The organism is Burkholderia sp. MSMB1826, from assembly GCF_001526325.1.
Taxonomy (GTDB): Bacteria; Pseudomonadota; Gammaproteobacteria; order Burkholderiales; family Burkholderiaceae; genus Burkholderia.
The window spans coordinates 1-57,671 of sequence record NZ_LOYN01000014.1; the positions used below are offsets into that span (position 1 = coordinate 1).

Consider the following 57,671-nt stretch of genomic DNA (forward strand, 5'->3'; position numbering starts at 1 on the left):
CTGCGTTTTCAGCAGCAGAGAAGCGAGATTATGAACCGTGTTTCGCAGCTCGTCAACAACTTTCTGCACTACATCGTTGCGACTGCGGGGCCATCTTTCTGCGCCGTCGGGCTCGCTACTTCCGAACCTCAACAGCACCGCTTCCCTTCCTTCCGCGCCGCGTTTCCGTTAGCGCGAAAGAGGCGTGATTCTATGCATCCGCCCCCGTCCGCGCAAGCCCTTTGTGAAGAAAGATTGAAAAAGCCCCCGTGCGCTACCGCGCACGGGGGCTAGGGTGCGACGCACGATGTCGCGCTATCGGCTCGCAGGCCGTCGGCAATCTTTCTCTCTATATATAGAAGCTAGAAGCGCGTCACTTGCCGCCCGCCGCAGCCCGCAGTTGCTCGATCGGCACCGCGTCGGCCATCGCCGCATAGCCCGCATCGCTCGGATGGATACCGTCGCCGCTATCGTATCGGCGCTGCAGCACGCTCGGGCGCGCCGGATCGCGCAGCACCGCGTCGAAGTCCACCACGCCGTCGAACCCGCCGCCGCCGCGGATCCACCGGTTCACCTCGAGCCGAATCGCTTCGCGTTCGGCCGGCAACGCCGCCGGCGTGAGCGTCGCGCCGAAGACCTTCACGCCCTGTCGGTGCGCCGCCTCGATCAGCCGGCGATAGCCGTCGATCAACGACGCGGCCGTCACCTGCGTATGCGGGTGATCGCAGTCGAGCCCCGCGCGCGGCGGCATCGCCGCGAAGTTGATGTCGTTGATCCCGATCAGCACGATCGCCGCCTTCACCCCCGAGCGCGACAGCGCGTCACGCTCGAACCGCGACGCCAGCGATGTGCCGTAGCACGCGGAATCGCTAAGCAACCGGTTCCCGCTGATGCCGAGATTCACGACGCCGATCGAATCGGCGCCCGACGCCATCAACCGGCGCGCGAGCGCGTCGGGCCAGCGACGGTTCCGGTTCACGCTGGAGCGGAGCCCATCGGTGATGGAGTCGCCGATCGCGGCGACGCTGGCATGCGCGGAACCGACTTCGACGGCCAGCTCGGTCACCCACGCATATTGAGTAAAACGGGTGCGGAACGCGGCGGCGGCCGGATCGCTCACATGATCGCCGGGCCCAGACACATAGTTGAACTGGTTCGACACGCGATGCCAGACCGTCATCCGCTGGTTCGGCCCCATCCGGAGATCGATCGCATACGGCTGCGCGGCCGTCACGTCGATCGTCACCGGATCGCTTTCGAGCTCCTGACCCGGTGCGAGCGTCACCGACGCCTTGCCGCCGAACCGCACCGGCACCGCCGCGCCGCCGGCCAGTGCCGCCCCTTCGCCGGCGCGCGCAAGGCTCGCGGCCTCGACGACCAGCGGCGCACGACCGTATGCGTTGCTCACGCGAATCCGCGCGGCCCGCCCCGACACGGTCGGGTAGACGATCTGGCGCACGGTCCGCCCGGCCACGTCGGGGGCGCGGTAGAGCGGCGGCGGGGAGGCGAGATCGGGAATCGGCTGCAGCGCGGTCGCCCACGCGGCGACCCAACCGGCCGGCGCGGCCGACGCCGCAAGCGGCGACACGAACACGGCCGCGCCCAGCGCTACCGCGGCGAAACTGCTTCGAAATGACATCGGCAAAATCCTCATCGGAAAGCGGGCATTGTGCCGCAGAAGACGCGAGGCTCACTTGCGAGGCCGCACTCGCGGCGCCTGATCTCCACCCAATTCCCCTCGTTTACCCGAGTCTCGCTGCAAATCCTCAAGAAATTTATTAACCGACCGGTCGGTTGGTTTATACTTCGCAACACATTCAACCGGACGAGAGCTTTCGCCATGTACACGCAATCCCTCGACATCCCCGGCAACGTCGCGCCGCTCGACGCCGCAGCCGAGTCGCCCGAGCAGGCGCGGTTCGATGCGGTGATGGCCGCGGACGGCAAGATCGAACCGCAGGACTGGATGCCCGACGCGTATCGCAAGACGCTGGTACGCCAGATCTCGCAGCACGCGCATTCGGAAGTCGTCGGCATGCTGCCGGAAGGCAACTGGATCTCGCGCGCGCCGAGCCTGAAGCGCAAGGCGATCCTGCTCGCGAAGGTGCAGGACGAAGCCGGCCACGGCCTCTATCTTTACAGCGCGGCCGAAACGCTCGGCGTATCGCGCGATGCGCTGATCGACGCACTGCACGCCGGCAAGGCGAAATACTCGAGCATCTTCAACTATCCGACGCCGACCTGGGCCGACGTCGGCGTGATCGGCTGGCTGGTCGACGGCGCCGCGATCATGAACCAGATCCCGCTGTGCCGCTGCACGTACGGCCCGTACGCGCGCGCGATGATCCGCGTGTGCAAGGAAGAGTCGTTCCACCAGCGCCAGGGTTTCGATGCGCTGCTGTCGATGATGAAGGGTAGCGACGCGCAGCGCGCAATGGTCCAGCAAGCCGTCGACCGCTGGTGGTGGCCCGTGCTGATGATGTTCGGCCCGAGCGACGCCGATTCGGTCCACAGCAGCCAGTCCGCGAAATGGGGCATCAAGCGGATCTCGAACGACGATCTGCGGCAGAAATTCGTCGACGCGACGGTCGACCAGGCGAAGGTGCTCGGCGTCACGCTGCCCGACCCCGACCTGAAATGGAACGAGGCGCGCGGCCACTACGACTACGGCACGATCGACTGGGACGAATTCTGGCGCGTGGTCAACGGCGACGGCCCGTGCAACAAGGAGCGCCTCGCGACTCGCGTGAAAGCACACGAGGACGGCGCCTGGGTGCGCGAAGCTGCGCTCGCGCACGAAGCGAAGCGCCGCGCCCGCGCCGAACAGCACGCCGCCTGAGCGGCGCCCCTCGAATTCAGGAATCAGGAGAAAGCGATGAACAAGGAATGGCCGATCTGGGAAGTGTTCGTGCGCAGCAAGCAGGGCCTCGACCACAAGCATTGCGGCAGCCTGCACGCCGCCGACGCGACGATGGCGCTGCGCATGGCGCGCGACGTCTACACGCGTCGCCAGGAAGGCGTGAGCATCTGGGTGGTGCCGTCGTCGGCGATCACCGCGTCGGATCCGAACGAAAAGGCCGAACTGTTCGAGCCGGCGGGCGACAAGATCTACCGTCACCCGACGTTCTATACGCTGCCCGACGAAGTCAACCACATGTAACGCGCGCGCCATGACGATCACGCCCGAACACCTCTCCTACGTGCTGCGCCTCGCGGACAACGCGCTGATCCTCGGTCAGCGCAACGCCGAATGGTGCGGCCACGGCCCGATCCTCGAGGAAGACATCGCGCTCACCAACATGAGCCTCGACCTCATCGGCCAGGCGCGCATGCTGTATACGCACGCGGCCGAACTCGAGCGCCAGCTCACCGGCGCGACGAAGACCGAGGACGACTACGCGTACTTCCGCACCGAGCGCGAGTTCGCGAATTTCACGCTCGCCGAGTTGCCGCACTACGGCCCGGTGTCCGGCACCGCGCACGCCGACAAGGACTACGCGGTGACGATCGTGCGCAACTTCCTGTACGCGGCGCTGATGCTGCACGTATGGAGCGCGCTGGAAACGTCGACCGACACGCAACTGGCTGCGATCGCCGCGAAATCGGTGAAGGAAACCCGCTATCACGTCCAGCATGCGCGCGAATGGCTCGTGCGCCTCGGCGACGGCACCGACGAATCGCACCGCCGCGCGCAGGCCGCGCTCGACTACCTGATGCCGTACACGCGCGAATGCTTCGCCGCCGATGCGATCGACGACGCGATCGCCGCCGCGGGCATCGGCCCGGCACCGGCCGCAATCGAGGCCGCGTGGCGCGCGGACGTGGACGACGCGCTCGCGGAGGCCACGCTGACGCTGCCGGCGCCGGTGAAGCATGTGACGACCGGCAAGCGGGGCGAGCACTCGGAACACATGGGCTATCTGCTCGCGGAAATGCAGAGCCTCGCGCGCCAGCACCCCGGCGCGAGCTGGTAACCGGCCCACGCCACGGAGCCCGACGATGTCCGCCCAGACCGCTGCCCCCGCCCCCGCCACGCACCGCGACGATCCGCTGCTCGCCCGTGCGTGGGACGTGCTGGAAGCCGTGCCCGACCCGGAGATCCCGGTCGTGTCGATCCGCGAGCTCGGCATCCTGCGCGACGTCCGCCGCGCGGACGACGGCCGGCTCGAAGTCGTGATCACGCCGACCTACTCGGGCTGCCCGGCGATGTCGCAGATCGCCGAGGACATCGCCGCCGCGCTGCAGGCCGCCGATCTGCCGCCGCACCGGATCGAGACGGTGCTCGCGCCCGCGTGGACGACCGACTGGATCACGCAGGAAGCGCGCGACAAGCTGCGCGCGTACGGCATCGCGCCGCCGGCCGGCCAGTGCGGCAGCGCCGCGCCGCGGGAGAACGTCGTGCGCTTCGTGCCGCGGCCGGTCGCGGCGCCCGCCTGCCCGCGCTGCGGCTCCGCGCGCACCGAGCGTCTCGCGCAATTCGCGTCCACGGCCTGCAAGGCGCTGTATCGCTGCGTCGACTGCCGCGAACCCTTCGACTACTTCAAACCCTACTGAATATGGCGACCCCGCAATTTCATCCGCTGCGTATCCGCGACGTGCGGCCCGAGACCGCCGACGCCGTGACCGTCTCGTTCGACGTGCCGCCCGAGCTGCGCGACGCGTACCGCTTCACGCAGGGCCAGTTCGTCACGCTGAAGACCCACATCGACGGCGAGGAGACGCGCCGCTCGTATTCGATCTGCGTCGGCACGACGGACTACGACCGTGACGGCGAACTGCGCATCGGCATCAAGCGCGTGCGCGGCGGCCGCTTCTCGAACTTCGCGTTCGACACGCTGAAGCCCGGCCACACGATCGACGTGATGACGCCGGACGGCCGCTTCTTCACGCACCTGAACGCCGACCACGGCAAGCAGTACGTCGCGTTTTCCGGCGGCTCGGGGATCACGCCGGTGCTCGCGATCGTGAAGACGACGCTCGAACTCGAGCCGCGCAGCACGTTCACGCTGATCTACGGCAACCGCAGCGTCGACGCGATCATGTTCGCGGAGGAGCTCGAGGACCTGAAGAACCGCTACATGAACCGCTTCGTCCTCTATCACGTGCTGTCCGACGACCTGCAGGACGTCGAGCTGTTCAACGGCGTGCTCGATCAGGCGAAGTGCGCGGAGTTCCTCGCGACGCTGACGCCGGCCGACGCGATCGACGAGGCGTTCATCTGCGGCCCGGCGCCGATGATGGACGCCGCCGAAGCCGCGCTGAAGGCGGCCGGCGTGCCGCAGGCGAAGGTGCACGTCGAGCGCTTCGGCACGCCGCTGCCGCAGGCCGGCGCGCCGGTCGTCGAGATCACCGACCAGACGCCGGCCGCCGACCTCGAAATCGTGCTCGACGGCAAGAAACGCAAGCTGCGTTTGCCGTACGAAGGCGTGAGCCTGCTCGACGTGGGCCTGCGCGCCGGCCTCGCGCTGCCGTACGCGTGCAAGGGCGGCGTGTGCTGCACGTGCCGCGCGAAGGTGGTCGAAGGCGAAGTGCGGATGGAGAAGAACTACACGCTCGAGGACCACGAAGTGAAGGACGGCTTCGTGCTCACGTGCCAGTGCCACCCGATCAGCGACAAGGTCGTCGTGAGCTTCGACGAACGTTGAGCGGCATCGCGTCGCGGCGCCCGACGGTTTCTCGCCGTCACACATCTCGCTTACACTAGGGTCTGTTTACATATGGAACGCGCATGCGTTGCCACGAGAACGGCCGCTCGCGAGGCGCGCGACGCCGCGAATACTGACGTATTCGCAAGGAGCGCAACACGGCGAGCGGCCGTTCTCGTGGCAACCCCAAATTAAAAAATCATGTCACGGGAATGCCCGAAATCGCCCGTATGGCGGCGTCGTTCGTCGCTTGTTTGGCGCGGCCAAACGGCGCTCCTCACTCCTTGGCCTACGAGCGATTTCGGGCATTCGCATGTGCGTTCCATATGTAAACAGACCCTAGGGGCCGCCGGCGGGGTGGACGTCTCAACGTCCGCCCCGCCGGCGGTTTTCTTTTGTTGACGACAGGCCGATGAGTACCATTCATGTGATTCAGGGCGGCACCGCCGCCGCGTCGCTGCGCGAGGCCCTCGCGCAAGCCGGACGCGACGAGCGCGTCGTCGGTTTGCTCGACGATCTCGGCGTCGGGCCGCTGAAGGGCGCCGACGAGACGCCCGACACGCGCGCCGCCTTCTGGCAGCACGTGCTCGGCGACCAGATTCCCGACTGGAACGCGGAAATCGAAGGCGAATTCGCACGCCTCGGCCAACTCGCGACGGAGACAGGCCAGGTCGTCGTGTGGCACGCGCCGAGCGTCGGCGACAAGCTGCTGCTGCGCCGCGTCGCCTATCACCTGCGCAACGTGCCGCAGCGCCTGAACGAGGTGCGGCTGTCGGCCGCCGATCTCGACGCCGCGCAGCGCGCGTCGCTGTCGCGCACCGACCAGGCATGCGCGACCGGGATGTTCTCGCCCGCGGAACTGGCGCGCAAGCGGCCGGCGGCCGCGCCGGTCTCGGTCCTGCGCATTGGCCGCCTCGCGCTCGAATGGCAGGAAGCGAAGCACCTGAACGCCGAACTGCGTTATTGGGTCAGCAACACGATCAAGAGCGGCCACTACGCCGATCTCGACGCACTGATCGTCGCGCGCGCGGAAACCGACTGGCAGCCTGCGCGGCGCCTCGTCGGCAGCATCATGGCCGCCGCCGACCGCGGCGGGCTGTTCGTCAGCGACTCGATCGCCTGGTGGCGTTGCCGCGAGCTGGCGGTCGCCGGCCGGCTCGAGCTGCAGGACGACGCGCCCGACGCCCTCTCTTCCACGCAGGTGCGCGCGGTCCGTGCCGCCCCGCACCGCTAATCTTCCGTATTCGACCATGGCCCGAACCCGAGCGCCCGACCACGAATCCCAGCGCGAGCAGATCCTCGACCTGGCCGCCGAGAAATTCGCGCAAACGAGCTACCCGAGCACGTCGATGTCCGATCTCGCGACCGCGAGCGGCACGTCGAAGGCGCGGCTCTATCACTATTACGAGAGCAAGGAAGCGATCCTGTTCGACCTGCTCGACCGCTACACGAAACGGCTGATGCTGATCATCGCCGAGGTCGAGGGCGCGAGCCAGCGGCGCGGCCTCAGCGAGCGCGACGCGTTCGCCGAACTCGTGCGCGCGTTCCTCGCCGAATACGAGACGTCGCACAGCCGCCACGTCGCGCTGCTCAACGACGTGAAGTACCTCGAGGACGCGCAGCGCGAAATCGTGCTCGACCGCCAGCGCGACATCGTCGCGGCGTTCACGCGGCAGCTCGCGCGCGCTTACCCGGACCGCATCTCGAAGGAAAACCAGACCTCGGTGACGATGATGGTGTTCGGGATGATCAACTGGACCTTCACGTGGCTGAAGCCGGGCGGGCGCCTCGGCTATCGCGACTTCGCCGAACAGGTGATCGACCTGATCGAGCGCGGGCTGTCGACAGCCGCCTGATTGCCGCGCAGCAGCATGCGTTGCGTGGCCGGCACAGTGCGGCCGCCCGTCGCGCATTTCATATGATGAATTTTATATCCGTTAAAAATCAAATAGATAGAGAATGAACTAAGCGGATTTAGAATTCCCCCTCGGCATAAACACTGTCAAATACGGGTTTTCCCCAACCCCGCTCGGGTAAAATGCTGTTGCATTGCACAACCCGTTTGTGCGCCCACACTGAGGAACCCACGATGAACACGCAATTCAACGGCCGTGCCGATGCTGTCGGCAAGGTCGGTACTGCGCCGGTTCTCGTCAGGGAACTGGCTTCCAAAGACCGTGAGCACATGCTCACCCACTTTCTCTCGCTCGACGAAGAGGACCGCCTGCTGCGCTTCGGCCAGATGGTGCCCGACCACGTCATCGAGAACTATGTCCGCACGATCGACTTCGGTCGCGATACCGTGTTCGGCGTGTTCGACCACGACCTCGAACTGATCGGCGTCGGCCATCTGGCCTATCTGCCGGCCGAGGGCGACACGCGCACGGCGGAATTCGGCGTGTCGGTGCTCGAAAGCGCGCGCGGCCGCGGCGTCGGCTCGAAGCTGTTCGAGCGCGCGGCGATCCGCAGCCGCAACACGCACGTGACGATGCTGTACATGCACTGCCTGTCGCGTAACGCGACGATGATGCACATCGCGAAGAAGTCCGGGATGCGGATCGAGTACGCGTACGGCGAAGCCGATGCGTACCTGTCGCTGCCGCCGGCCGACCACTCGACGATCATCGCCGAGATGCTGCAGGAGCAGGCCGCGGTGTTCGACTACGCGATGAAGCGCCAGGCGCGCCGCACGACGAAGTTCATCGAATCGCTGATGCCCGCCGCACTGACGGCCTGACGTCGACCAGCCGGGCCGCGCGTGCGGCGCGCCCGGCGCCCTCCCTTCCCCGCCGCGCTAGCGCACCGAACGAATCGGCAACGCCGTCGTTTCCTTGAAGCAGTCGAGCGAAAAGCTCGTTTTCACGTCGATCACCGACGGATGATGCAGCAGATGCTCCTGCACGAAGCGGGAGAAATGCGCCATGTCCTCGACCTGCACACGCAGCAGGTAGTCCATGTCGCCCGTCATCGCATGGCACGCGACGACTTCCGGCCAAGTCTGCACGGCCGCGCGAAACAGTTCCGCGTGGGTCGCGCCCGCGCGCGCCGACGTCTCGTCGGCCCGCATCGGCGCAAGGCCGCCGCGCTTTTCGAGCCGCACGCTCACGTAGGCCAGCAGGTCGAGCCCGAGCTTCTGCGGATTCAACAGCGCGACGTAGCCCGTGATCACGCCGATTTCCTCGAGCCGCCGGATCCGCCGCAGGCACGGGCTCGGCGACAGGTTCACGCGTTCGGCGATCTCCTGGTTCGACAGGCGCCCGTTCTCCTGAAGAATCGCGAGGATTCGACGATCGATGGCATCCAATTCAGCTTGCGCCATCTTCTGCCCTCCGATGAGTATTTTGAGACTGGAAATTGCGCCATCGTAGGCTCGGGCGATTAAGTTCGCAAGTTTCCGCTCGCGGCCGCCCGCTACACTCTGTCGCATGCTTCGACTCGCCGCGCACGCGCGCTGCCGGCGCGGCCGTCGACATCGAACCACGCCGGACACGCGCACGCCGCCCCCGGCCGATCGCCCCGCACAGGAGACACGACATGCAGATCCCCACCTGGGACAACCCCGTCGGCACCGACGGCTTCGAATTCATCGAATACACGGCACCGGACCCGAAAGCACTCGGACAACTGTTCGAACGGATGGGTTTCACCGCGATCGCGCGCCACCGCCACAAGGACGTGACGGTGTACCGCCAGGGCGACATCAATTTCATCATCAACGCCGAACCCGATTCGTTCGCGCAACGCTTCGCGCGGCTGCACGGCCCGTCGATCTGCGCGATCGCGTTCCGCGTGCAGGACGCCGCCAAGGCGTACCAGCGCGCGCTGGAGCTCGGCGCATGGGGCTTCGACAACAAGACGGGCCCGATGGAGCTGAACATCCCCGCGATCAAGGGCATCGGCGATTCGTTGATCTACTTCGTCGATCGCTGGCGCGGCAAGAACGGCGCACAACCGGGCGCGATCGGCGACATCAGCATCTACGACGTCGACTTCGAGCCGATTCCCGGCGCGAACCCGAACCCGGTCGGCCACGGCCTCACCTACATCGACCATCTGACGCACAACGTGCATCGCGGCCGCATGCAGGAATGGGCGGAGTTCTACGAACGCCTGTTCAACTTCCGCGAAGTGCGCTATTTCGACATCGAAGGCAAGGTGACGGGCGTGAAGTCGAAGGCGATGACGTCGCCGTGCGGCAAGATCCGCATCCCGATCAACGAGGAAGGCTCGGATACGGCCGGCCAGATCCAGGAATATCTCGACGCGTATCACGGCGAAGGCATCCAGCACATCGCGCTCGGCGCGAGCGACATCTACCGGGCGGTCGACGGGCTGCGCAGCAAGGAAGTGAAGCTGCTCGACACGATCGACACGTATTACGAGCTGGTCGACCGCCGCGTGCCGAACCACGGCGAATCGCTGGACGAGCTGAAGAAGCGCAAGATCCTGATCGACGGCGCGCGCGACGACCTGCTGCTGCAGATCTTCACCGAAAACCAGATCGGGCCGATCTTCTTCGAAATCATCCAGCGCAAGGGCAACCAGGGCTTCGGCGAAGGCAACTTCAAGGCGCTGTTCGAATCGATCGAACTCGACCAGATCCGCCGCGGCGTCGTGCAGGACAAGGCCTGACGCTGCCGCCGCGCGGCGGCAGCCCCGAGTAACCGGGACGGCCACGCGATCCGGCGGCACAAAGAAAAAGGGCGGGAATCCCGGGATTCCCGCCCTTTTTGCATTCCGGCGCAGCCCGCGGGCCGCGCGATCGCATCAACGCACGTTCGCCTTCGACTCGGCGGCACGTTCGGCCGACGGCTGTGCTGCGGTGTCCTGAGCCGGCACGATCTGACGCATCTGCGCGCCGGCTGCCGCCAGTGCGCTCGCGCCGCGCGCGTGCACCGGGCCGGTCATCGCGAAAAATGCGGCGGACACGATCAGGAAACTCTGGATATGACGTGTGTTCATTGCACCTCCTGTAAAACTGCCGGCGCCTCCCCGACTGAGTCGGAACGAACCGACGCGGCCGGGCACCTCCGGCAGGCCGACAAGATTAACGGCATTTGCCGGCAGATCAACGCGGCTTTACATGCTTTTACATGATGTAACGCATCATCCCGCCCTGTTTTGCGGTGCGCCGCCCTCATTTCCCCGCGTTGCGACCGATGGGCGGCGGGTTTGCCCCAGTGCTACCATCCCTTGAAACCGGCGAACATGCCGGCCACTGCTGAAGCGTCCAAAAGATGCCGACGCAACCGAAGTTTTGGTGATCCCAGACCGGGTGGAGGAGACAGTTAATGAATGCCCCGCTAGACGCAGACCAACGCGCGTCGCTAGAAGCCGCGCTGAAGTCCGTCACGCTTGACGACAAATACACGCTGGAACGCGGCCGCGCGTACATGAGCGGCATCCAGGCCCTCGTGCGCCTGCCGATGCTCCAGCAGGAACGCGACCGCGCCGCCGGCCTCAATACGGCCGGCTTCATATCCGGCTACCGCGGCTCGCCGCTCGGCGGCCTCGATCTGTCGCTCTGGAAAGCCAAGCAGCACCTGGCCGCCCACCAGATCGTCTTCCAGCCCGGCCTCAACGAAGACCTCGCCGCCACCGCCGTGTGGGGCTCGCAGCAGGTGAACCTGTACCCGGGCGCAAAATACGACGGCGTGTTCGGCATGTGGTACGGCAAGGGCCCGGGCGTCGATCGCACCGGCGACGTCTTCAAGCACGCGAACTCGGCCGGCTCGTCGCAGCACGGCGGCGTGCTGGTGCTCGCCGGCGACGATCACGCGGCGAAATCGTCGACGCTCGCGCATCAATCCGAACACATCTTCAAGGCCTGCGGGCTGCCGGTGCTGTTTCCGTCCAACGTGCAGGAATATCTCGATTTCGGCCTGCACGGCTGGGCGATGAGCCGTTATTCGGGCCTGTGGGTCGCGCTCAAGTGCGTGACGGACGTGGTCGAATCGTCGGCGTCGGTCGACATCGACCCGCATCGCACCGAGATCGTGCTGCCGACCGATTTCATCCTGCCGGAAGGCGGACTGAACATCCGCTGGCCCGATCCGCCGCTCGTGCAGGAAGCGCGGCTGCTCGACTACAAGTGGTACGCGGCGCTCGCCTACGTGCGCGCGAACAAGCTCGACCGGATCGAGATCGACTCGCCGCATGCGCGCTTCGGGATCATGACCGGCGGCAAGGCGTACCTCGACGTGCGCCAGGCGCTGATCGACCTCGGCCTCGACGACGAAACCTGCGCGCGGATCGGCATCCGGCTCTACAAGGTCGGCTGCGTGTGGCCGCTCGAAGCGCAGGGCGCGCAGGCGTTCGCGCGTGGGCTCGACGAAATCCTCGTCGTCGAGGAAAAGCGCCAGATCCTCGAATACGCGATCAAGGAAGAGCTGTACAACTGGCCCGACGCGCAACGCCCGCGCGTGTTCGGCAAGTTCGACGAGAAGGATGGCGCCGGCGGCGAATGGTCGGTGCCGATGGGCAACTGGCTGCTCCCCGCGCATTACGAGCTGTCGCCGGCGATCATCGCGAAGGCGATCGCGACGCGGCTCGAGAAGTTCGAATTGCCGTCCGACGTGCGCGCGCGCATCGCCGCGCGGCTCGCGGTGATCAACGCGAAGGAAATGGCGCTCGCGAAGCCGCACGTGCAGACCGAGCGCAAACCGTGGTTCTGCTCGGGCTGCCCGCACAACACGTCGACCAACGTGCCGGAAGGCTCGCGTGCGATCGCGGGGATCGGCTGCCACTACATGACCGTGTGGATGGACCGCAGCACGAGCACCTTCAGCCAGATGGGCGGCGAAGGCGTGCCGTGGATCGGCCAGGCGCCGTTCACGGACGAAAAGCACGTGTTCGCGAACCTCGGCGACGGCACCTATTTCCATTCGGGCCTGCTCGCGGTGCGCGCGGCGATCTCGTCGAAGGCGAACATCACCTACAAGATCCTCTACAACGACGCGGTGGCGATGACGGGCGGCCAGCCGGTCGACGGCGTGCTGACGGTGCCGCAGATCACGCATCAGCTCGCGTCCGAAGGCGCGAAGAAGATCGTGATCGTCACCGACGAACCGGAGAAGTACGACAGCCAGAAGGCGCTGCTCGCGCCGGGCGTGACGATCCATCACCGCGACCGGCTCGACGACGTGCAGCGCGAACTGCGCGAGATCGAAGGCACGACGATCCTGATCTACGACCAGACCTGCGCGACCGAGAAGCGCCGCCGTCGCAAACGCGGCACGTATCCGGACCCGGCCAAGCGCGTCGTGATCAACGAAGCGGTGTGCGAAGGCTGCGGCGACTGCTCGGTGCAGTCGAACTGCCTGTCGGTCGAACCGCTGGAAACCGAATTCGGCACGAAGCGCCAGATCAACCAGTCGAGCTGCAACAAGGACTTTTCGTGCGTGAAGGGCTTCTGCCCGAGCTTCGTCACGGTCGAGGGCGGCCAGTTGAAGAAGCCGAAGGCCGTGTCGGTCGACGGCAGCGCATTGCCGCCGATCCCCGAGCCGACGCTGCCGGACATCGAGCGCGCGTACGGCGTGCTCGTCACCGGCGTGGGCGGCACGGGCGTCGTCACGATCGGCGCGCTGCTCGGCATGGCCGCGCACCTGGAGAACAAGGGCGTGACCGTGCTCGACGTCACCGGCCTCGCGCAGAAAGGCGGCGCCGTGATGAGCCACGTGCAGATCTCGCACGCGCCGACCGACATCCATGCCACGCGGATCGCGATGGGCGAAGCCGATCTCGTGATCGGCTGCGACGCGATCGTCACGGCCGGCGACGAGTGCACGTCGCGGATGCGGCACGACGCGACGCGGGTCGTCGTCAACAGTGCGCAGACGCCGACCGCCGAGTTCATCAAGAACCCGAACTGGGCATTCCCCGGCGTGTCCGCCGAGAACGACATTCGCGCGGCGGCGGGTGACGCCGTCGACTTCATCGACGCGAACCGCTTCGCGGTCGCGCTGCTCGGCGACGCGATCTACACGAACCCGTTCGTGCTCGGCTACGCCTGGCAGAAGGGCTGGCTGCCGCTGACGCTCGCGTCGCTCGAACGCGCGATCGAGTTGAACGCGGTATCGGTCGAGAAGAACCGCGCGGCGTTCGACTGGGGCCGCCGCGCCGCGTACGACCTGGCCAGCGTGAAGCAGGCCGCGGCCGGCGACGCCCGCCCCGCGCAAGGCGCCACGGTGATCTCGCTGCACACGAAGAAGGCGGTCGACGCGCTGATCGCGAAGCGCGTGGCATTCCTCACCGCCTACCAGAACGCCGCGTACGCGTCGCGTTATGCGGCATTCGTCGACAAGGTGCGTGCCACCGAGCGCGCGCTGGCGGACGGCGACACCGTGCAGGAACCGCTGACCGAAGCGGTCGCGCGCAACCTGTTCAAGCTGATGGCGTACAAGGACGAATACGAGGTCGCGCGGCTGCAGTCCGATCCTGCGTTCCTCGCGCGCCTGACCGCGCAGTTCGAAGGCGACTGGAAGCTGAAATTCCACCTCGCGCCGCCGCTGTTCGCGAAGACGGATGCGCACGGCCATCTCGTGAAGAAGGCGTACGGCCCGTGGATGATGACGGCGTTCCGGCTGCTGGCGAAGGCGAAGTTCCTGCGCGGCACGGGGCTCGATCCGTTCGGCCGCACCGCGGAGCGCCGCACCGAGCGCGCGCTGATCGGCGAGTACGAAGCGCTGATCGACGAGGTGCTGGCCAGGTTGAACGCGGCCAACCGCCCGCTCGCGCTCGAGCTCGCGGCGCTGCCGGACGGCATTCGAGGCTACGGTCACGTGAAGGAGAACAACCTGCGCGCGGTGCGCCAGAAGTGGCACACGCTGCTCGCGAAGTGGCGTTCGCCGGCAGGCGGCGAGTCGCACCAGCAGGTCGCGTAACGGTACGCGGCGGGCGACGCGTTCGCGGTCGGAACGCCTCGTCCGCGCCGCCCTTTACGGTTCACACGAAAAAAAACGCCACGGAACGCAGGTTCCGTGGCGTTTTTCATTGCGCCGCGCCTGACGCGCGGCACCCGCGGGCGTGGACTTACTTCGTGTTCGCGTTCGCGGCGGCAACGGCCGTCATGTTGATGATCCGGCGCACGGTCGCGGCCGGCGTCAGGATGTGGACCGGCTTCGCCGCGCCGAGCAGGAACGGGCCGACCGTCACGCCTTCGCCGCCGACCATCTTCAGCAGGTTGTACGCGATGTTCGCAGCTTCGACGTTCGGCATGATCAGCAGGTTCGCTTCGCCCGACAGCGTCGTGCCCGGGAACGCCTGCTTGCGGATCATTTCCGACAGCGCGGCGTCGCCGTGCATTTCGCCGTCGACTTCGAGGTTCGGCGCACGTTCGACGATCAGCTTGCGGGCCTCGGCCATCCGGCGCGACGACGCCGACGGCGCGCTGCCGAAGTTCGAGTTCGACAGCAGCGCGGCCTTCGGCGCGATGCCGAAGCGCTCGATCTCGGCCGCGGCCTGGATCGTCATGTCGGCGAGCTGGTCGGCGCTCGGCTGCTCGTTCACGTACGTGTCGCACAGGAACAGGTTGCGGCCCGGCAGCATCAGCAGGTTCATCGCGGCGAAGTGCTCGGCGCCCTTCGCACGGCCCAGCACCTGCTCGATGAACTTCAGGTGGCTGTGGAACGTGTCGATCATCCCGCAGATCATCCCGTCCGCATCGCCCAGGTGCACCAGCATCGCGCCGATCAGCGTGTTGAACTTGCGCATCGCGGCCTTCGCGACTTCCGGCGTCACGCCGTCGCGCGCCCCGATCTCCTGATACGCCTGCCAATAGCGGTGGTAGCGCGCATCGTCTTCCGGATCGACGATTTCGAAATCGGTGCCGGCCTTCAGCTTCGAACCGATCTTCGCGAGACGCATGTCGACGACCGACGGACGGCCGATGATGATCGGCTTCGCGATCTTTTCCAGCAGCACGAACTGCGCGGCACGCAGCACGCGCTCGTCCTCGCCCTCGGCGAACACGATGCGGGCTTCCTTCTGCTTCGCGGTCGCGAACACCGGGCGCATCACCATGCCGGTGCGGTAGACGGTCGCGCCGAGCTGCTCGCGGTAGGCGTCCATGTCCTGGATCGGGCGCGTAGCGACACCCGAATCCATCGCAGCCTGCGCGACGGCCGGCGCGATCTTGATGATCAGGCGCGGATCGAACGGCTTCGGAATCAGGTATTCAGGGCCGAATTCGAGCGAATGGCCTTCATACGCCTTCGCGACTTCCTCGCTCTGGTCGGTTTCCTCGGCCAGCTCGGCGATCGCGCGCACGCACGCGAGCTTCATTTCTTCGGTGATCGTCGTCGCGCCGACGTCGAGCGCGCCGCGGAAGATGAACGGGAAGCACAGCACGTTGTTGACCTGGTTCGGGTAGTCCGAACGGCCGGTCGCGACGATCGCGTCCGGGCGCACGGCCTTCGCGTCTTCCGGGCGGATTTCCGGTTCCGGGTTCGCGAGCGCCAGGATCAGCGGGCGATCGCCCATCGTCTTGACCATGTCCTGCTTCAGCACGCCCGCGCTCGAGCAGCCGAGGAACACGTCCGCGCCGACGATCGCGTCGGCGAGCGTGCGTGCGTCGGTGTTCGCCGCATAGCGCTGCTTCGACGGATCGAGGTTGCCGCGCCCTTCGTAGATCACGCCCTTCGAATCGGCGACGAGGATGTTCGACTTCGTGAGGCCGAGGTTCACCAGCAGGTCCAGACACGCGATCGCCGCGGCGCCCGCGCCCGAGCACACGAGCTTCACTTCCGACAGCTTCTTGCCGACGACCTTCAGGCCGTTCAGGATCGCGGCCGACGCGATGATCGCGGTGCCGTGCTGGTCGTCGTGGAAGACGGGGATCTTCATGCGCTCGCGCAGCTTCTGCTCGATGTAGAAGCATTCCGGTGCCTTGATGTCCTCGAGGTTGATGCCGCCGAGCGTCGGCTCGAGCATCGCGATCGCCTCGACGAGCTTGTCGGGGTCGGACTCCGACAGTTCGATGTCGAACACGTCGATGCCCGCGAATTTCTTGAAGAGGCAGCCCTTGCCTTCCATCACCGGCTTCGCGGCGAGCGGGCCGATGTTGCCGAGACCGAGCACGGCCGTGCCGTTCGTGATGACGCCGACGAGGTTGCCGCGCGACGTGTACTTCTGCGCGTCGAGCGGATCGGCGTGGATCGCCTCGCACGCGGCGGCGACGCCCGGCGAATACGCGAGCGACAGATCGAGCTGGTTCGACAGCGGCTTGGTCGGGGTGACCGAAATCTTGCCGGGTTTCGGGTTCAGGTGATAAGCGAGAGCGGCCTGCTTCAGTTGTTCGTCCATGATTGACCTGCGAGAGACATGCGAAATTGTGACGATTCAGTACACAGCACCTTCGGCCGCGTCTGCTTGAATCGAGGGGATGGTCGACTGCGAGACGGCCCGCGACGCGCCGGATCGGCGCGCCATCGAACCTTGGCGGATGGCAAGAGGAAAGTACAAAGTACTGAACGATTTCCAAGGGTCGCCTAGTGTACACCCCCTAAATGACCTCTGTTGGTGCACCGCCGCATCCCCGGCATCAGCATCGGGACGGTCGCGCCCCATTTGTTTCGCCGGTGGTGAGCGACATCGCGAACCCGCGCGAATTCCGCCGAAAACCGACCTGAATCGGGTAAAATAGCCGGCTACGCGCGCAGCGATGCGATCGGTCCGCCGATCGCGCCCCGGCCCCCCGGGCGGGTTCCCTTGCTGCGCCACCGGGCCCGCGCCCGCTCCTCGCTCATCACCCAAGGAATGCCCATGACAGGCTACGATCGTCAGTCGATCTCGGATACGACCGCCAAAATCCTGCTCGAAGTGCAGGCGGTGCACTTCAATGCCGAAAAACCGTTCATCTTCACGTCCGGCTGGGCAAGCCCCGTCTACATCGACTGCCGCAAGCTGATCTCGTATCCGCGCGTGCGCCGTGCGCTGATGGAAATGGCGGAAACGACGATCACGCGCGACATCGGCTTCGAGCAGATCGACGCGGTGGCGGGCGGCGAGACGGCCGGCATCCCGTTCGCGGCCTGGATCGCGGACCGGATGATGGTGCCGATGCAGTACGTGCGCAAAAAGCCGAAGGGTTTCGGCCGCAATGCGCAGATCGAAGGCCATCTCGAGGAGGGCTCGCGCGTGCTGCTGGTGGAAGACCTGACGACCGACAGTCGCAGCAAGATCAACTTCGTCAACGCGCTGCGCACCGCCGGCGCGACGGTGAACCACTGCTTCGTGCTGTTCCACTACGACATCTTCAAGGAAAGCGTGTCGGTCCTGAAGGACATCGACGTCGACCTGCATGCGCTCGCCACGTGGTGGGACGTGCTGCGCGTCGCGAAGGCCTCGGGCTACTTCGAGACGAAGACGCTCGACGAAGTCGAGAAATTCCTGCACGCACCGGCCGAGTGGTCGGCCGCGCACGGCGGCGCGACGGCGCCGAAGGAATGACGCCACGCCGGCATGCGTGCCGGCGCACTGGCCGAGACAGCCGCCTGCTTCATCGCAGGCGGTTTTTTTTCGTCCGTCGGCCGGCGCGCTGACCGACCGCAATCGCGCTCGCCGGCGTGCGTCGCTCATCGAACCCTAATGCTAGACTTGATCCATCGCCGCCATCGGCGGCGCGGGCAACACACAACGCCAACAATGCCGGGAGCCTCGGCCCGGCCCACGTGACGGGAGAAGCGCCATATGCGTGTGGATCGCCGGATCACTCCGCCTGCGCCATCGGGTCGCCCGTCTCCGCTCCGCCTCCCCGCCCTCCTGTACGCCGCCGTTTTCGCGGTGCTGCCCGCGCATGCGGAAGGCCCGTTCACCGTGACGAGCGACGACCTGACGCCCGGCGCCCGCGTGCGGGCCGCGAACGTGTTCGACCGCGGCGACTGCAAGGGCGCGAACCGCTCGCCGCAACTCGCGTGGCACAACCCGCCGCCCGGCACGCGCGGCTACGCGGTCACGATCTTCGATCCCGACGCGCCTGGGCACGGCTGGTGGCACTGGGCCGTCGCGGGCATCCCCGCGACCGTCACGAGCCTGCCGGCCGACGCGAGCGCATCCGGCTTCCTGCGCCGCATCGGCGCGAGCGAGGCGCGCAACGATTTCGGGATCGACGGCTACGGCGGCCCGTGCCCGCCGCCCGGCAAGCCTCATCGCTACGTGATCACCGTCTACGCGCTGAAAGGCACCGACCTGCGCATCTCGCAGGGCCGCCCCGCGCCGATGTTCGAACACGAGATCGGCACGCTCGCGATCGGCGCCGCGCAACTCACGGTCACTTACGGACAGTAGGCACTCGCGCGCCGCCGCCCGTCGCGCGGCACGATTGCCCGCGCCGGCGAATTTCAGTGCGCGGCGTGCGCGCTTTTTCCCGTCATTTCGGCTTGCTAGACTCGGCAGCACCGGTCGCGGCGCCCCGCCGCGCATCCGTCGCGCCGACCGAGTGCGGCGCGCGACGCGGCGAGCCTGCGGTCCGCCGTTCCCATCCCTTTCCGGAGAACGCTTCATGTCGAACATCGTCATCGTCTATCACAGCGGCTACGGTCACACGCAGAAACTGGCCGAGGCCGTGCACGCGGGTGCGCAGGATGCCGGCGCCACCGCACGCCTCATCGCCGTCGGCGAGCTCGACGACGCGGGCTGGGCCGCGCTCGACGCGGCGGACGCGATCGTCTTCGGCGCGCCGACCTACATGGGCGGCCCGTCCGCGCAGTTCAAGCAGTTCGCCGATGCCACGTCGAAACCGTGGTTTACGCAGAAATGGAAGGACAAGATCGCCGCGGGTTTCACGAATTCGGCGACGATGAACGGCGACAAGTTCTCGACGATTCAGTATTTCGTCACGCTGGCGATGCAACATGGGATGGTGTGGGTCGGCACGGGCATGATGCCGGCCAACTCGAAGGCGGCCACGCGCAACGACATCAACTACGTCGGCGGCTTCACGGGCCTGCTCGCGCAGTCGCCGGCGGACGCGACGCCCGACGAGGGCCCGCTGCCCGGCGACCTCGACACCGCGAAAGCGTTCGGCCGGCGCGTCGCCGACGCGACGGCGCGCTGGGTGGCCGGCGGCCGCTGAGCGCACCCGGGCGCCGCCGCCGTTCGCGCGGCGACGCGGCGCGGGCCGCGTCGAAGGGACACAAGACGGCCCGCGGGCCGTCTTTTTTCGCCCCGTGCGGTGCAGTGCCGCCGGATGACGTCTTAAAATGGCGGTTTCAGGGCGCCGCGGCTCCCGTTTCATTCAGTGAGAGCGAAATGAGCACCAAAGTTTTTGTCGACGGCCAGGAAGGCACGACAGGCCTCAAGATCTTCGAATACCTGTCGGCACGCAGCGACATCGAGATCCTGCGCATCGATGAAGCGAAGCGCAAGGACGTCGACGAGCGCCGCCGCCTGATCAACGCGTCGGACGTCACGTTCCTGTGCCTGCCGGATGTCGCGTCGCGCGAATCCGCATCGCTCGTCGAGAATCCGAACACCACGCTGATCGACGCGAGCACCGCGTTCCGCACCCACGCCGACTGGGCCTACGGCCTGCCCGAACTGACCCGCGCGCAGCGCGAGAAGATTCGCACGTCGAAGCGCATCGCGGTGCCCGGCTGCCACGCATCGGCGTTCGTGCTCGCGATGCGTCCGCTCGTCGATGCGGGCATCGTCGCGCCGACGTTCGCCGCGCACAGCTACTCGATCACCGGCTACAGCGGCGGCGGCAAGTCGATGATCGCCGAATACGAAAGCGCCGCGCCGGGCGGCAAGCTCGCGAGCCCGCGCCCGTACGCGCTCGGCCTCGCTCACAAGCACCTGCCGGAAATGGCCGCGCATACCGGCCTCGCGAACGCGCCGATCTTCACGCCGATCGTCGGCCCCTTCCTGAAGGGCCTCGCGGTGACGACCTACTTCACGCCCGAGCAGCTCGCGAAGCGCGCGACGCCGCAGGACGTGCAGCGCGTGTTCGCCGAGTACTACTCGGACGAAGCGTTCGTGCGCGTCGCACCGTTCGACGCGGAGGCGAACCTCGACAGCGGCTTCTTCGACGTGCAGGCGAACAACGACACGAACCGCGTCGACCTGTTCGTGTTCGGCAACGCGGAGCGCTTCGTCACGGTCGCGCGCCTCGACAACCTCGGCAAGGGCGCATCGGGCGCCGCGATCCAGTGCATGAACCTCAACATCGGCGCGGCCGAGGACGCGGGCCTCAAACGCTGATTCAGCATCGCACGCGACGCAAAGCCGGCCACTGGCCGGCTTTTTATTTACTCGTATCAGGCAATATACAAAAACACCGGGCCGCGCATTTACAAATATTTACAAGCTTTCCATTGCGCGATTACCAGTGAATTAAACCAGCCTGCCTCCTTATCCAGTCAATCCCGAATAGGGATAAACCGGATACCGTCGATTTAAACGCTGCCGTTATACGCAGGAAGGCGCTGCGAGAGCGCGCCGGGCGTCGCGCATCCCCCACCGCGGCAGCTTTCGACAGTCCGTCTCGCGTTTAAATTCTTACCAATTGCCTTATCGGGCAAGGATTCAAATCGCAGATCCCGTTTCAATCGCCTTTTTTAGACGGGTTCATCAATTGACAGCAAAAATCCAGGCGGCGACATTAGCTCGCACAATTAAACGATTGGAGACAGCGGCATGTCGCACGCCTTATCGAAGGGGGTGGCAACGGCCTTTGCCATTGCCCCTTTCCTGGTTGCATGTGGTGGGGGGGACTCCGGTGGCGCGCTCGCGCCGATCAATGCGCCCCAATGTTCCGGCTCGAGCTGCGGCACGCAAGGGCCGCCGCCTTCGCAGCCCATCAACGGCGCACTCTGCCCGGCCAACGCGGATATCGTGAAGAGCACGTATCTCGGCGGCGCAGGGAGCGGCGAGATCGTCAGCGTCAACATCGACGCGGTCGCGATGACGTACACGCTCACGTGGCTCGAATCGCCGATTCCGCTGAAGACGGGCACCGTCACGCCGAGCCGCGTCGGCACGACCATCACCGGCAAGGTCGTCCACCCGCCGACCGGCACGCTGCCGACCGCCGAGCAGACGCGCTGCGCGTTCGTCCTCACGCCGGGCACCGGCCCCGCGCCGGACGGCTCGACCTACTCGACGGCCGCCGACTTCAACCAGGCGAACCCGCCGATGCTGCTGGTCGGCATGGGCGTGGCGGGCGGCGGCATTCCCGGCGCGACGATCCAGTACGACGGGCTGACGATCATCCCGGGCGTCGTGCAGAACGTCGGCCAGGTGCCGAACCGTCACTTCGACTTCTATCCGTTCCTCGGCTTCGCGAACACGACGACCGACCTCTCGAAACTGCCGGGCACGTACAACGCGCTGCTCTACCACCTCGTGCCGTCGGGCAACTACGCGACGAAGGGCTCGAATTCGAGCGAGACGTTCGATGCGAACGGCGCGTGCACGTCGAGCGGTTCGGGCGGCTGCCAGACGACCGGCGATCCGTGGAAGACGAGCGCGAAGGGCGACTACTTCGACAGCACGAAGGCGCCGCAGACGCTGCCGCAGACGCAACTGCCGATCGTCGGCGCGACCGGCAAGTCGGCGACCGCGCACATGGTGATCGGCCAGCTCAACGGCGCGACGGTGCCGGTGATCGTGCGCACGGGCAACGTGAACCTCGGCACGCCGCCGCTGCACCTCGACGCGCAGGTCGACGACGAATCGGGCATCGCGGTGCTCGGCGCGGCGACGGCGATCACGTCGGGCGCGATCGACGGCGGCTACGCGGGCGCGGACTCGAACTTCAAGTACACGGCCGCGCTGATCCGCGGCAGTAACGCGTCGTTCATCAACCCGTCCACGCAGGCCGAGGAAGACGGCTTCACGCTCGACTACGGCCAGACGACGCCGGGCCTGCTGAACGCGACGACGACACCGAAGCCGCCGCCCGGCACGAACTACCCGTCCGCATCGGGCGTCGTGATCGCGACGGGCGGGCTGTACGCGGCGCTGATCCAGGGCACGGTGAACGGCGGCGTCACGTCGACGTCGGCGAATTCGACGACATCGTCGACCCCGTACTTCGGCGTGGGCGCGCAGATCAGCAAGTAGCGATCGAGGGCGCGGCGGCCGGCCCGCCGCCGCGCGCAGGGAAGGCACGAAGGCGCTCGGCTCGGCGTCGGCAGGACGAGTACACGACAGAAGCGGCCGACAGGGAGCTGGCCGCCGCACAAGACAAATCTGGAGGAGCAACATGAAGCGCAACCTCATTCTGGCGGCGGCCCTTGCCGCCCCCCTTCTTTCCGCATGCGGCGGCGGCAGCGACAATCCGCCGCCGCTCGTCGAAGAGCGGCTTTGCCCTGCCACGCTCGATTACAACACCGTGTTTACGGGCGGCGCGGGCAGCGGCGAACTCGCGAAGGTCCAGCTCGACACGACCAAGATGACCTGGCAGGTCACCTATGTCGAATCGCCGGTGCCGCAAAAGACCGGTACCGTCGTGCCGACCCGTGCGGGCACCGTCGACAGCGGCACGCTCACGCAGGAAACGCTGTTGCCGACCAACAAGCTGAACCAGTGCGCGTTCCGTCTGAACGGCGCGAGCCTCGATGCGTCGCGTCCGGCGCGCATCTTCGTCGGCTTCGGCGTCGCGGGCGGCACGATTCCCGGCAAGGAGATCCAGTTCGACGGCGTGCTCGGCCAGGCCGCGGTGCCCGACACGAAATTCCCGTACTACCCGTTCATCGGCTTCTCGTCGATCGAGACCGACATCACGAAGGTCGCGGGCACGTACAGCCACATCGGCTTCGGCGAAGTGCCGTCGCAGAAATTCGCGCCGGCGTCGATCGACGCGAAGGTGACGATCAACGCGGACGGCACGTGGACCAAGTGCGACACGACCGGCCAGTTCGCCGGCGGCGCATGCGCGCAGCAGGGCACGAACTTCGTGCAGTCGGCCGACGGCAGCGGCGCGTTCCAGTCGAACAACTACGCGAGCCAGTTGAAGCCGACGCTGTCGGCCACGCCGCAGGGCAAGGGCTTCATGATCGTCGGCAAGCTGCGCAACCAGCTCGTGCCGATCCTCGTGCGCACGGGGGTCGCGAACCCGAACCCGACGCCCGACAGCAACGGCGTGCCGGGCCTGACCGCCGACGACGAATCGAGCATCTCGATCCTCGCGCCGCAGACGGCCGTGGCGGCCGGCTCGCAGAACGGCGAGTACATCGGCGTCGACAGCCAGTTCGATTACCGAACCACCGCGCTGATCGACAAGCAGGCCACGCTGCTCGACCCGTTCCAGCCGTCGCAGGCGTCGCTCGCGACCGCGCTCGACCTCGACTACACGCAGAAGGTGCCGGGCACGGTCACGACGATCCACACGGGTTCGGGCAGCACGTCGCCGACCGGCAAGTTCATCTTCACGGGTGGCGTGTTCGGTTTCCTCGACAACGCGGGATCGACGCCGTATTTCACGATCGGCGCATTCGTCCAGTAAGCGGAGGGAGAAGCCGTGATGAAGAAAACCCTTCTCTGCGCGGCGGCGGCCGCCGCCGCGCCGCTCGCGGCGCACGCGCAGAGCGCCGGCAGCAACGTCGTCACGCTGGGCTGGTTCCACATCATGCCGCAGCAGAGCAGCACGCCGATGACGACCAACGTCGCGCCGACGCCGATCAACACGCCGCTGCGGCTGCCGCCGTCGTTCACGTCGCCGGGCACGGGGCTGCACACGAGCGGCGCCGACACCGTCGGCCTGACGGTCAGCCACTTCCTGACCGACCACATCGCGGTCACGTCGGTGGCGGGCGTGCCGCCGGTGTTCAAGGTGTCGGGCCAGGGGACGATCAAGCCGCCCGGACCTGCCGGCGCGCTCGGCACGCAGAACATCGGGCTGGGATCGGTCAACCCGATCGTGAAGAGCGTGCGGCAGTGGAGCCCGGCGGTGATCCTGCAGTACTACTTCGGGCAGGCCACCGCGAAGTTCCGGCCGTTCCTCGGCCTCGGCGTGTCGTACAACTGGTTCAGCGACCTGCAGCTCAACACGAACTTCATCAAGCAGACGCAGGACAACCTCGGTGCGATCCTCGCGGCGGGCGCGGGCAAGCCGGGGACGACGTCGGTGGAAGCGAAGGCGTCGTCGTCGTGGCAGCCGGTGTTCAACGCGGGCCTGCAGTACAACCTGACCGAACACTTCGGGCTGGTCGCGTCGGTGACCTACATCCCGCTGAAGACGACGTCGACGGTGACGATCAAGGCGGCCGACGGCTCGGTGCTCGCCGAATCGAAATCGGACCTGAAGGCGGACCCGATCATCAGCTACGTCGGGATGACCTACAAGTTCTGAGCGCGGCGAGGGCCGGCAAATGGAGCGCCGCGACACAATCGCAGGCAAAAAAAAAAGCCCGCCTAAGTGGCGGGCTGAATCCATATCAGAGGAGACATGGAGGAGACAGGTGCAACTATAGCGAATCGGTTTCCGCAATGCAACATTTCCGTAGAGAAAATAAGGATTTTCCCTCGAACGCGGCCTCTAGTTCGCCGTTACGGCACCTGACCCCCTCTCGTTCTCCCGTTCGAGGACCTCGCCCAGCGCGTCGCGCAACAGCGCGACCGGCCGCACCAGCCGGCCCGGCAACGTGCCGTGCACGATCCACACGTTGATCGCCGTTTCCAGCCCCGTCGTTTCCACCACCCTCAGCGCATCGCGATGCGCGCTACGCGCCAGCGCGTTCGGCGCAGCGATCCCGATGCCGGCGCCGCGCGCGACGAGCGACAACTGCAACTCCGAGCCGAATGCCTCGACCGCGACGTCGAACGGCAGCCCGGCCGCGCCGAGCGCCCGGCTCAGCGCCGAACGCATCCCGCAGCCGTCCTGGCTCAGCACCCACGGAAAACCCGACAGCGTGTCGAGCGACAGCGGGCCCGCCGGCAGCGGGAAATCGCGCGCGGCGACGAGCACCGTCGGCTGCGTGGCGATGAGCGTCGCCGTCAACGCGTCCGGTAGCGCCGCGCTCGCCGGCACCATCACGGTGGCGACGTCGAGCGCGCCGCGCTCGATGCCCTGCACCAGCGCGGGCGACCAGCCGGCCGTCACGCGCAGCGTGAGGCGCGGGAACGCGTCGCGCAGCCGATCGATCGGCCGCTCCAACGCGAGCTCGGACAGAAACGGCGGCACGCCGATGCGCAGCTCGCCCGACGGCTCGTCGTCCGGCGCGCCCGCCGCCATCAGCTCGTCGACCGCGCCGAGCACATTGCGCGCGAGCGCGTAGACGTCGCGCCCGGCCGCGGTCGGCTTCAGCGGCTTGCTCTGCCGTTCGAGCAACGGCACGCCGAGCAGCGATTCAAGGTTCTGCACGCGCCGCGTCAGGCCCGGCTGCGTCAGATGAAGCTTCGCGGCCGCGGCGACCATCGACCCGCTGTCGACGACCGCGACGAACGCCTGGAGATCACGCGTATTCAAAACAAACTCGCATAATCATGTTAGACATATTTCAATTGTCGCATAAACATCGGACACCTACGATGGGAATTCCTTCGACCTCCCCGTCAGGCTTCCGATGAACTGCCCTGCCCACCATTGCTCCGCCCCCGTTTCCTCGTCCGTCGCCGCGCCGCCCGCGCTGAGCACGGGCATGACGCTGTTCTTCGCCGCGACGGTCGGCGTGATCGTGATGGATCTGTTCGCCGCGCAACCGCTGACCGGCCCGATCAGCGCGGACCTGCACCTGCCGCCCGGTCTCGCCGGGCTCGTCGCGATGCTGCCGCAACTCGGCTACGCGGCCGGGCTCGCGCTACTCGTGCCGCTGGTCGACCTGCTCGAGAACCGCCGCCTGATCGTCGCGACGCTCGCGGTCTGCGCGGCGGCGCTCGCGCTGCCCGCCTTCACGCGCTCGGGCACCGTGTTCCTGCTCGCGACGCTCGCGGCCGGCGCCGCGTCGAGCGTGATCCAGATGCTCGTGCCGATGGCCGCGTCGATGGCGCCCGAAGCGCAGCGCGGCCGCGCGGTCGGCAACGTGATGAGCGGGCTGATGCTCGGGATCCTGCTGTCGCGGCCGCTCGCGAGCCTGATCGCGGGATCGGCCGGCTGGCGCGCGTTCTATCTGCTGGCCGCGCTCGCGAACGCGGCGATCGCCGTCGTGCTCGCGCTGCGCCTGCCGACGCGCACGCCGTCGATCACGGTCGGCTACCGTGCGTTGCTCGCATCGATGGGACGCCTGCTCGCCGACGAGCCGGTGCTGCGTCGGCATGCGCTGTCGGCCGCGCTCGCGATGGCCGCGTTCAGCGCATTCTGGACCGCCGTCGGGCTGCGGCTCGCGCAGCCGCCGTTCGCGCTCGACCTGCATGGGATCGCGCTGTTCGCGTTCGCCGGCGCCAGCGGCGCGATCGTCACGCCGCTCGCCGGCCGCGCGGGCGACCGCGGTCACGGCCCGGCCGCGCAGCGGCTCGCGCACGGCACGATGCTCGCGGCGCTCGCCGTGCTCGGGATCGCCGGCGCCGGCTGGTTCGGCTTCGACGCGCATGCGCATCGCGGCGTCGCGCTCGCGCTGCTGGCCGGCGGTGCGGCGCTGCTCGATGCGGGCGTCATCGTCGACCAGACGATCGGCCGTCGCGCGATCAACCTGCTGAACCCGGCCGCGCGCGGACGCCTGAACGGGCTGTTCGTCGGGCTGTTCTTCGTCGGCGGCGCGCTCGGCGCGGCACTCGCGGGCAGCGCGTGGGTATGGGGCGGATGGAGCGCAGTGTGCGGCGTCGGGTTCGCGTCCGCCGGCGCGGCGGCCGTGTTCGGGCTGACGGCCGGACGCGGCGCCGGCGCGGCGGCGCTGGATCGCCCCCGTGCGTGAGCGGGCAGCGGTGCGACGCGGCGCCCGAAAACCGAACGCCCCGCCCTCTTGCGAGGGACGGGGCGTTCGGTACGCCGGTGCCGGCCGGGAATCAGTGACGAACCAGCGCCATCATCGCGCCGAAGCCGACGAACAGCCCGCCCGTCAGCCGGTTGAACACCTTCGCGACGCTCTGGCTCTTCAGCGTGGCGCCGATGCGCGTGCCGAACGCCGCGTAGACGAGATACCAGCTCACTTCGATCACCGCGAACGTGACGACGAGGATGCCGAACTGCGGCAGCGTAGGCTCGGCCGCGTTGATGAACTGCGGCAGCAGCGCGGCCGCGAACAGGATCGCCTTCGGGTTGCTGCCCGCGACCAGGAAGCCGTTGCGGAACAGCGCCACGCGCGATGCCGACGCCCCTGGCGACACGGCATCGGCGTCGGCCGCCGGCGCGTCGTCCACGCGCGCGCGCCACGCCTTCACGCCGAGATAGACCAGGTAGGCCGCGCCCGCGAAGCGCAACGCATTGAACATCGCCGGCCATGCCTCGAGCACCGCGCCGAGCCCCGCCGCGGATACCGCGAGCATCAGCACCAGCGCGCTCAGGCAGCCGACCATCGTCGCGGACGCGCGCCGCAGCCCGTGCCGCGCGCCGTGCGTCATCACGAGCAGCATGTTCGGGCCCGGAATCGCCGACACGACGAACACCGTCGCCACGAAAAGCCACCACGTATGCAAGTTCATGAACTGCCTCTGCCTGGAATGATGTAAGGGAAAACCGGACTGCCGATTATGCCGTGCGCACGGCGCTTCTGTCGCGTGTCAGCGGCCGGCGCGACGCAGCGCGGTCTCGCCGAGCACCGCGAAATCCTGGTCGCCGCCGCCGTGCGCGAGCGCGTCGAGCAGGCTGTCGCGCACGACGCTCGCCACCGGCAGCGGCACCGACGTCGCGTCGCCGGCCTCCAGCGCGAGCCGGACGTCCTTCAGCCCGAGCCGAGCCTTGAAACGCGCGGGCTCGTAGCGCCGCTCCGCGATCATCGCGCCGTAGCCTTCGTAGACGGGCCCCGGGAACACGCTGCTGGTGATCACGTCGAGGAAATCGCGCATCGCGACGCCGTGCGCGCCCAGCAGCGCGGACGCCTCGCCGAGCGTCTCGATCGCCGACGCGAGCGTGAAATTCGCGGCGATCTTCGCGACGTTCGCGTGCTGCGGCAGCGAACCGAAGCGCCAGGTCTTCTGACCGATCGCGTCGAACAGCGGCTGCACGCGGTCGATCGCCTCGGCCGGGCCGCCCGCCATGATCGTCAGGCGCGCGGCGGCCGCGACGTCGGGCCGCCCCATCACCGGCGCGGCGACGTAGTCGATGCCGCGCGACGCATGCGCGTGCGCGAGCGATTCGGCGAGCGCGACCGACACCGTCGCCATGTTCACGTGGATCAGCCCGCGCGGCGCCTGGGCCAGCAGCGCGTCGTCGAATACCGCGCGCGCGGCCGTATCGTCGCCGAGCATCGAGAACACGGCGTCGCCGCGAAACGCGTCGGCCGGCGTGTCGACGACACGCGCGCCGAATGCGGCCAGCGGCTCGGCCCGTTCGCGCGACCGGTTCCAGACCCGCACCGTGTGGCCCGCCTTCAGCAGGTTCGTCGCGATCGCCTGCCCCATTTCGCCCAGCCCGATAAACCCGAGATCCATGTCCCGCTCCTTCGCTCCGTGAAGCCGCGAGTTAAACACAGATGCCGGCGCTTTGCAGCGCCTGCCGCCGGCCGGGCGCGGTGCGATACTGCACGGATGGCGACCGCGACCTTCCGCTTTCACGGCGAACTGAACGCCTTTCTCGCGCGCCCGCAGCGCGACCGGGCGTTCGCGCACGCGTACGCCCGCGATGCGACGGTGAAGCATGCGATCGAGGCGCTCGGCGTCCCGCATACCGAAATCGGCCGGCTGTGCGTGAACGACGCGCCGGCCGCGCTCGATCGGCCGCTCGGCGACGGCGACCGCGTCGAGGTCTTTCCCGAGCGCGCACGGCCGGCGGTCAACGGCGCGGCCGCGCGGCAACCGGCGTCATGGCGCTTCGTGGCCGACGCGCATCTCGGCGGCCTCGCGCAACTGCTGCGCCTCGCCGGCTTCGACACCTGCTACGACAACCACTACCGCGACGACGAACTCGCGGCGCTCGCCGAGCGCGAGAACCGGATCGTGCTGACGCGCGACCGCGAGCTGCTCAAGCGGCGCGCGGTCGTGCGCGGCTGCTATCTCCATGCGCTGCAGCCGGCCGACCAGTTGCGCGAACTGTTCGAGCGGCTCGATCTCGCGCCGCACATGCGGCCGTTCCGGCTGTGCCTGCGCTGCAACGCGCCGCTGCATCCGCTCGACGCGGCGGCCGCGGCGCCGCGCGTGCCGGCCGGCATCCGGCAGCGGCACCGGCGCTTCGCCGCGTGCGACGTGTGCCGGCGCGTGCTCTGGGAAGGCTCGCACTGGCGGCGCATGCGCGCGGTGGTCGACGCGATGCGCATGCCGCCGCCCGCCCGGCTCGACGAACCCGCCGAACCCGGCGCCTGAAAAAACGAAACCCCGCATGCCGGAGCATGCGGGGTTGGCAAACCGGTGACCGGCAACGCCGGTCGTGGGGCGAACCGCTTAGTTCTGCGTGCCTGCGTCGTTCGTGCCGGCGGCCGATGCGGCTGCAGCCTTCGCCTGGCCCTTCTTCGAACCGTGGTGCTTCAGCTGGTGCTTCGGCTTGCTGTGATCCTTCTTGGCCGGTGCCGAAGCGGCGGCCGACGTGTCGGCTGCCGGCGCGGACGCCTGTGCGAATGCCGAAACCGATGCGAGTGCGAATGCTGCGGCGATGATCGAAGCGAGCGTCTTCTTCATTGTTCTTCCTTTAGCGGAGAAAAAATCAAACGTACCGGTAATCAAAGATGCGAGGCATTCGCACCGGAGCCCCAGGCCGCGAGGCCGGCTTTCGCCGTTTCCGTCGCGACAAAACCTGGCGCACTGGTTCCATAACGCACCGCGTTCGCGGCAAGTTGACACGTTGCTTGCATCCTCGGGTTTCCCCGGGGGCCGGCGCGTCGGCCGGCGCCGGCAGGCTGGACAGGCCGCCGCCCCGGCCGCGCAAACCGGCTCGCGCGGCGCCGGGGCGACGCTTATACTGGCGTCCATCCGTCCCTTTCCCCGGAAACCGGATCGCGCCGGTCACACGACCGCCGCCGTCTCGAGGCGCTCAAATTGCCCGATCACAATCTGGACAAACTGAAAATCGACCGGCGTCCGATCGCACCGGTGCCGCGTCGGCGCCGGTGGGTCCGCTATGCGGTCGCCGCCGCGCTGATCGTCATCGCGATCGTCGCCGGCCTCGCGCTCACCGGTCGGCCGACCGTCGACACCACGTCCGTCACGTCCGCCTACCCGTACCAGAACGACACGCAGCTCAATGCGACCGGCTACGTCGTGCCGCAACGCAAGGCCGCGGTCGCGTCGAAGGGCCAGGGGCGCGTCGAATGGCTCGGCGTGCTCGAAGGCACGCGCGTGAAGCAGGACGAGATCATCGCGCGGCTCGAAAGCAGCGACGTGCAGGCGTCGCTTGCCCAGGCGCGCGCGCAGGTGCAGGTTTCCCGCGCGAACCTCGGCGTCGCGCAGGCGGAACTCAAGGATGCGGAGATCGCGTTGCGCCGCACCGCCGCGCTCGCGCCGCGCGGCGCCGTGCCGGCCGCGCAGCTCGACACCGACACGGCGCGCGTGAACAAGGCGCGCGCGACGCTCGCCAGCGACCGGGCCGCGATCGCGTCCGCCGAAGCGAACGCGCAGGCCGCGCAGGTCGCGGTCGACCAGACGGTGATCCGCGCGCCGTTCGACGGCATCGTGCTCGCCAAGCACGCGAACGTCGGCGACAACATCACGCCGTTCTCGTCCGCGTCGGACAGCAAGGGCGCGGTCGTGACGATCGCCGACATGGAGACGCTCGAGGTCGAGGCCGACGTCGCCGAATCGAACATCGCGAAGATCCGCGCCGAGCAGCCGTGCGAGATCCAGCTCGACGCGCTGCCCGACATGCGCTTCGCCGGCCGCGTGTCGCGGATCGTGCCGACCGTCGACCGCTCGAAGGCCACCGTGCTCGTGAAGGTGCGCTTCGTCGACCGCGACGAGCGCGTGCTGCCCGACATGAGCGCGAAGATCGCGTTCCTGTCGAAGCCGGCGTCGCCGCAGGACCGACAGCCGGTGACCGCCGTGCAGGCGAGCGCCGTGGTCGAGCGCGACGGCCGGCCGGTCGTGTTCGTCGTGAAGGACGACGCCGTGCATGCGGCGGCCGTGACGCGCGGCATGCGGATCGGCGAGCTGGTGGCGATCCGTGGCGTGAAATCCGGCGACACGGTCGTGCTCGCGCCGGGCGCGAAGCTGAAGGACGGCGCGAAAGTGACCGTCGCGAAGAAGTAGCGCGCGTGAACGACGCCCTACCGCCCCTCGTCGAGATCAGCCACGTCGCGAAGTCGTACCGGCGCGGCAACCAGATCGTGCCCGTGCTCACCGACATCTCGCTCGACATCGGCGAAGGCGACTTCGTCGCGCTGATGGGGCCGTCCGGTTCCGGCAAGAGCACGCTGCTGAACCTCGTGGCCGGCATCGACCGGCCCGACAGCGGCGAGCTGCGCGTCGGCGGCCTCGACATCTCGCAACTCGCCGAGGCGCAACTGGCCGAATGGCGCGCCGCGAACGTCGGCTTCATCTTCCAGTTCTACAACCTGATGCCCGTGCTCACCGCGTTCGAGAACGTCGAACTGCCGCTGATGCTCACGCACCTGTCGCGCCGCGAACGACGCGAGCGCGTCGAGCTCGTGCTCGACATGGTGAATCTCGGCGATCGCACGCGCCATTACCCGTCCGAGCTGTCGGGCGGCCAGCAGCAGCGCGTCGCGATCGCGCGCGCGCTGATCACCGATCCCGTGCTGATCGTCGCCGACGAGCCGACCGGCGACCTCGACCGCGCGTCGGCGACCGACGTGCTCGCGATGCTGCAGCGGATGAACGCCGAACTCGGCAAGACGATCATCATGGTGACGCACGACGCGCATGCGGCCGGCGCCGCGCGCTCGCTCGTCCATCTGGAAAAAGGAGAGCTGATCGATGGGCACGCCGGCTGACCGGCGGCGGGAGCGCGCAAGATGGTCGTGAAGCTGATCGCGCGCAACGCGCTGCGGCACCGGCTGCGCACGCTCCTGACCGTGCTCGGGCTGACCATCGCGGTGCTCGCGTTCGGGCTGCTGCATACGGTGGTCGACGCGTGGTACGCGGGCGCGGCGGCCGCGTCCAGCGGCCGGCTCGTCACGCGCAACGCGATCTCGCTGGTGTTTCCGCTGCCGGTGAGCGACGAGAGCCGGATCCGCGGCGTCGACGGCGTGACGACCGTGGTCCGCTCGAACTGGTTCGGCGGCATCTACCGCGACCCGAAGAACTTCTTCGCGAGCTTCGCGGTATCGGACAACTATCTCGACCTGTATCCCGAATTCATCCTGCCGGCGCAGCAGCGCGCCGACTACGACCGCGACCGCCGCGGCTGCCTCGTGGGCCGCCAGCTCGCGACGCAGTTCGGCTTCAAGGTCGGCGACGTGATCCCGCTGAAGGGCACGATCTATCCGGGCACGTGGGACTTCGTCGTGCGCGGGATTCTCGACGGCCGCGACGATTCGACGATCACGCGCCAGTTGGTGTTCCACTGGGATTACCTGAACGAGACGGTGCGCAAGCGCACGCCGAAGCAGGCCGACCAGGTCGGCGTGTTCGTGCTCGGCATCGCGAACCCCGACGACGGCGCGTCGATCGCGCGCAACGTCGACGCGGTGTTCAAGAACTCGCTCGCCGAAACGCTGACCGAGACCGAACAGGCGTTCCAGCTCGGCTTCGTCGCGATGTCGAACCAGATCATCGCGGCGATCCGCCTCGTGTCGTACGTGGTGATCCTGATCATCATGGCCGTGATGGCCAACGCGATGGCGATGAGCGCGCGCGAGCGCACGGCCGAATACGCGACGCTGAAGGCGCTCGGCTTCGGCCCCGGGTTCCTCGCGCTGCTCGTGTTCGGCGAATCGGTCGCGATCGCGGTGGCCGGCGGCGCGCTCGGCATCCTCGCGACGCCGCCCGCCGCGAGCCTGTTCAAGCAGGCGGCCGGCGGCATCTTCCCGGTGTTCAAGGTGTCGACCGAGACGGTCGTGCTGCAGGCCGCGTGCTCGGTCGCGGTCGGTCTCGCGGCCGCGCTCGTGCCGGCGTGGCAGGCCGCGCGCGTGCGCGTCGTCGAAGGCCTGCGGGCGATCGGATAGAGGCGCGCATGGCCATTCCGCTCACCTACATCGCGCGCAACCTGTGGACCCGACGGCTCACCACCGCGCTCACGGCCGGCGGGATGGCGCTCGTGATCTTCGTGTTCGCGACGGTGCAGATGCTCGACGCGGGGCTCACGAAAACGCTCGTGTCGACCGGCGAGGCGGACAACGCGGTGGTGATCCGCAAGGGCGCCGAGACCGAGATCCAGAGTTCGATCGACCATCAGCAGGCCAACGCGCTCGAGATGCACCCGGCCGTCGCGCTCGGCCCGGACGGACGGCCGCTCGTCTCGAAGGAAGCCGTCGTGCTGATCTCGCTCGTCAAGACGTCGACCGGCAAGCCGTCGAACGTCGTGATCCGCGGCGTGTCGCCGGCCGGCTTCGCGCTGCGGCCGCACGTGAAGCTCGCGGCCGGCCGCCCGTTCGCGCCGGGCTCGTCGGAGATCGTCGTCGGCAGCGCGATCGCGAAAGGCTTCAGCGGCACGCAGCTCGGCGACCGCCTGCATTTCGCGCAGCGCGACTGGACCATCGTCGGCGTGTTCGACGCGGGCGGCAGCGGCTTCGACTCGGAGATCTGGGGCGACGTCGACCAGCTGATGCAGTCGTTCCGGCGCACCAGCTATTCGTCGATGGTGCTGCGCATCCCGAGCGCCGACGGCTTCGCGCGCTTCAAGGCCGACATCGACGTCGACCCGCGGCTGACCGACGAGGCGAAACGCGAACAGACCTTCTACGGCGACCAGTCGAAGGCGCTGTCGACGTTCATCAACATCCTCGGCATCACGCTGTCGACGATCTTCTCGATCGCCGCGATGATCGGCGCGATGATCACGATGTATGCATCGGTCGCGAACCGCGTGGCCGAGATCGGCACGCTGCGCGCGCTCGGCTTCAAGCGCACCAACGTGCTCGCCGCGTTCCTGCTGGAGGCGCTGCTGCTCGGCTTCGTCGGCGGCGTGATGGGGCTCGCGTGCGCGTCGCTGATGCAGTTCGCGTCGTTCTCGACGACCAACTTCCAGACCTTCTCGGACCTGTCGTTCCGCTTCGTGCTGACGCCCGCGATCGTCGTGAAGACGCTCGTGTTCTCGCTCGTGATGGGACTCGTCGGCGGCTTCCTGCCGGCGATGCGCGCCGCGCGGCTCAAGATCGTCGACGCGCTGCGCGCGCAGTGACGCGCGCCGCCGCTCACGTTCGACGTTCGCGCGGCACCCACGCGCCGTGGAACCCGGCCGGCACGCGGCGCGGCAGATGCACGGTCGCGACCGGCCCCGCGTCGATCGCGCGCGCATCGAGGATCACGACGTCGCTCGTATCCGTCGCCGCGCGGTAGACCATCACCAGCAGCCAGCCGTCGTCCTCGTCTTCGTCGCGACGGCCCGGACGCGGCACGAACACCGGCTCGCCGTTCTGGTCGCCGGCCGGCACCGCGTAGTGCATCGTCGTGCCGCGCACGTGATCGAAACGCATCACGCCGCGCATTTCGGCGTTGTTCGGCTGCTCGGCCGCATACAGGTAGCGGTAGCGGCGCCCGGTCCGGCTTTCGTCGATGCGCGGCAGCTCGATGCCGCCGTCGGCAAGCGGTCCTTCGTCGACCAGCCCGTTCGCCGTATCGATCACGTAGCGCCACAGCTCGCCGACCGGGTTGTCGGCGAAGCGACCCGTGCGCGCGTCGAGCCGCAGGAACGACGGATAGCGCACCGCGTCGAGCACGATGCACGACGCGTCGCAGTCGTACGCGTTCACGACGTGCTGGATGAAGCACGGCTCGACGCCGAACCAGCGCACGTCGCCGCCATGGCGCGGGATCACGCCGATGCGCGCGGGCCGGTCGTCGTGCCAGCGCAGCGGCATCCGGTGGCCTTGCTTCAGCAGCGAGAAGTCGTAGCCGACGTTCAGGTCGAGCAACAAGCTGCGGGTTTCGGTGATCGCGAGGTCGTGCATCATCGACGGCGCGCTCAGCTCGATCTCGAGCTCGACGCGCGGCACGCCCTGCGCATCCGCGACGCCGTAGCGCAGCCACGGCGCACGCCAGTCCGCGCGGAACAGGATCAGCTCGCCCGTCACCGGATCGACCTTCGGATGCGCGGTCATCCCGCCGTCGAAACCCGCATGCCGCGCCGGCAGGCCGAGCGAATCGAGCGCCGCGGTGATCGCGAGCGGCGCGCCGCCCTCGGCCAGCGCGAGCAGTTCGCCCGCATGCTGCAACAGGCTCACGTTCGGATTGGTGTCGGGCAGATGCGGCACTTGCCCGGGCGCGTGCACGGCGGCCCAGCGCTGCGTGCGCGCCCAGCGGTTCCGGTAGCCGGCCGCCCGGCCGCCGTCGAACGCGATCGCATGCAGCATCGCGGCCTCCGGCCACCACGACAGCATGTCGTTGCCTTCGAAACGGCCGCCCGGCGGGTTCGGGCCGTTGCGCAGCAGCGTGCCGCAGAGTTCGCGCGGAATGGCGCCCGTCACACGCAGATCGACGAGATCGACTTCGTCGGCGACCGGCGCGATCGCGCCACGGTTCAGGTCGAATACGGTCATTGCGTCGGCGCTCCGTCAGTGGCCTTCGGTGGACGGCGGCAGGTCGCCGCGCGCCAGCGCGAGCGCATGGTCGCGTACGTCGTCGGGCCAGCCGGCGACGCACTCGGCCAGTCGCGCCGGATCGTTCGCATACAGCGCCCGCGCGGCTTCCTCGAAACCGGGCAGGTCGCCCGCCATCGCCGACATGAAGTGGTAGGCACGGGCCTGCGCGTCGCGCTGCCGGTCGGCCGCCGCATGCGTGCGTCGCGCGTCCTCGACGAGCTTGCGCAGCGCGACCGACGCGCCGCCCGGCTGTGCGCCGAGCCATTCCCAGTGACGCGGCAGCAGCGTGACCTCGCGCGACACGACGCCGAGCTTCGGCCGGCCGCGGCCGCGCTGCTCGCCCGCGCCGGCCGGCTCGCCGGCGCCGCCGGATGCATCGCCCGACGGCACCGCATAGCGCGCGCGAATGTCGTCCGCGGTGCCGCGCAGGTCGAGGTCGATCGAGCGGCCCGTCGCGTCGTCGAAGATCAGGATCGAACCGGGCATCGCGTCGCCGGCCGTCTGCCGGACCGCGAGCGCGACCGTCGCGAGCGGGCCGGACGCGAGCCGCCGGTGGCCGTCGAAGGCCGTGTACGAAGGAAGGAGCGTGGAAGTCGTCATGGTGGTCGCCCGCGGGCTGGAATCGGAATGACGCTATTTTTATCCGGGTATTAATTGGATGTCAATATTGCCCGGGTAAAAATATCGCCAGCGGATTCCACCCTGACGCGCGGCCGAGGTGGCCGAGGTGGCCGAGGTGGCCGATCAGGCAGCCCGCGCCGGCACCGCGATGCCGCGCGCGCTGGCCAACGCGTCGTCGAGCGACACATGCCCCTCGAACGCGGACGACACCGGCGGCGGCAGGTTTTCCTCGATCGCGTGCGCGAACCGCACGCCGGCATCGTCGGCCAGCCGCGCGCGCAGCGCGGCGACATGCGGAAACGCATCGCGCTCGAACACCGCGTGATAGTCGGCCCAGCGCGCGATCCCGGCAAAGTACGCATCGGCCAGCGTGCGCCGCGCGCCCAGCAGCCACGGGCCTTCTCCGCGTTCGAGCAGCGCTTCGAGCTGCCGGTGCGCCTTCAGCACCTTGCCGCGGCCGTACGCCTGCAGCGCCGCTTTCTCGGCGCCTTCGGTGTCGTGTTCGTACACGTACCAGAGCGCACCGAACGCGTTGAAGAACGTCGTGTTCAGCCACGCCAGCATCCGGTTCAGCCGGTCGAAATCCGCGCTGCCCTGGCGAAACGCGAGGCCGCTGTCGAGCGCCTGCGCGCCGATATGGCCGAGGATCGCGATGCTTTCGGTCAGCACGTCGCCGTTCGCGGTGACGAACGCCGGCGTTTCGGCGACGGGGTTCAGCGCGACGAACGCGTCGCTCGTCACGGCACCCGGCATCGTGATGCGCGACAGCCGGTACGGGCGGCCGGTCCATTCGAGCGCGACGATCGAGCCGAACGAGCAGCCGGCGGGAATACCGTAGAGAAGGATCGGAGACATGGGGGAATTCCGCGAAAGTTGAACGAGCCGTCATGCTCCCATGGCGGACGATGGCGCAGTAGCCGCTAAAATCGAAACCCGTCGTTTCTCCATGTGGACGCTGGAAGTGAATCTGAACGATCTCTACCTGTTCGTGCAGGCGGTGGATGCCGGCAGCATGTCGGCGGCCGCGCGCCGGCTCGACCTGCCGAAATCGACGGTCAGCAAGCGCGTGGCCGAGCTCGAGCGCACGCTCGGCGCGCGGCTCGTGCATCGCACGTCGCGCAGCTTCCGGCTCACGCCGGTCGGCGCCGAATTCTTCGAGCATGCGCGCGCCGCCGTGATCGAGGCCGAAAGCGCGCGCGACGCGGTGCTGCGGCAGGCCGCCGAGCCGGCCGGCGTCGTGCGGATCACGAGCTCGGTGCCGGTCGCGCAGCACATCCTCGCGCCGTGCCTGCCGGCGCTGGCGATCGCGCACCCGAAGCTGCTGCTGCAGATTCATGCGAGCGACCGCCTCGTCGACATCGCGCAGGAAGGCTTCGACATCGCGGTGCGCAGCCATTTCGCGCCGCTGCCCGATTCCGCGCTCGTGCAACGGCCGCTCGCGGCGTCGCCGATCGTCGTCGTCGCCGCGCCGGCCTATCTCGCGCGGGCCGGCACGCCCGACACGCCGGCCGATCTCGCACAGCACGACGCGCTTCACCCGGGCCCGCAGCCGTGGCGGCTGCAGCGCGGCGGCGACGCCGTCGACGTGACGCCGCGCTTGCGGCTGCAGGCCGACGAATCGACGCTGCTGCTACAGGCGGCGACGGCCGGCCTCGGCCTCGCCTGCCTGCCCGACTGGATCGCCGGGGCCGCGCTCGCGTCCGGCACGCTCGTGCGCGTGCTGCCCGGCTGGTGCGCCGGCACCGTCACGACGACGCTGCTGATGCCGCATCGGCGCGGCCAGTTGCCGGGCGTGCGCGCCGCCGTCGAGTTTCTCGCGCAGCACGTCGCGCGCCACCACCGCAACAGCCCGGACGACGCGCACGCGTGACCGCGCGCCGCCTTCGATCGATTCAAATGCTGAATCGATCAAGTCAGCAATTGGCATGAAAGCGCAAATGTCGACATGACAGAATGGCCGGGACGCCCCGCCTGCATCGGCGTCCGGTGCCCGGCCTCCCGTCGGCGGCATCCACACCCATCACGCGCGCACCCGACGCGCCTGCCGCACGACGGCACCTTCCGCCCTTCGGAGGAGACAAGTCATGAATCCGCTTCACGCGCTGCCGGCGTCCGCGTCGGCAACGGCCCGGCGCACCCGCGTGCGCTGGCTGGTGCTGGCCGTCCTGTTCGCGATCACGACGATCAACTACGCGGATCGCGCCGCCATCGCGATCGCGGGCCCGGCGCTGGCCCGCTCGATGCACCTGAGCCACGTGCAGATGGGCTTCATCTTTTCCGCGTTCGGCTGGTCGTACGTGATCGCGCAATTGCCCGGCGGCTGGCTGCTCGACCGCTACGGCTCGCGCATCGTCTACGCATTCAGCATCTTCTTCTGGTCGCTGTTCACGCTGCTGCAAGGCGGGATCGGCTTCTTCGGCGGGGCGGCCGCGTTCGCGCTGCTGTTCGGGCTGCGTTTCCTGGTCGGCGCGGCCGAGGCGCCGTCGTTCCCCGCCAACAGCCGGATCGTGTCCGCGTGGTTCCCGGCGCCCGAGCGCGGCACCGCGTCGGCGATCTTCAACGCCGCGCAGTACGCGGCGACCGTCGTGTTCGCGCCGCTGATGGGCTGGCTCGTGCATGCGTTCGGCTGGCAGTCGGTGTTCGCGGTGATGGGCGTGCTCGGCTTCGTGTTCGTGCTGGTGTGGAACCGCACGATGTACGACCCGAAGCATCACCCGAACATCAACCGCGCGGAACTCGACTACCTCGCCGAAGGCGGGGCGCTCGTCGACATCGACCATGCGACGGGCGGGCGCGACGGCGGCCCGTCGATGCGCCACGTGAAGGCGCTGCTGAGGAACCGGATGCTGGTCGGCGTGTACGTCGCGCAGTACTGCATCAACGCGCTCACCTACTTCTTCATCACGTGGTTCCCCGTCTATCTCGTGCAGGCGCGCGGGATGTCGATCCTCAACGCCGGCCTCGTCGCGTCGATCCCCGCCGTATGCGGGTTCCTCGGCGGGATTCTCGGCGGCGTCGTGTCCGATGCGCTGCTCAGGCAGGGCCGGTCGCTGTCGGTCGCGCGCAAGGTGCCGATCGTGATCGGCATGCTGCTGTCGATGTCGATGATCGTCTGCAATTACACCGATTCGCACGTGCTCGTCGTGGTGTTCATGGCGCTGTCGTTCTTCGGCAAGGGGCTCGGCGCGCTCGGCTGGGCCGTCAACGCCGACACCGCGCCGCGCCAGATCGCCGGCCTGAGCGGCGCACTGCTCAACACGTGCGGCAATCTTTCCAGCATCACGACGCCGATCGCGATCGGCTATATCGTCGACCGAAGCGGCTCGTTCAACGGCGCGCTCGTCTATGTCGTCGCGCATGCGCTCGTCGCCGTGATCTGCTACCTGTTCGTCGTCGGCGAGATCCGCCGCGTCGAGCTTCAATGAACGGCGCGGGCCGCGCCGGCGCGTCCGGCGGCCCGCACGCCACCGGAACCAGGAGCGAACCGATGTCCGAACCCAGCCGTGCCGGCACCCCGCGCGTCACCCGCATGCAGGTGATTCCCGTCGCCGGCCGCGACAGCATGCTGCTCAACCTGTGCGGCGCGCACGCGCCGTACTTCACGCGCAACCTCGTGATCCTCGACGACGGCAGCGGGCATACGGGCGTCGGCGAAGTGCCGGGCGGCGAAGGCATCCGCCACGCGCTCGAGCGCATGACGGATCTCGTGGTCGGGCAGCCGATCGGACGCTACCAGGCCACGCTCAACGCGGTGCGCGCGGCGCTGTCCGGCGCGGGCGCCGGCGCCGGACGCACGATTCGCCACGAAGTGACGTCGGCCGGCGAGGCGGCGGTGCTGCGTCAGCCGCACGAGATCAACCTGCGGCTCGACAACGTGATCACCGCGATCGAAGCCGCGCTGCTCGACCTGCTCGGCCAGCACCTCGACGTGCCGGTCGCGGCGCTGCTCGGCGAAGGCCAGCAGCGCGACGCGGTGCCGATGCTCGCGTATTTGTTCTACATCGGCGACCGGCGCCGCACCGATCTGCCGTATCGCGACGAAGCGCAGGCGTCGGTGCCGTGGTTCCGGCTGCGCAACGAAGCGGCGCTGACGCCGGCCGCGATCGCTCGGCAGGCCGAAGCCGCGGTCGAGCGCTACGGTTTCGCCGATTTCAAGCTGAAGGGCGGCGTGATGGCCGGCGCCGACGAGATGGAAGCGATCGCGGCGATCAAGGCGCGCTTTCCCGACGCGCGCGCGACGCTCGACCCGAACGGCGCGTGGTCGCTCGACGAGGCCGTCGCGCTGTGCCGCGGACAAGGCCACCTGCTCGCGTATGCGGAAGATCCGTGCGGGCCGGAAGGCGGTTATTCGGGCCGCGAGGTGATGGCCGAATTCCGCCGCGCGACGGGGATTCCGACCGCGACCAACATGATCGCGACCGACTGGCGGCAGATGGATCATGCGGTGCGGCTGCAGGCGGTCGACATTCCGCTCGCCGATCCGCATTTCTGGACGATGCAGGGCTCGGTGCGGCTCGCGCAGCTGTGCCGCGACTGGGGGCTCACCTGGGGTTCGCATTCGAACAACCACTTCGACGTGTCGCTCGCGATGTTCACGCATGCGGCAGCGGCCGCGCCCGGCACGATCACCGCGATCGATACGCACTGGATCTGGCAGGAAGGCGACGCGCGGCTCACGCGCGAGCCGCTCGCGATCGTCGGCGGCAAGGTGGCCGTGCCGGAACGGCCGGGGCTCGGCATCGAACTGGACATGGCGCAGGTCGAGGCCGCGCATGCGCTGTACAACGAGGTGGGTGGCACCGCGCGCGACGATGCGGTCGCGATGCGTTATCTGGTGCCGGGGTGGACGTACGATCCGAAGCGGCCGAGTTTCGGGCGGGGATGACGGGAGGCGCAGGCGGCAGCAAGCAGCAAGCACCAACCCCGACCGGCCGCCGGCCAAGCCGGCGGCCGATCCGCCACTATCTGCCGTTAGCCGGCCTCACGGCCGCTCTCGGGCGAAACGGCGACCGCCGGCACGTGGTTCGCCGCCAGTGCGTGGTTCGCTGCCGGCACGTCAGTCGGGACAGCCGGCACCAATCCCTGCAGCGATCCGCCGGACAAACCGATTTCACCCAGCAGCGAATCGATCAGCGGCGCGTGCGCGCGATAGGACAATGCCGCGGACATCGCCTGCTCAGCCAGATTGCCCCCTGTCGCGGCCGACGCGCCGCCGTCCGCCGCACCGCCGCGATTGAGCCCGTCGACCTGGATGATCTTGATGCCGTCGATCGACTTCATCGGCTCGACGGTCTGCTGAATCACGCCCGGCAACGCCTGCAGCAGCGCGAGCTTGAACTTGAGGCTGGTCTGATCCGACGAAAGCGCATTGATCGCGTCGTTCAGCGCACGCTGCGCTTCCGCCTCCGCGAGACCCTTCTTGCGCGCCGCTTCGGCCAGCTCGACCATCGCGGCAGCCTGCATCTGAGCCGCGTCCCGCTCCGCTCGCGCCTGCGTCGTGATGTGAACCGCCTGCGTTTCCGCCTCCTGCGACGCCTCGATCAGCGCCACCTGCTTCGCGCGATCCGCCTCGGCGGTCTTGCGTGTCGTCTCGACCAGTTGCTCGGCGCGCACCGCGTCCGCGAGCGACGCATTCGCGCGAGCCTGCGCCTGCGATTGCGCCTCGGACTTCTCCGCGATCACGATCGCCTTCTCCTGCTGCGCAATTTCAGTCACTTTCGCCTGCTCGATCGCCGCCATCTCCGTGACCCGCATCTGCTCGATCTCCTTCACGCGCACTTCGCGCTCCGCTTCCACCTTGCGGGTGCGCAATGCCTGCTCGCGCTGGATCTCGGATTCCTGGATCTGCCGCTCGGCGGCGATCCGGCTCTGCTCCGCCTCCTGGTGACGCTCGGCCTCGAACGTGGCGATGCGGGAATTCTGTTCGGCCGTGCGCGTCTTGACCTGCTGCTCCTGTTCGAGCTTCATGAACGATTCCTGCTGCTCGATTTCGAGCTTGCGGGACAGTGCGTCGCGGTTCTTTTCACGCACGGCCACCTCGGTATCCTGCTCGACCTCGTTGCGCTCCTTGCGGCGCCGCTCGGTTTCTTGGGTGAGCTTCGTCAGGCCTTCGGCATCGAACGCATTGTTCGGATCGAAATACTCCTTCGACGTCTGGTTGAAATTGGTCAGCGACACGCTTTCCAATTCCAGCCCGTTCTTCGTCAGATCTTCGGCGACAGTGTTCTGCACGCCCTGCACGAATTTTTCGCGGGCGTCCTGCAGGTCCTGCATCGTCATCTGCGCGGCAGTCGAGCGCAGCGCATCGACGAACTTGTCGTCGACGAGCGCGCGCAGGTTTTCCGGCGCAAGCGTGCGCTGCCCGAGCGTCTGCGCGGCGGTCGACACCCCCTCTTCGGTCGGTGCGACCCGCACGAAGAAGGCCACGACCACGTCGACACGCATCCGGTCCTTCGTGATGAGGCTATCGCGCGTCGCTCGGCTCACTTCGAGCTTCAGCGTGTTCATGTTGATCGGGATCACCTCGTGAAACACCGGCAGCACCACCGCGCCGCCGCTCATGATCACCTTCTGACCGCCGAGACCGGTGCGGACGAAGGCCCGCTCCGCGGACGCCCGGACATAGAGACGCGCGAAAATCAGGCCGATCACGCAGAGACCCACCACCACTGCCAACGCAATGGCGCCCCAGAATGAGAGTGCATTCATCATGATATTTGTTCGACTCCTGTGTACGGATGGTGACAGCAACATGCGCCAGCCCGCGCCGCCCGGAACAGCGGCCGCCCGGCGAAAAGGGATTCAGAGCAATTCGGGCCGGGGATTTTCGATCGCGTGATAGCGCGAACCCGAGATGCGCGACACGAGCAGGACCGTCGTGCCTTTCGCGAAAGTCCGGCCGGCTTCGTCCGGCTCCACCCGGACATAGTGCTGCTGGCCGTGCTCGTCGACGAGCCGTGCTTCGGCCGGATTGCCCAGCGATGCTTCGCCGGTGATGATCCGTGCGGTGCGGCCGATAAAATCGGCTTCGGAAACCGCCGTGGTCTCGCTTTGCGGGAGAAAGCGCGCGACGAATTTACCGGTGTGACGCACGAACGGCAGCGCCGCGGCCGCCGCCAACCCGACGGCTAGCGCGGTAGGCATCATGAAACCCGCGACGGCCTGCAGTGATGTCTGCAACGCGAGCCCGACAACTGAAAAGCCGAGCAGGAAGAGGATCAGCAGGATCAGCAGCGGAACCCGACCCACATGCAGCCAGCCGAGAAACTGGCCGACAACGCTGGCGTCGGCGCCGCTGTCGGCATGATCGAGACCAAAATGCAGGACGAGCAAGCTGCCCGCATGCTCGGTCAGGCTCAGCCCCATCAGCATCGATACGCATTCCAGCGCGCCGATGACGATCATCAACCCGATGGCGGCGACGAATGGCGCGTTACCCGGCAGCATCAGTGAAGAAATCATTATCGTTTTGCTCTCAGGTTCGGAAACATCCGGTCAGGAGATGTCGCCCGGCAGCTTTCCGGGTTGCGACTTCAGGCGTGCGACGCGTTCCTCGATCCGCTGCTCCTTGTGCAGGGTTTCAAGACGATACAGCAGTGACGGATCGGCCGACGAGGGACTGGTACCCAATCCCGGCGCGCCGGTCGCGCCGGCCATCGTCCGGTTGAAACCCTGTTCGAGCTGCTCCGCCCGCGGGTCGACGGCTGCCGCGCCTTCCGTCCGGCGCTCGCCGTCGCCGGGCGCGGCCGCCCGTGCCGCGATCAGTTCACGCAGCCCCGCTTCCATCTCGGCCCGCTTCGCGCGCAGACCCAGCAGATCGCCCTCGGCGACCTGCGCCTGCTCGCTCGCCTCGTGAAGCGACTGCTGGAGCACGCCGAGCTGATCCTCCAGCTCGATCTGTCGTTCCGCGCCGGCACGCACGGCTGCATCGTCGTTTCTGGCGAGCGCGGTGCCCAGCAGCTCGTTCAGCCGTTCGATCTCGTTGTTGATGCGTGCAATTGCCTTTGCAGCCTGATACCGCGTGGCTTCGTGCCGTCCCAGCACAACCCGCGCCTGCGCGATCACCTCATCGAACTCGCGTAGATACTGCTCGAGAATGGCCTGCGGCATGCGGCTTTCCAGCGAACCGATCAACGCATGCACGTTCGCGGTCAACAATCTTTTGACTCGGATACCGAAATGTTCTGTCGTCACGACTTGTCACTCCTTCTGGGATTCATGCGGACCGGGACGGCCCGGTCATCAAGCGCCGGCTGCTCACGGCTTCGCCTGAGCTGGCTGAATAAGGTTCGCCAGTTCCTTGACCTCGTGCACGTACGAATCGAGCACGGCAGGATCATAGGCGGGTGGATTGCCGGTCACGGCAAGGCGCAGTAGCCCGAGCAACAGACGCATGCTCTTCGCAGTCAGCCGCGCTTCGAGTTCGCCTGCGGCCTCGCCAATCGGCTTGCCCGGCGGCGCCGCCGTCACAAGGCTGGCCATAAGTTCCGGGAGTTGCGACGCGAGCAGCGTCACGATTTCAGAGCGGTGATGGGTAGCGTGTTCGTAGGCGTCGATCGCGTCGAGGATCGGCCGCACCTGCTCCCTGAACAGCGCCGCGCATCGGACGAAGTCGTGCGCCCCCTTGACCCGCCGGCGAGCGTCGGCAATCAGCGCGCGAATCTTGTCGCTAGGGCTTGTTGCATCCGGCAATTGCAGTTCGACCAGCCACGCGAGATCGTCCTCCGGAATTCGTACCGATACGGTTTGCATGACGTTCAATCTCTTCGATTTGCTTACTCAAAGCATAATGCGGCCGTATGCAAATGTATACGTTTGTATTTTGAGATAGATGAGAGACGTCAGATGCAAAAGACAAAAAGGTCCGATCTCGCAATGATGTGCCCCCAAGAGTCGGACATCAATCCAACCCTTGTTCTTTTGAACCTGAACCGCTTGGATTTCTTGGACAGTGCCAAGCGTTAGTGCTCGGTCTTTCATGAGCCTTCGCCCGTAGGCCGAAGGCTGTATTGCCGGGCGAATTCGCCGATGCAAACTGATATAGTGCAACCCGCGCACCGCTTGGGCATCGCCTGTACCTGCTGGGCGAGCCAAGAAGCGCGCGCATCCGAGGTGCACGCGATTAGCGCGCTGGTGCACAGCTGTCTGGAAATCGGGCGACTGGCGGCAGAAACAACGACGGCTAGCCGGCAGAGACGGCGATCTGCTGGCTTGGGCCGCAGCACGCTGCTTGCGTCATTTGCGATCCAGCGTGCCCGCGCCGGTCAACGCGTGTGCGTGATTGATATGGATCTCGACTCTCCAGGCGCAGGTCGCCTACTTTCCGCGGATCGCGATGGGCTCATGGCGCCGTGGGGTGTAGTGGATTTCCTCATCGAACATCGCTTATCCGTGGCAGCGGCGGTTTGAGATTGCACCGTCCGCCGCACCGTGCCCTGACGACGTCGTGCCACTTGTTCCGCTTTCGTTGGCCGACCTCGACGCGATCGTTGCAACTCGGCAACATCGCAAGCTGTCGGTGCCGTCCCTCCTTCGACATGGGCGGCAAGCCAGCTCTCGACGTCCTCGAGACGCCAGAGCAACCGCTTGGTGTTCGGCAGGCGGCAAATCGGCGGAAGGGACTGCGGATTGCGAGTAGCGTCGCTGCGGATGCTTGCGACAGACTTTTGGAGGTAGTTGGAAAGCTGTTCTACGGTGAGCAGAGATTTCATGGGCGAACCACTCCGATCCCGGCTGGTCGATGACCAGCCAAGTTCGGATGAGTCCGCGGTTCCGTACCTTGCCCAGATGGACGAAGACTTTACGCTTATCGCTACTTGCCCAAATTAGCAGCGAGCACTTGTACGGCGGGGTTGTCCCCCATGTTCGCCTCGCTCTCCAAGCTATGCTATCCCGTTAATTTCCGGCCTCATCCTGACCGGCGGAAGTCATAAACCTGGCGATTGCTCTCTGCATCCTTTCTGGCTCACCCACCAATCCGCTTATGGCGGGGGCTGCTGAACAGTCCGTGGCTCCACGCTTTGTGGACAAGGTCCAGTTTGCTAGACCCCTTGCCCTTTGCTTTTGTCTCGTAGCCGTTCTGTACGTCTTCAGCGCGATTACCAAGGATCGTACCCGCAATTTGCTGCAATGTCATGCATCCGCTGCGGGGGAGGCGCTGCAACCTTGGCACAAATTTGGCACACATGGTGTGCCAAAACCTGCTTCCAAATGCAAAACAACGCACTACATCGCAAGACGTAGTTGAGACAGGGAGTAAATCCTTGCACGCAAGAGGACGCATTTCTTTGCACTCCAACCGCAGAAATCAAAGGCCTCTGTAAAACGAAGGCCGAGCGGATGGAAGCAATTCTCTGCACTTTGTCCTAGCTGCACTGATTTCGTTGCACTTTGTGCACATGGCGTGGTGGTGGCTATGGCCCGCTTCTGATGCAGATCCCACTCGATACAGGTATGGTTGTGTGGAAGGGCAATCAGTCGACACGGACTGCAGATGTGCATGCAGCGTGCCTCGGCCAACCGCTATGGATCCCGATACCACTCACACGTCAACGCCGCCCAGTAGCCTCGATCAATTCATCTCGTCCTTGAATGATCCGGGAGGCGCGAATTCAATGATCTCAGCAAGGCGCTTCGCCGTCGCCTTGCAGATCGACATGCCAACGCTCGCGCAGTTGGCCGGCGTGGACCGCAATGCCGTTAGATCCGAGCGTATGCAAAGATTTCTTCAGGACGCTATCAAAGTCATCCAAGCCGCGGCCGATGTCTCCGGAGACGTACAGCGAGCGCTCTCTTGGTATCGCAACGAGCCGCTATCTACCTTCGACGACAAGACAGCAGAACAGCTCGTGTCGGATGGGCGCGCCGACGATTTACTGCGCTACATCTTCGCGCTTAGGGAAGGAGCTGCCGGGTAGTATGTTGCGCGTCCGCACCTGGCAACAACTCTCACACCAGAGCGAATCCACGTCTGGTGACAGAAAACAGGGAACGGGGCATATCGGTCTGGACGTTGTTCCGCGGTATGTTTCCGTCCCACCTCTTCAGTGCACTGGCGATAAGCTGGCATTTTCCTTTCCACCGTCACACCGATAGCGGATCGCGAGAAGCTTGCTGGCGCAGTTGAGCAAGCAATGCCGCTCGATGATGGATCGCCCATTCGCCGTTTAGATCGTCGGTCTCTCGAATCGCCCCCAGCTTGCTCTCGCAATAGGTGTCGTCGTCGCTCACGACCATCACCCGCACTTCTAGACGGCTTCGCAAGCCCCGAGAAATTATCCTATAGCACACATTACTCAATACAATCAATGACTTAGTTTGACGTCACGAGGTTCTGCGCGCTATCGTCTCATCCTCGTGCTCCCTGCAAAAGGACGACGGCGCAGGCCACGCTACAGCCTGCGCAAGACTCAACCTATCGGACCCCTAATCAACTCGGAGGAAGTCGAAAGTGGACATTTGATCTCATGCGGAAACACAAAGGGCCCAGCCGTTGGCGCGGCTGAGCCCTTCGAAAAACGGTGCATCCATGAAGAGTGGATAGGCACATTCTAGCGGCCGACAGCATGCTGTCAAGGCCACCGGGAGTGTTTTTCTCGTCGTTTCCGCCCCCTTTATTTCATCGAGCCCCTCGCCTTGCATGTCGGCAGGCGAGGAGGGGCAACGCGTCCTCGTCACAGGAGGTTTTCGTGTTCAACGACGACGAACTACAAGCGCTGTTTGACGAACTGGGTACGCCGGTTCAAGGACAGAAAGCAATCCGCTGGATCCGTTCCAACTCCCCGGTTCGAAGGACAGATGGCGGGAGCATCAGTAATTCGGTGAGGTATTGCAGCTTGAAGATGGGAACAACAGTGGACTGCGAGGCGTATCACACCGAATATGCTGCCGCGGTGACGTGGGATCACGACGATGAAACCATCGAATTCTATGGGCAACCCTACCACCTAGCCATCGTACAAACCGCACCGAGCGGACGGCGGTCCAGCTTTCAGTATGTCCCTGATTTTTTGCGCATCACTCGCGCCGGCTTCCAGTTCGTCGAATGCAAGCTCGAGGAAGATCTGGTCAAGCTGGCACGAGAAAAACCTCACATGTACACGGTTGATCAGTCCGGCGAGTGGCGCCGGATTGCAGCCGAGCAAGCAGCGGCGGAACTCGGTGCGACCTTCGTTATCCGTTCATCTCGCGAAAACGCATGGGCGCTCATCGAGAACCTTGAGTTTTTGCGCGACTACAAAGCGTGGAAGCCTCAGAACGACGTGACGCAAATTGCCGGCCTCCACGAACGGATCGCGTCTCGTCCGTGGAGCACTATCGCGTCAGTACTCAACGACCTCCCTGATATCGCGGACACGTTGTACTCCGAGATCTCATCTGGGCGGGTCGTTTTCGATTTGCCCAGCGATCGCCTAACGAATCCTCAGGAAGCACTGGTTTTCCGGGACAGACATGCAGCCGTCGCGTACCGCTCATTCGCCAAGTCCGAAACTACATCGCCCCGTCAATCGGTCACGCTCTCGATCGGCCCCGGCGCTCGCTTCCAGTGGGATGGACGGCTTTGGGAAGTCCTGAACCGTGGTGATTCATCGATAGCATGTCGCAGTATCGATGAGAAGGCAGGCTGCCACTCAAACTTCATTGAGCTTACCCCTAACGTTCTCGACGAGCTTGCTCAGCAGGGAAAGATCATCCCTGTCGTCGACAAACCCCTAACCGATCGCCGAGACGCGTTAGCAATTCTCGAGCGCGTCAGTGTTCAAAAGCTACAAATCGCAGTCGAACGTTATCGCGTCCTATTCGAGCCCAACGCTGCCACCACCCTGGCTCATTGCACGCTCCGCACACAGAAGTACTGGCTTGCCGACTATCGACGAGCCGAACATACCTACGGATACGGGTTCATTGGCTTAGTTCCAAATGTGACACAAAGCCAGGGCAATCACTGTCGAAAAATCGCGCAACCAGTCATCGATGTCATGCAGCATGTATACCAAGAGAAGTGGACGAAGCCACAACAAAAAACAATGACTGCAATGTACGGCCTGGTCATAAACCTATGCGACCAGCAAGGATTTCGATCGCCGAGTCGCAAAACGTTTGCAGCAGAAATAAGAAAACTCAAGACTCCCAAAGATGTAGTCAAGCGACTCGGCTCCCGCGTGGCCTATGAGTTGGAACCCATCGTCCCGTATTGGTGGATTGGGCCAACAACACCGCCACACGGGACGCACCCCTTCCACATTGCTCACATCGACCATACCCCGCTGCCAATAAGAGTTCGGGCACGACTTGATGGCCGTGTTTTGAAGACAATCTGGCTGACGTTGATGGTGTGCACATTCACACGGCGAATATTAGCGTACTACCTCACGTTCGATCCACCTTCCTATCGTTCATGCATGATGGTGATCCGAGAATGTGTCAGGCGGCACGGGAGAGTTCCTCAATTTATCGTCACAGATAGGGGACCGGACTTCGAATCAATTTACTTCGAACAGCTTCTCGCTGCCCTCAAATGCCACAAGAAGCGGCGCAAAACGGCGCGCCCGCACGATGGGTCGGTGATCGAATCGCTATTTGGAACAACCCAAGAAGCATTCATTCACAACCTGCTTGGCAACACGCAGGCAGAAAGCCAATACAGAAAAGTCACAAAGGAGATATCCCCATCGCGTCTGGCCATCTGGACCTACGAAACGTTCAGTCGAAAATTCGAGGAATACCTGAACAAGGTGTACGACAAAAATCACCACACTGCACTCGGGTGCAGTCCACTCGAGGCATATAACACCGGCATCGAGTTAACAGGGCGTCGGCATCACGTTCGTGTCCCATACAACGACGCGTTCATGTTGATGACCATGCCATCAACGGCCAAGGGCACCGCCAAAGTGACTGTTCGCGGCATCAAGGTTAACTACTGCTACTACTCATCGCCAGCGCTGCGAATCCTTTCAAGGATCGGCGAACGAGTACCTGTTCGATTCGATCCTTTCGACATGGGCATCGCCTATGCATACATCGAGAACAAGTGGCACGAATGTCACTCCGAGCACTACGTCGTGTTCCGTGGACGCTCACAACGCGAAGTCCAACTGGCCAGCGAACGGTTACGTGAAAAATTCCGGCTCGCCGGCGCACAAGAATCCGTCAATGCACAGCGCTTGGCCAACTTCCTTACTACCGCGGAAGCTGAAGAAGCCGTCGCACTTCAAAGGCTCCATGAACTCGAGATGGAGACCTCAGAACCAGCTGTAGCGAAGAGCCAGTCCGGTGAAACCACGTCGCCGGAAGACTTGGTCCATCTGGACACGTCAGAGTACGTGCCCTACCAACCGAAGATCCTGGAGGAATTCTGATGTTCACCTTCGCAGAAAACTCTCCAGAGTATGCCGAGTTGCTGAAATTCAAGTCGAGACGTGTCATGCATCTCAAGTTGAAAGAGGCCCTTGACTCGCTGTGCAACGCTGGCAATCCGTCCCGCGCTGATTCGTTCATGGTTCTCGTTGGCCCATCTGGCGTCGGCAAGTCTGTCGCCATTGAGGAGTTCATCAAGCGAGTAAACATGTCGTACGCCACCCAGCTCGAGTCCGACCCGTCATTCGTGCCAGCCGTATTGGTCTGCCTTCCGGCTCCAATCCGCGGGGATTTCAATTGGAAAGATGCGCTCGTCCGTACGCTCGAATGCTTCTACGAACCGCTCATTCGACGAAAGGTTATCCAACGCATGCTGGTCGAACTCGACGGAGAGATTGTTGGAAATCTTCCCGCACTGGTGGCGGAAGAACTCCGAAGAGCGCTGAGAAGCTGCGTCATCCACCGAGGGACAAAGATCATCGCCTTCGACGAAGCGAGTCACCTGTTCATCATTCGTTCAAGGTCGCAGCTCTCGCTGCAGTTGAAGCTAGTTAAATCTCTCAAGAACGACATCGAAATACCTATGATCCTTGCCGCCACCTATGAACTCATCAAGCCGGAGAACTTCGATTCGCAACTGCTCAGACGCTCAGATATCGTTCATTTCGGACGATACACGGCCGAAGACCTCCTGAGCGGAAACTCATACGGCGACTCGTTCCGCGACACCATACACACGATGCTTCATGCGCTGCCGGTTGAGTGGGATAAGGATCTCGTGAATCACGCCGACTATTTCCTCATGCGATCCGTGGGATGCGTCGGCATCCTCAAAACATGGTTGCAGCGCGCGCTTGAACGGGCCTTGACCCACGGCATCCCGGTAGATAGCACCCTACTTGAGGCAACGGCCTTCTCGAACTATAAGCTGATGGCGATGCTGAAAGAGGCGATAGCAGGAGAAGCCCTTCTGAATGACATCAAGGAAGACGATCTCGCACACGAGCTCGGATTTGATTACATCCCCACAATTCCATCTCGGAAGCAAGCCGCCTCCCCGGAGTCACGTCGCCCTGTAAAGAAGCGCCGACCAGGGACAAGAAAGCCAGGGCGAGATCCCGTCGGAGGAACCTCAAATGACTTCTGATCTCGATCTGTGGCAAACGTCGAATTGGCAGATGCCGGAACGAAGCCGCCTGTATCGGATCGCTCCGCTAGGCAACGATTCGATCATGCGAGAAGCATTGCATAGCGTGTTGATTCGCCTCGCTCTCGCTCATACCGTCAGCCCCCTTGTTTTGATGAGGCGCGAGATCGTTCCGGAGACAAGGATTCGACATACCAAACATAGTTCGAGCTTCACGGAGTCTCACCTGAAGACCATGAACGGCGTGGGCAAGTACGCTGCAGAGTTCACCCGAAAGCTGGAAGACTTGACCAGCCAACAGAAGCTCAGCGAATGCTCTTTCATGCTCTGGTCCGGTCTCCTCGACCCACGAGCACTCGGGCTCCTATACACACATCCAAGGTGGTGCCCGATGTGCTTCCTTGAATGGCGTGATGCCGGACACGAACCATATCTTCCATTGATCTGGCAAGCAGCCCCGATTTTGGTATGCCCAGTCCACAGCATGGCGTTGCAGCATGAATGCCCTTCGTGCCGACGGATTCAGCCATTTGTGCCGCGCCACGCGCATGTGGACTTTTGTTCTCGGTGCGGCAGTTGGCTCGCGGCGAACCATAAGGAGCTCAAAGGAATCGTCAAAGCAAGCCGAATCAGCCCGCGTCAGCGGTACAACATCGATGCAATCGGCGAAATGATTCTCCATGGACCGGAAATCAGCGAATTGCTCACAGCTCAGCATCTGCAGACTCGCATTGCCGAGATCGCTGAGCGTCACTTCGATGGCACCGTCGCGAATATCGAGAGAGCACTTGGATTCACAAAGCGGGTCATCAGCCAATGGCGTTACCGAAACGTGCAGCCATCGCTGCCGGCCCTTCTTCTGATGACACAAGGGCTACGCACCACGCCCGTCGCATTCCTGCGCGACGGTCTCGACGACTCGTTTACGGCTCCTCCGCAAAGGCAGTTCCGGCCGCCTACGCGCCGGACTTTAGATTTGTCAGTCAAACAGCGCACGGCTTTGACTGACGCGCTCCGAAATATCATCGCCGAAGGCTACTCCGAGTTCCCCATGAAGGACGTTGCAGAGAGGTTGGGCTACAAGTACACGTACCTTCGATACTGGTTCGAGGACGAGTGTCGGCAGATCTCGCGTCTTCATCGGCACTGGGTACTGGCCCAACGCAAGGAGAAGGAGGTTCGTGATGCCGAGCTTACAACCCAACTCGTCCGGGCCGTGTATTCGACATACGCACATGTTACTCGTCGCCATATCGAAAAATGCTTACGGGAGGCCGGCTTGTCGCTCGCCAACCCAGTTGTACGTGAAGCGGCAAATCGAGTGAAGTTCGACCACTTTTCTGCCTGTCGGCCTGTACAACACCATGATCCAACCAGCGCCCTTGCCTATGGCGAGCACGGACCCAAAGATTGCCATCCACCAGACTGAAGGGCGACGCATCGTAAAGCACGAAAGACCTTTCAGGTTACAGACGGGACATATTCATGGATCACATGGTTGTATCGAAATCATGTCCATGAGGAAAACAGCCCACCTGATCAAGCGCGGTATCAAAACGGTGCGCGAATGCTGCGGATGCGCATTCAACCTGCTCGCCTGGGTATGCCCGACTACGTCGACTCAACTATGAAGAATGGCTGGCCGTCAGCAACGCAAGTGCCTCTCGAAGCAAGACCACCGAAGCACTAACGTCTAGTTCGGGAGACTCGATTCTGCCGGTCATGGATAAGTAAGCGAAGTGAACCGCCGTGGAGTGTTTAGCCAACGCGACTAAATGTGGGCCGCTAGGACCTCGTACGCCGCTCAGCCAGTTCTGGACCGTTCGTTCACTCGCTCCCGTCCAACGGGCGAGCCTCTTGATCGTATGCCGAGAGCCGCCGAGCTCCTCCTTGAGCGCCAGGGCGATGGCCAACGGATACTCGGCACCAACCTCATCTTTCTTCGCGCGCAACTTCTTGCGTGTTGTCGGCAACATTTTTCGCGCCTCCAAAACTATATTCCCAGAACGCGAGCGGTGAACGCGCGAGGCCCATTTGTATCTCATCCATGGGAGGCCTAGTGACACGGGCTGATCCCTCGCGTAACAGGAGGTAGGGTGAAACGGATATCGCACACCGAAGGCTCACAAGAACCCGGCGGCCGCGGGCGGGCGGCAGCGTATGTGCGGATGTCGACGGAGCACCAGCAGTATTCCACCGAAAATCAGAAAGACGTCATTCTTGCGTTTGCCGAAAGCAGAAACCTCGATGTTGTCCGTATCTATGCCGATGAAGGAAAAAGTGGACTGCGCCTCGACGGCCGTGACTCGCTGAAGGCATTGCTGCGGGATGTCGAGTGCGGGGCGGCGGATTATTCGGTGATCCTCGTATATGACGTCAGTCGCTGGGGGCGATTCCAAGATCCAGACGAGAGCGCCAGCTACGAAATTCGCTGTAAACAAGCCGGCGTCAGGGTCCTCTACTGCGCCGAGCAGTTCGAGAATGACGGCAGCCCGGTTTCAAGCATCATCAAAAGTGTTAAGCGAACGATGGCGGGTGAATATAGCCGGGAGCTCAGTGTAAAGGTCCACGCTGGCCAATGTCGCCACATCCGCAACGGGTTTCGACAAGGTGGCCCCGCGGGTTTTGGCTTGCGCCGATTCCGCGTCGAACAGAATGGCGACAGGCACGAACTGCAACGCGGGGAGCATAAGGCAATCCAGACTGATCGCGTCATTCTCGCCCCCGGGCCGCCAGACGAAGTCTCGACCGTCCGAAACATCTACCGCTGGTTCGTCGAGGAAGGTCGCACCGAAGCAGAAATTGCTGCCGCTCTGAACGTTGCCGGCATCCGCACCGATCGCGGCGTCCTCTGGACTCGGGGAACCGTCCACCAGGTCCTTACCAACGACAAGTATGTTGGAGACAACGTTTGGAATCGAGTGTCGTTCAAGCTCAAGCAGGAGCGAGTTCGAAATCCGCCGGCATCTTGGATTCGCGCGGACAACGCATTCGCGCCCGTCGTAGACCGCATTATGTTCGAAGCGGCCCGCCAAATTATTCTCGCGCGCTCATACCGCCTGACCGATACAGATATGCTCGATGCGTTACGCAAGCTGTTGCTACGTACCGGCTACCTCTCCGGCATCATCATCGATGAAGCAACAAGTTGTCCATCCAGCAGTGCCTACGCGAGCCGCTTTGGAAGCTTGCTCCGAACATACGACTTGATTGGCTACAGGCCAGACCGAGATTACCGTTATGTAGAGATCAACCGGCGTCTACGTGAGCTTCATCCCGAAATTGTCACATTGGCAGAACAGGCAATGACCGATGCGGGCGCGCGTATCGCGAGAGACGCAGCATCCGGCCTATTGTGGGTCAACGAAGAGTTCAAGGTGTCACTAGCATTGTCGCGATGTCGACCGACTGGGGCCGGATCGAACCGCTGGATCATTCGCTTCGACAACGCACTACGCCCTGATATCACAGTCGCTGTGCGCATGGAGATCGATGCGAAATCAATTCGCGACTATTTCCTACTGCCGGCCATTGACATCTCGTCGGAGGTCGTTCGTTTGGGCGATCACAACGATTTCGGATTCGAGGCGTATCGCTATGACAACCTCGACATGCTTTGCCACTTGGCGCGCCGGGTTCCACTGAAGGGAGTCAGGTATGAATGATCGTGTTGATAAGATCATCGCCGCACTAGCACGCAGCGACCAGATCACTTTGATTCCGGTCGAAAAGCTTCGAGTGCTGAATCCCCGGACCCGAAATCCCTACTTCTTTTCGCAGCTCGTTGAAAACATCGCGTCTGTCGGACTCAAACGGCCTATAACGGTCGCACCTGGAGGACGCGACGCCGAGGGCTATTGGCATGAAGTGTTGTGCGGACAGGGCCGCCTTGAGGCATTGAAAGCATTGGGTGAGACGATGATCCCCTGTTGCGTGGTCGAGGCCAACGAGATCGACCGCTACCTCATCACGTTGACGGAGAACATTGCGCGCCGACGCCATTCGAACGACGAACTCTTGAATGGTCTACAGGTGCTACGTTCGAAGGGCTACAGCACCGAGGAGATCGCAAAAAAGACAAACTTAGACGACTCTTACATCAATGGCATCTTACAACTACTGGAAAAGGGGGAGCAGCGGCTGATACAGGCGGTGGAGAAGCGCGTCATGCCCCTATGGCTTGCTGTGGAGATCGCCCGTGCATCGAGTGAAGATGTTCAGGCCGCGATGGTCGCCGCTTACGAGTCTAAGACTTTGACAGGAGAGCAGTTGTTGCGCGTTCGGCGGCTCCTCAGCAAGCGGGAAACGTCTGGAAAAAAGATGCACGGTCGTCCGGCGCCGCGAGAGAAGCCGACTCCGCAGAAGCTTCTGCGAACCTATAAGAACGAGGTTCGTCGCCAAAAGATGATCGTGCAAAACGCCAATTTGCAAGAACAGAGGTTGCTCCTAATTACATCCGTTTTGCGGCGTTTTCTTTCAGACGAGCATTTCAGAACACTTCTGAGAGCAGAGGGCATCCTGGACATTCCGGAGGCCGTTGCCTCACGCATACCACCGGAGCTTATGCCATGAGTAATGTCAAACATGGATTTGAAGCAAAGGTCATCGAGGTTCCGCTCGAGCGAATCATCACATACTCGTCGTTGACCAAAGGCGCCCTAGCTACTCCGAAGTACAAGACCATTCTAAGCTCCATTGCTGAATTGGGTATCGTCGAGCCACTGGCAGTATTTCGTTCTCTTCGTCGTCTGGGTGACTACGATTTGCTGGACGGAAGGCTACGCCTCGAGGCGTTAAAGACGCTTGGTCGAGAAACCGCCCCATGCATGATTTCGACCGACGATGAGGGCTTCACCTTCAATCGCCACATCACTCGTCTCTCAGCCATACAAGAGCACAAGATGATCCTTGCCGCGTTGGCCAAAGGTGCGTCAGAGCAGCGAATTGCCGACGTGCTTCGGATGGATATTCGAAACATCCGGGAGCGGGTTACATTGCTGGACGGCGTTGCGCCCGAGGCAGCTGCGATCCTCAAGAACCGACAGGCTGCCCCAAAGGTATTTTCTACCTTGAAGAAAATGAAACCATACCGGCAAATCGAAGCCGCAGAAATGATGGTCGCGGCCAATAAATTCACTGCGAGTTATGCCGAAATGATTTTGGTTGCGACGCGGAGTGAGGCACTTATGGATGGCGCAAAGCCAAAGAAAAAAGATGAAATATCGAGTGAAGATCTCGCGAAGATGGAAAGCGAAATGGAGCGGC

Annotated in this window: 49 protein-coding genes (1 of these 49 running past the window's edge); 33 read left to right on the top strand and 16 right to left on the bottom strand. The window is 65.2% G+C overall.

The annotated features are described in order from the left end of the window. Nucleotides 1-352: 352 nt before the first annotated feature. Nucleotides 353-1,618, bottom strand: a complete 1,266-nt coding sequence (locus WS95_RS06720) for an SGNH/GDSL hydrolase family protein (RefSeq protein WP_059822934.1) — start codon at nt 1,616-1,618, stop codon at nt 353-355. 201 nt (nt 1,619-1,819) lie between these two features. Between WS95_RS06720 and paaA the strand changes: the two genes are divergently transcribed. The 8 genes from paaA (at nt 1,820) to WS95_RS06760 (ending at nt 8,361) form a co-directional block, all read left to right on the top strand. Beyond that, nucleotides 1,820-2,818, top strand: coding sequence for a 1,2-phenylacetyl-CoA epoxidase subunit PaaA (paaA, locus tag WS95_RS06725; protein WP_059822936.1), 999 nt, complete (start codon nt 1,820-1,822; stop codon nt 2,816-2,818). Nucleotides 2,819-2,854: 36 nt separating this feature from the next. Further along, on the top strand, nt 2,855-3,139 hold the full coding sequence (gene paaB / locus WS95_RS06730) for a 1,2-phenylacetyl-CoA epoxidase subunit PaaB (protein WP_034188015.1): 285 nt from the start codon (nt 2,855-2,857) through the stop codon (nt 3,137-3,139). 10 nt (nt 3,140-3,149) lie between these two features. Next, the gene (paaC, locus tag WS95_RS06735) at nt 3,150-3,953 is read left to right on the top strand and encodes a 1,2-phenylacetyl-CoA epoxidase subunit PaaC (RefSeq protein ID WP_059780348.1); all 804 of its coding nucleotides are present in this window, start codon (nt 3,150-3,152) and stop codon (nt 3,951-3,953) included. 25 nt (nt 3,954-3,978) lie between these two features. After that, entirely contained in the window at nt 3,979-4,533 is a 555-nt protein-coding gene (paaD, locus tag WS95_RS06740) for a 1,2-phenylacetyl-CoA epoxidase subunit PaaD (protein ID WP_034209524.1), read from the top strand. Between the two features lie 2 nt (nt 4,534-4,535). After that, entirely contained in the window at nt 4,536-5,624 is a 1,089-nt protein-coding gene (gene paaE, locus WS95_RS06745; RefSeq protein WP_034209525.1) for a 1,2-phenylacetyl-CoA epoxidase subunit PaaE, read from the top strand. Nucleotides 5,625-6,036: 412 nt separating this feature from the next. Beyond that, nucleotides 6,037-6,858, top strand: coding sequence for a DUF1835 domain-containing protein (locus WS95_RS06750; RefSeq protein WP_034209526.1), 822 nt, complete (start codon nt 6,037-6,039; stop codon nt 6,856-6,858). Between the two features lie 16 nt (nt 6,859-6,874). Continuing rightward, nucleotides 6,875-7,480, top strand: a complete 606-nt coding sequence (locus WS95_RS06755) for a TetR/AcrR family transcriptional regulator (protein ID WP_006482923.1) — start codon at nt 6,875-6,877, stop codon at nt 7,478-7,480. Between the two features lie 233 nt (nt 7,481-7,713). Then, nucleotides 7,714-8,361 (top strand): GNAT family N-acetyltransferase, encoded by a 648-nt coding sequence (locus WS95_RS06760; protein ID WP_034209527.1) that lies wholly within the window; start codon nt 7,714-7,716, stop codon nt 8,359-8,361. Between the two features lie 57 nt (nt 8,362-8,418). Here the strand turns inward: WS95_RS06760 and WS95_RS06765 are convergent, their stop codons facing one another. Further along, complete coding sequence (locus tag WS95_RS06765) at nt 8,419-8,943, bottom strand: Lrp/AsnC family transcriptional regulator (protein ID WP_059790400.1); 525 nt, start codon at nt 8,941-8,943, stop codon at nt 8,419-8,421. A gap of 215 nt (nt 8,944-9,158) precedes the next feature. Between WS95_RS06765 and hppD the strand changes: the two genes are divergently transcribed. Continuing rightward, the gene (gene hppD / locus WS95_RS06770) at nt 9,159-10,256 is read left to right on the top strand and encodes a 4-hydroxyphenylpyruvate dioxygenase (protein ID WP_059780351.1); all 1,098 of its coding nucleotides are present in this window, start codon (nt 9,159-9,161) and stop codon (nt 10,254-10,256) included. Nucleotides 10,257-10,391: 135 nt separating this feature from the next. Here the strand turns inward: hppD and WS95_RS06775 are convergent, their stop codons facing one another. Beyond that, nucleotides 10,392-10,586: a hypothetical protein gene (locus WS95_RS06775; protein WP_034209530.1), complete on the bottom strand. Its 195-nt coding sequence runs from the start codon at nt 10,584-10,586 to the stop codon at nt 10,392-10,394. Between the two features lie 329 nt (nt 10,587-10,915). On the opposite strand from WS95_RS06775, the gene WS95_RS06780 reads away from it, so the two are divergent. Continuing rightward, on the top strand, nt 10,916-14,506 hold the full coding sequence (locus WS95_RS06780) for an indolepyruvate ferredoxin oxidoreductase family protein (protein WP_059780352.1): 3,591 nt from the start codon (nt 10,916-10,918) through the stop codon (nt 14,504-14,506). 148 nt (nt 14,507-14,654) lie between these two features. Here the strand turns inward: WS95_RS06780 and WS95_RS06785 are convergent, their stop codons facing one another. Beyond that, on the bottom strand, nt 14,655-16,925 hold the full coding sequence (locus WS95_RS06785; protein ID WP_059780353.1) for an NADP-dependent malic enzyme: 2,271 nt from the start codon (nt 16,923-16,925) through the stop codon (nt 14,655-14,657). Between the two features lie 459 nt (nt 16,926-17,384). Between WS95_RS06785 and WS95_RS06790 the strand changes: the two genes are divergently transcribed. From WS95_RS06790 to WS95_RS06820, 7 genes are all read left to right on the top strand, one after another. Continuing rightward, nucleotides 17,385-18,071: an orotate phosphoribosyltransferase gene (locus WS95_RS06790; protein ID WP_011546659.1), complete on the top strand. Its 687-nt coding sequence runs from the start codon at nt 17,385-17,387 to the stop codon at nt 18,069-18,071. Nucleotides 18,072-18,311: 240 nt separating this feature from the next. Further along, nucleotides 18,312-18,908: a YbhB/YbcL family Raf kinase inhibitor-like protein gene (locus tag WS95_RS06795; protein WP_034209533.1), complete on the top strand. Its 597-nt coding sequence runs from the start codon at nt 18,312-18,314 to the stop codon at nt 18,906-18,908. Between the two features lie 214 nt (nt 18,909-19,122). Then, nucleotides 19,123-19,695, top strand: a complete 573-nt coding sequence (locus WS95_RS06800) for a flavodoxin family protein (protein ID WP_027783284.1) — start codon at nt 19,123-19,125, stop codon at nt 19,693-19,695. Nucleotides 19,696-19,871: 176 nt separating this feature from the next. Further along, nucleotides 19,872-20,822: an N-acetyl-gamma-glutamyl-phosphate reductase gene (gene argC, locus WS95_RS06805; protein WP_059822938.1), complete on the top strand. Its 951-nt coding sequence runs from the start codon at nt 19,872-19,874 to the stop codon at nt 20,820-20,822. Nucleotides 20,823-21,257: 435 nt separating this feature from the next. Beyond that, nucleotides 21,258-22,685: a DUF2957 domain-containing protein gene (locus WS95_RS06810; protein ID WP_059822939.1), complete on the top strand. Its 1,428-nt coding sequence runs from the start codon at nt 21,258-21,260 to the stop codon at nt 22,683-22,685. Between the two features lie 142 nt (nt 22,686-22,827). Next, nucleotides 22,828-24,069 (top strand): DUF2957 domain-containing protein, encoded by a 1,242-nt coding sequence (locus WS95_RS06815; protein ID WP_059503359.1) that lies wholly within the window; start codon nt 22,828-22,830, stop codon nt 24,067-24,069. 18 nt (nt 24,070-24,087) lie between these two features. Next, nucleotides 24,088-24,915 (top strand): OmpW/AlkL family protein, encoded by an 828-nt coding sequence (locus WS95_RS06820; RefSeq protein WP_059503357.1) that lies wholly within the window; start codon nt 24,088-24,090, stop codon nt 24,913-24,915. 186 nt (nt 24,916-25,101) lie between these two features. Here WS95_RS06820 and WS95_RS06825 read toward each other — a convergent pair whose 3' ends face one another. Next, on the bottom strand, nt 25,102-26,031 hold the full coding sequence (locus tag WS95_RS06825; protein WP_059822941.1) for a LysR family transcriptional regulator: 930 nt from the start codon (nt 26,029-26,031) through the stop codon (nt 25,102-25,104). Between the two features lie 97 nt (nt 26,032-26,128). On the opposite strand from WS95_RS06825, the gene WS95_RS06830 reads away from it, so the two are divergent. Then, entirely contained in the window at nt 26,129-27,412 is a 1,284-nt protein-coding gene (locus WS95_RS06830) for an MFS transporter (RefSeq protein WP_059822943.1), read from the top strand. A 91-nt stretch (nt 27,413-27,503) separates the two neighbouring features. On the opposite strand, the gene WS95_RS06835 is transcribed toward WS95_RS06830, so the two are convergent. Together WS95_RS06835 and WS95_RS06840 are read right to left on the bottom strand one after the other, a co-directional pair. Then, nucleotides 27,504-28,139, bottom strand: a complete 636-nt coding sequence (locus WS95_RS06835; RefSeq protein WP_059822944.1) for a LysE family translocator — start codon at nt 28,137-28,139, stop codon at nt 27,504-27,506. A gap of 78 nt (nt 28,140-28,217) precedes the next feature. Beyond that, a complete protein-coding gene (locus WS95_RS06840; protein ID WP_257127810.1) occupies nt 28,218-29,294 on the bottom strand; it encodes an NAD(P)-dependent oxidoreductase in 1,077 nt (358 codons plus the stop codon). On the opposite strand from WS95_RS06840, the gene WS95_RS06845 reads away from it, so the two are divergent. Beyond that, complete coding sequence (locus tag WS95_RS06845; RefSeq protein WP_059822948.1) at nt 29,184-29,954, top strand: Mut7-C RNAse domain-containing protein; 771 nt, start codon at nt 29,184-29,186, stop codon at nt 29,952-29,954. The two genes, WS95_RS06840 and WS95_RS06845, sit on opposite strands and share 111 nt — an antisense overlap. Nucleotides 29,955-30,032: 78 nt before the next feature. Here WS95_RS06845 and WS95_RS06850 read toward each other — a convergent pair whose 3' ends face one another. Continuing rightward, nucleotides 30,033-30,266: a hypothetical protein gene (locus tag WS95_RS06850; RefSeq protein WP_012327737.1), complete on the bottom strand. Its 234-nt coding sequence runs from the start codon at nt 30,264-30,266 to the stop codon at nt 30,033-30,035. A 357-nt stretch (nt 30,267-30,623) separates the two neighbouring features. On the opposite strand from WS95_RS06850, the gene WS95_RS06855 reads away from it, so the two are divergent. From WS95_RS06855 to WS95_RS06870, 4 genes are read left to right on the top strand one after another with little or no spacing between them, the layout of a single operon-like run. After that, entirely contained in the window at nt 30,624-31,829 is a 1,206-nt protein-coding gene (locus WS95_RS06855; RefSeq protein ID WP_059780361.1) for an efflux RND transporter periplasmic adaptor subunit, read from the top strand. Nucleotides 31,830-31,834: 5 nt separating this feature from the next. Beyond that, nucleotides 31,835-32,533 carry an ABC transporter ATP-binding protein gene (locus WS95_RS06860; RefSeq protein ID WP_059780362.1) on the top strand — a complete coding sequence of 233 codons (699 nt, stop codon included), beginning with the start codon at nt 31,835-31,837 and terminating at the stop codon, nt 32,531-32,533. Between the two features lie 21 nt (nt 32,534-32,554). Next, nucleotides 32,555-33,706, top strand: a complete 1,152-nt coding sequence (locus WS95_RS06865) for an ABC transporter permease (protein WP_059780363.1) — start codon at nt 32,555-32,557, stop codon at nt 33,704-33,706. Between the two features lie 8 nt (nt 33,707-33,714). Beyond that, the gene (locus WS95_RS06870) at nt 33,715-34,881 is read left to right on the top strand and encodes an ABC transporter permease (protein WP_059822950.1); all 1,167 of its coding nucleotides are present in this window, start codon (nt 33,715-33,717) and stop codon (nt 34,879-34,881) included. Between the two features lie 13 nt (nt 34,882-34,894). Here WS95_RS06870 and WS95_RS06875 read toward each other — a convergent pair whose 3' ends face one another. From WS95_RS06875 to WS95_RS06885, 3 genes are all read right to left on the bottom strand, one after another. After that, nucleotides 34,895-36,238, bottom strand: coding sequence for a carotenoid oxygenase family protein (locus WS95_RS06875; protein ID WP_059822952.1), 1,344 nt, complete (start codon nt 36,236-36,238; stop codon nt 34,895-34,897). Nucleotides 36,239-36,253: 15 nt separating this feature from the next. Next, nucleotides 36,254-36,880 (bottom strand): DUF2239 family protein, encoded by a 627-nt coding sequence (locus WS95_RS06880; RefSeq protein WP_059822953.1) that lies wholly within the window; start codon nt 36,878-36,880, stop codon nt 36,254-36,256. A 144-nt stretch (nt 36,881-37,024) separates the two neighbouring features. Continuing rightward, on the bottom strand, nt 37,025-37,756 hold the full coding sequence (locus tag WS95_RS06885; protein WP_059822955.1) for a glutathione S-transferase family protein: 732 nt from the start codon (nt 37,754-37,756) through the stop codon (nt 37,025-37,027). A gap of 40 nt (nt 37,757-37,796) precedes the next feature. Here WS95_RS06885 and WS95_RS06890 point away from each other — a divergent pair, with 40 nt between their 5' ends. The 3 genes from WS95_RS06890 (at nt 37,797) to WS95_RS06900 (ending at nt 41,786) form a co-directional block, all read left to right on the top strand. Then, the gene (locus WS95_RS06890) at nt 37,797-38,771 is read left to right on the top strand and encodes a LysR family transcriptional regulator (RefSeq protein ID WP_059822956.1); all 975 of its coding nucleotides are present in this window, start codon (nt 37,797-37,799) and stop codon (nt 38,769-38,771) included. A 214-nt stretch (nt 38,772-38,985) separates the two neighbouring features. Then, nucleotides 38,986-40,326 carry an MFS transporter gene (locus WS95_RS06895; protein WP_059822958.1) on the top strand — a complete coding sequence of 447 codons (1,341 nt, stop codon included), beginning with the start codon at nt 38,986-38,988 and terminating at the stop codon, nt 40,324-40,326. A gap of 62 nt (nt 40,327-40,388) precedes the next feature. Beyond that, nucleotides 40,389-41,786, top strand: coding sequence for an enolase C-terminal domain-like protein (locus WS95_RS06900; RefSeq protein WP_059822981.1), 1,398 nt, complete (start codon nt 40,389-40,391; stop codon nt 41,784-41,786). 86 nt (nt 41,787-41,872) lie between these two features. Here WS95_RS06900 and WS95_RS06905 read toward each other — a convergent pair whose 3' ends face one another. The 4 genes from WS95_RS06905 to WS95_RS06920 form a co-directional block, all read right to left on the bottom strand. Beyond that, a complete protein-coding gene (locus WS95_RS06905) occupies nt 41,873-43,612 on the bottom strand; it encodes a flotillin family protein (RefSeq protein ID WP_257139625.1) in 1,740 nt (579 codons plus the stop codon). Between the two features lie 90 nt (nt 43,613-43,702). Then, on the bottom strand, nt 43,703-44,362 hold the full coding sequence (locus tag WS95_RS06910) for an OB-fold-containig protein (RefSeq protein ID WP_063890150.1): 660 nt from the start codon (nt 44,360-44,362) through the stop codon (nt 43,703-43,705). A gap of 33 nt (nt 44,363-44,395) precedes the next feature. Then, nucleotides 44,396-45,094 carry a PspA/IM30 family protein gene (locus tag WS95_RS06915; protein ID WP_059822960.1) on the bottom strand — a complete coding sequence of 233 codons (699 nt, stop codon included), beginning with the start codon at nt 45,092-45,094 and terminating at the stop codon, nt 44,396-44,398. A 63-nt stretch (nt 45,095-45,157) separates the two neighbouring features. Continuing rightward, complete coding sequence (locus tag WS95_RS06920) at nt 45,158-45,652, bottom strand: hypothetical protein (protein WP_059822961.1); 495 nt, start codon at nt 45,650-45,652, stop codon at nt 45,158-45,160. 1,772 nt (nt 45,653-47,424) lie between these two features. On the opposite strand from WS95_RS06920, the gene WS95_RS06925 reads away from it, so the two are divergent. Further along, nucleotides 47,425-47,817 (top strand): DUF2384 domain-containing protein, encoded by a 393-nt coding sequence (locus tag WS95_RS06925; protein ID WP_025986089.1) that lies wholly within the window; start codon nt 47,425-47,427, stop codon nt 47,815-47,817. A 166-nt stretch (nt 47,818-47,983) separates the two neighbouring features. On the opposite strand, the gene WS95_RS34665 is transcribed toward WS95_RS06925, so the two are convergent. Next, nucleotides 47,984-48,130, bottom strand: coding sequence for a hypothetical protein (locus WS95_RS34665; protein WP_156444443.1), 147 nt, complete (start codon nt 48,128-48,130; stop codon nt 47,984-47,986). Between the two features lie 458 nt (nt 48,131-48,588). On the opposite strand from WS95_RS34665, the gene WS95_RS32800 reads away from it, so the two are divergent. The 6 genes from WS95_RS32800 to WS95_RS06955 all read left to right on the top strand — a co-directional run. Then, on the top strand, nt 48,589-51,261 hold the full coding sequence (locus tag WS95_RS32800; RefSeq protein ID WP_179950169.1) for a DDE-type integrase/transposase/recombinase: 2,673 nt from the start codon (nt 48,589-48,591) through the stop codon (nt 51,259-51,261). Then, complete coding sequence (locus WS95_RS06935; RefSeq protein WP_059822965.1) at nt 51,261-52,406, top strand: AAA family ATPase; 1,146 nt, start codon at nt 51,261-51,263, stop codon at nt 52,404-52,406. Before WS95_RS32800 ends, WS95_RS06935 begins: the two co-directional genes overlap by 1 nt. Continuing rightward, nucleotides 52,396-53,835, top strand: coding sequence for a TniQ family protein (locus WS95_RS32805; RefSeq protein WP_082746858.1), 1,440 nt, complete (start codon nt 52,396-52,398; stop codon nt 53,833-53,835). Before WS95_RS06935 ends, WS95_RS32805 begins: the two co-directional genes overlap by 11 nt. A gap of 676 nt (nt 53,836-54,511) precedes the next feature. Then, nucleotides 54,512-56,071, top strand: coding sequence for a recombinase family protein (locus WS95_RS06945; RefSeq protein ID WP_373557147.1), 1,560 nt, complete (start codon nt 54,512-54,514; stop codon nt 56,069-56,071). Further along, nucleotides 56,064-56,978: a ParB/RepB/Spo0J family partition protein gene (locus tag WS95_RS06950; RefSeq protein WP_059822971.1), complete on the top strand. Its 915-nt coding sequence runs from the start codon at nt 56,064-56,066 to the stop codon at nt 56,976-56,978. The genes WS95_RS06945 and WS95_RS06950 overlap by 8 nt, the downstream gene beginning before the upstream one ends. Continuing rightward, on the top strand, nt 56,975-57,671 hold the 5' portion of the coding sequence (locus WS95_RS06955; RefSeq protein WP_059822973.1) for a plasmid partitioning protein RepB C-terminal domain-containing protein. 203 nt of this gene lie beyond the right edge of the window; only the first 697 of its 900 coding nucleotides appear in the window; it begins with the start codon at nt 56,975-56,977; the stop codon falls past the right edge of the window. Before WS95_RS06950 ends, WS95_RS06955 begins: the two co-directional genes overlap by 4 nt.

Excerpts from the sequence above, each read along its gene's own strand:
- WS95_RS06790 (WP_011546659.1), top strand. The coding sequence starts at position 17,385 with ATGACAGGCTACGATCGTCAGTCGATCTCGGATACGACCGCCAAAATC.
- argC (WP_059822938.1), top strand. The coding sequence starts at position 19,872 with ATGAGCACCAAAGTTTTTGTCGACGGCCAGGAAGGCACGACAGGCCTC.
- WS95_RS06920 (WP_059822961.1), bottom strand. The coding sequence starts at position 45,652 with ATGCAAACCGTATCGGTACGAATTCCGGAGGACGATCTCGCGTGGCTG.
- WS95_RS06795 (WP_034209533.1), top strand. The coding sequence starts at position 18,312 with ATGCGTGTGGATCGCCGGATCACTCCGCCTGCGCCATCGGGTCGCCCG.
- WS95_RS06755 (WP_006482923.1), top strand. The coding sequence starts at position 6,875 with ATGGCCCGAACCCGAGCGCCCGACCACGAATCCCAGCGCGAGCAGATC.
- WS95_RS06810 (WP_059822939.1), top strand. The coding sequence starts at position 21,258 with ATGTCGCACGCCTTATCGAAGGGGGTGGCAACGGCCTTTGCCATTGCC.
- WS95_RS06785 (WP_059780353.1), bottom strand. The coding sequence starts at position 16,925 with ATGGACGAACAACTGAAGCAGGCCGCTCTCGCTTATCACCTGAACCCG.
- WS95_RS06865 (WP_059780363.1), top strand. The coding sequence starts at position 32,555 with ATGGTCGTGAAGCTGATCGCGCGCAACGCGCTGCGGCACCGGCTGCGC.
- WS95_RS06840 (WP_257127810.1), bottom strand. The coding sequence starts at position 29,294 with ATGCTTCACCGTCGCATCGCGGGCGTACGCGTGCGCGAACGCCCGGTC.
- paaE (WP_034209525.1), top strand. The coding sequence starts at position 4,536 with ATGGCGACCCCGCAATTTCATCCGCTGCGTATCCGCGACGTGCGGCCC.
- WS95_RS06870 (WP_059822950.1), top strand. The coding sequence starts at position 33,715 with ATGGCCATTCCGCTCACCTACATCGCGCGCAACCTGTGGACCCGACGG.
- WS95_RS06760 (WP_034209527.1), top strand. The coding sequence starts at position 7,714 with ATGAACACGCAATTCAACGGCCGTGCCGATGCTGTCGGCAAGGTCGGT.
- WS95_RS06885 (WP_059822955.1), bottom strand. The coding sequence starts at position 37,756 with ATGTCTCCGATCCTTCTCTACGGTATTCCCGCCGGCTGCTCGTTCGGC.
- WS95_RS06830 (WP_059822943.1), top strand. The coding sequence starts at position 26,129 with ATGAACTGCCCTGCCCACCATTGCTCCGCCCCCGTTTCCTCGTCCGTC.
- WS95_RS06890 (WP_059822956.1), top strand. The coding sequence starts at position 37,797 with ATGGCGGACGATGGCGCAGTAGCCGCTAAAATCGAAACCCGTCGTTTC.
- WS95_RS06720 (WP_059822934.1), bottom strand. The coding sequence starts at position 1,618 with ATGTCATTTCGAAGCAGTTTCGCCGCGGTAGCGCTGGGCGCGGCCGTG.
- WS95_RS06815 (WP_059503359.1), top strand. The coding sequence starts at position 22,828 with ATGAAGCGCAACCTCATTCTGGCGGCGGCCCTTGCCGCCCCCCTTCTT.
- paaB (WP_034188015.1), top strand. The coding sequence starts at position 2,855 with ATGAACAAGGAATGGCCGATCTGGGAAGTGTTCGTGCGCAGCAAGCAG.
- paaD (WP_034209524.1), top strand. The coding sequence starts at position 3,979 with ATGTCCGCCCAGACCGCTGCCCCCGCCCCCGCCACGCACCGCGACGAT.
- WS95_RS06775 (WP_034209530.1), bottom strand. The coding sequence starts at position 10,586 with ATGAACACACGTCATATCCAGAGTTTCCTGATCGTGTCCGCCGCATTT.
- WS95_RS06850 (WP_012327737.1), bottom strand. The coding sequence starts at position 30,266 with ATGAAGAAGACGCTCGCTTCGATCATCGCCGCAGCATTCGCACTCGCA.
- paaA (WP_059822936.1), top strand. The coding sequence starts at position 1,820 with ATGTACACGCAATCCCTCGACATCCCCGGCAACGTCGCGCCGCTCGAC.
- WS95_RS06780 (WP_059780352.1), top strand. The coding sequence starts at position 10,916 with ATGAATGCCCCGCTAGACGCAGACCAACGCGCGTCGCTAGAAGCCGCG.
- WS95_RS06750 (WP_034209526.1), top strand. The coding sequence starts at position 6,037 with ATGAGTACCATTCATGTGATTCAGGGCGGCACCGCCGCCGCGTCGCTG.
- WS95_RS06895 (WP_059822958.1), top strand. The coding sequence starts at position 38,986 with ATGAATCCGCTTCACGCGCTGCCGGCGTCCGCGTCGGCAACGGCCCGG.
- WS95_RS06910 (WP_063890150.1), bottom strand. The coding sequence starts at position 44,362 with ATGATTTCTTCACTGATGCTGCCGGGTAACGCGCCATTCGTCGCCGCC.
- hppD (WP_059780351.1), top strand. The coding sequence starts at position 9,159 with ATGCAGATCCCCACCTGGGACAACCCCGTCGGCACCGACGGCTTCGAA.
- WS95_RS06845 (WP_059822948.1), top strand. The coding sequence starts at position 29,184 with ATGGCGACCGCGACCTTCCGCTTTCACGGCGAACTGAACGCCTTTCTC.
- WS95_RS06800 (WP_027783284.1), top strand. The coding sequence starts at position 19,123 with ATGTCGAACATCGTCATCGTCTATCACAGCGGCTACGGTCACACGCAG.
- WS95_RS32805 (WP_082746858.1), top strand. The coding sequence starts at position 52,396 with ATGACTTCTGATCTCGATCTGTGGCAAACGTCGAATTGGCAGATGCCG.
- WS95_RS06900 (WP_059822981.1), top strand. The coding sequence starts at position 40,389 with ATGTCCGAACCCAGCCGTGCCGGCACCCCGCGCGTCACCCGCATGCAG.
- WS95_RS06835 (WP_059822944.1), bottom strand. The coding sequence starts at position 28,139 with ATGAACTTGCATACGTGGTGGCTTTTCGTGGCGACGGTGTTCGTCGTG.
- WS95_RS06905 (WP_257139625.1), bottom strand. The coding sequence starts at position 43,612 with ATGATGAATGCACTCTCATTCTGGGGCGCCATTGCGTTGGCAGTGGTG.
- WS95_RS06950 (WP_059822971.1), top strand. The coding sequence starts at position 56,064 with ATGAATGATCGTGTTGATAAGATCATCGCCGCACTAGCACGCAGCGAC.
- WS95_RS06935 (WP_059822965.1), top strand. The coding sequence starts at position 51,261 with ATGTTCACCTTCGCAGAAAACTCTCCAGAGTATGCCGAGTTGCTGAAA.
- WS95_RS06925 (WP_025986089.1), top strand. The coding sequence starts at position 47,425 with ATGGATCCCGATACCACTCACACGTCAACGCCGCCCAGTAGCCTCGAT.
- WS95_RS06880 (WP_059822953.1), bottom strand. The coding sequence starts at position 36,880 with ATGACGACTTCCACGCTCCTTCCTTCGTACACGGCCTTCGACGGCCAC.
- WS95_RS06820 (WP_059503357.1), top strand. The coding sequence starts at position 24,088 with ATGAAGAAAACCCTTCTCTGCGCGGCGGCGGCCGCCGCCGCGCCGCTC.
- paaC (WP_059780348.1), top strand. The coding sequence starts at position 3,150 with ATGACGATCACGCCCGAACACCTCTCCTACGTGCTGCGCCTCGCGGAC.
- WS95_RS06875 (WP_059822952.1), bottom strand. The coding sequence starts at position 36,238 with ATGACCGTATTCGACCTGAACCGTGGCGCGATCGCGCCGGTCGCCGAC.
- WS95_RS06765 (WP_059790400.1), bottom strand. The coding sequence starts at position 8,943 with ATGGCGCAAGCTGAATTGGATGCCATCGATCGTCGAATCCTCGCGATT.